The sequence below is a fragment of the Paraburkholderia sp. BL10I2N1 genome (assembly GCF_004361815.1).
Classification (GTDB): Bacteria; Pseudomonadota; Gammaproteobacteria; order Burkholderiales; family Burkholderiaceae; genus Paraburkholderia.
In genome coordinates, this window is the sequence record NZ_SNWA01000003.1 from 1 (window position 1) to 57,671 (window position 57,671).

Sequence of the window (57,671 nt, forward strand, 5' to 3'; positions counted from 1 at the left end):
GGCGCAATAGCGATAACGTGGCGGCATGGCCTGGTGCCGAGGCCAGCTTCATGGATGCCGGGGTGGCGGTCAGCGTGATCCACGGTGTCAAGCAGAGCGACGCGCCAGAGCGCTTCGAAGAGCTGAAAGCCGAGTTCTCGCGCGACACATCAGCCTATGCGCTGGCGGGGGCGTTCGGCGCACAAAAACCATTATCGATCCGCGCGATACCCGTAGTCATCTTATCGATACGCTCGATTGTCAAAGGCGTGCGCGTGATGCCGGCATGGCCCACCATGAAATGCGTGCCTGGCCCCACTTACATTTAATTTCGGGATACAGAAAGAGAATCGACCCATGACGTTACGCACCATTCGCTCGGAAATCACCGGAACGGTTTGGAAGATCAGTGCCGCCGAAGGCGACGTGCTCGCCGAAGATGATGTGATCATGGTCCTGGAATCCATGAAAATGGAGATCCCGGGTCGCGGCGCCCGACGGCGGCAAGCTGGTCAGGCTCCTGATCAATGAAGGGGACGCAGTGCGCGAAGGACAGGATCTCGCAAGCTTCGACGCCGATTAACTTCATCACTCAAATCACAGCATGAATACCTCATCAGACTGGATGGATCTCGATTCGCCCGAGGCGCCTTCGGTAGCCGCGGAATTGCGGCCGCGCGACAGTCTTCGCCCGCAGACGATACCGGACCAACTCGCCGAGCGGATCTATCGCCTGATCGCCAGTGGCGAATTCAAACCGGGGGATCGCATCCGCGAAGAAGACATGTCCGCGCGGTTTGACGTGAGCCGCGGTCCGGTTCGGGAAGCCTTGCGTATTCTCGAGAAAGATGGCGTCATCAGCATGATTCCCAATCGCGGCGCGCATGTGACGCGGTTGGCGGTCAAGGAAGTGAATGACATCTTTGAAATACGCAAGGCTCTCCATGGCCTGATGGTCAGGAAATTCATTTCTGTTGACGAAGCCCTGATTGCCGCTATGGACCGTGACGTTAGTGAGCTCGAGCGCCTTTCCGAAATGCCGGAAAAGGTGACCGAGTACGTCCGGATCAGCGCGCGGCTCAGCATGAGCATCGCGGCCAGATCGGATAACACCAAGCTCGCCGAGATGATTCGCTCGCTGGCACGGCAGACCATGCGTTACACGCAACTCGGGCTCGCTGATCCGACACGCCGGCTCGAATCGGCCAAAAACTGGCGCAGGGTTGCCAATGCCCTGAAAGCGGGTGATTTCGATGAAGCCGGCGCAGCCAGCGACCAGCTCATCGAGGATTCGCGCCATGAGGCCGTGAAGCAGCTGGAGGCAACGAACGCCATGTCGGACAAGCCAAAAACTGCAACCTGAGCAATTACCAAATCGCTTCTCCGAGAAAACCAATGCATCAACCTAAAATCGCCGGCCACGCCATTTCGTGGGCGTCGGCGCAGCATGGTAACCGTCCGGCGGTGATCATCCACGACCGTACCTACTCGTTCACCGAAGTCGAACGAAGAAGTAACCAGCTGGCCAACGCTTTGACCGGTTTGGGCTTGCGTCCAGGCGACCGTCTGGCAACCTTGCTCGGCAACTGTATCGAGAGTCTCGACAGCGTGTTCGGTGCGGAAAAAGCGGCGCAAACTTATGTCGCGCTCAATGCGCGCCACACATTGGCCGAGCACGTGGATATCCTGAACGACGCGGAGGCCACGACGCTCATCGTCGGCCCTGAATTCACCGGGCTCGCTTGTGCAATGCGCGCCCGGGTTCCCTCGCTGAGGCACATTATCGGTGTCAAGGTCGCTGATGGCGACGTGCTTGACTATGACGCCTTGCTGGAAGGCGCGAGCGATCGCTTCCCGGCACTCCCGATTGCGCCCGAGCTGCTGGTGCGCATAGCCTACACGTCGGGAACGACCGGCAAGCCGAAGGGCGTCGCCTACTCGGTCGAGCGCTGGTACACGCGCCTGACGAACCATTTCTACGCAATGGAGTTCGAGCTTGGCGTCGAGGACGCAATGCTCCATGTTGGTCCGTTGACGCATGCTGCGGGGGTTTATCTGTTGCCGTGCTATTTGCGCGGCGCGCGCAACGTGATCGCGGAAAAATTCGATGCCGCGCAGGTAATTGCGCTGGTCGAGCGCCATCGGGTGACCCAGTTGATGCTGGTGCCGACAATGCTCAAGCGTCTGCTCGAAGAACTCGACGCCGGTGCTGCCGCCGATCTGTCGTCACTGCGGCGCATCCATTACGGCACTGCGCCGACTCCGCTCGATACGGTCAAGCGTGCCATCACGAGGTTCGGTCCGATTCTTCGCCAGCAGTATGGGATGACAGAAGTGGTGCAACCTCTTTCCGTTCTCTATCCGCATGATCACGTCGTGGACGGCCCGGCTGACGAGACTGCGCGCACGCTCTCGTGCGGGCGTCCCACCATCAATGTCGATATCGCCATTCACGATGCAGACGGCAAGCCTGTGGCGACGGGGGAAGTCGGCGAGATCGCTGTCGCCCATTGGGGTATTGGTGAGGTCGCTTTCTGGCGCCGGCCGGACCTTGAAGAGCAGAGCATTCGCAACGGCTGGTACTACACCGGGGATCTCGGCAAGTTCGACGATGCCGGCTACCTGTACATCGTGGGTCGTAACAAGGACATGATCATCAGTGGCGGGTTCAACGTCTATTCGCGCGAAGTGGAAGATGCACTGTGCAGACATCCGTCCGTGCTTGATGCGGCCGTGGTTGGCATTCCGGATCGCGAATGGGGCGAACTGGTGGCAGCGTTCGTCGTGCTTCGCCCCGGTCAGACCCTGACAGCCGACGCATTTGGGCAGTACTGCGGCGAATTGATTGCCGGTTACAAGAAGCCGCGCGTGACTGAGTTCGTCGATGAACTCCCGCGCAACGGTTCCGGCAAAGTTTTGAAGAACGAGCTGCGCGCAAGCTACATGGCGAGGCATGGCATCACGCAGGAAGGAATCACAGCTGTCTATAGCTGATTGGGAAAGAGGTTTCAAATGGATGAAGCAACGATTACGGCATCGATGGAATGGGCACCTGAAATCGAAGAGATTTCCGCCCGGCGAACTGTTGCCTTGCAACTGGGAGGCGACGAAGCTATTGCCAGACAACATGCCAAGGGTAAGCTCACGGCCCGCGAGCGCATCGAGAAATTGCTCGACGCCGGCAGCTTTAGCGAATTCGGAATACTTGCCGGGACGGTGAAGTACGGCCCGGACGGCGTCCGGCAGTCGATGACGCCGAGCACCGCAATTTCCGGCGTCGGTCGGATCAACGGGCGCAAGACCGTCGTCGCAGCGGACGATTTCACGATCCGCGGCGGCTCTTCCGAGGGGGCAGTCGCCGAAAAATGGATCTACACGGATCGCTACGCCTGGGAATACAAGTTGCCGATCGTCCGCATGATCGACAGCGCGGGCGGCAGCGTCAAGCTACTGGATAAGCTGGGCCACACAAAGATTCCCGGCTATCCGTTGCTACCCATGACGCAGTTGCTTGGCGCAGTGCCTGTCGTCGGCATTGCGCTTGGGGCCTGTGCTGGATTAGGCGCTGTTCGTGTCGCGTCGTCCCACCTTTCGATCATGGTGCGCGGGCAAAGCCAGGTCTTTGCCGGCGGTCCGCCGGTAGTGAAGCAGGCGTTCGGCATCGACATCGACAAGGACGAGCTCGGCGGATACGACGCGGTCCATCGCCACAGCGGTGCGGTGAATCTTGCCGTGGACAGCGAAGAAGAGGCACTAGCCGCCGCGCAGCGATTTCTTTCCTATCTGCCGGTCAATGTTTGGGAACAGCCGCAGGTCGCCGCCTGTGCGGACGATCCGCAGCGTTGCGATCCCTGGCTCAATGACGCGATTCCGAGGAATTCGCGGAAGATTTTCAATCCACGAAAAATTCTGAAGTCGATATTCGATCATGGATCCCTGTTTGAAATTTCCCCGGATTTTGGCGGCTCAACCATCACGTGCTTCGCACGCTTGAACGGATACGCGGTCGGGGTCATCACCAACAATCCGTCAGTCGCTGGTGGCGCCCTCACGCGTAGTGCAGCATTGAAACTGGCGCGCTTTGTTGATCTGTGCGACACCTTCCACCTGCCGATCGTCAACCTGGTTGATCAGCCAGGTCTCATGACCGGACCCGACGCCGAGCGTATGGGAACGATCACGGCCGGCATGCAGGCCGTGAATGCAATTGAACAATCGAGCGTGCCCTGGCTCGCTATCGTGCTGCGCCGCTGCGTAGGCCTTGCCGGCGCCATGATCAGCCCCTGGCATGGACCGAGCGGGACCGCCCTGCCGCACCGCTATGCATGGCCGTCGGCGCGCTGGGGTTCGATCCCTATCGAGGGGGGTGTCGCCGCCGCCTACAAGACCGAAATTGAACAGGCGCCTGACCCGCTCGCCAGGCGCCAGGAAATCGAAGCCCATTACCACGCGATCGCCTCGCCATTTCGAACGGCCGAGCGATTTGGCGTTATCGACATTATCGAACCCGCCACGACACGGCCCCTGCTGTGCAACTGGGTCGAAGATGCCTATCACGTCGCGCGCCAACGGCTCGGACCGAAAGCGCGAACCATGCGGTGAGAGACTGGATAAGAGTCTGGACCAGACCGGCAGGCAATGCAGGAGCATCAACGGCGTGTCGGAGCAGTTGGACATGACGAGGAGCCGCATGCCTGGGTGCCCCGTTCCGCCGCCGCGCTAGGCAGACTGAATCAATACGGGCTCTTACCAAGGGCCTTCGGGATGAAAAAAATACGGCAAAGACTGTATTGCGTCCCGGAGTAGTTTCATAGACATAGTCCGGAGACTTCGATGAACTGGAAAAAATACCCGGCCGCCGTGCTGTTAGTACTGCTGGCGATGCACATACTGGCACAGGTCGACCGCAACGTGCTGCTCGGCTTCTCGCCACAAGTCACCAGGGAGCTGGCGATTGGCAACGCCCAATACGGTTTCCTCGTGGGCCCCGTGTGGGTCTTGAGTTACGGCTTCATGGCGATGTTCATGGGTACGTTGGCCGATCGCTTTTCACGCACGCGCGTGATCGCGGCGGGTGTGATGATCTGGAGCGTCTGCACCGTGGCGTCCGGTTATGCCCAGAATTTTGAACAGATGGTGGCCGCGCGCTTCCTGGTTGCCAGCGGTGAAGCCGCTTTGGTGCCGGCTGCGGTGGCGCTGCTGGCCGACCTCTTTCCGCCCCACCGGCGCGGCACTGCCATTAGTATCTTCTTCATGGGGATTCCTCTCGGCATCGGTGTCAGCTTCCTGCTGGCCGGCACGGTTGGCGCATCGCATGGCTGGCGCGAGACCTTCCACTGGCTCGGCATCGTCGGCCTCCTGATCGCAGTACCCCTGTCATTCCTGACGGAAGACCGCAGCAAGCTCGCTGCGCACGAGAAGGGCGCTCCGTTCCTGCCACAAATGCAGGCCGTCTGGTCTGCGGTGCGCAGCGTGCCGGCCTTGCGCATGACCATCGTTGGCTTCGTGATGGTGAATATGATGTTCCCGAGCCTCGCTTTCACGCAGATCTGGCTGGTCAACGAACGCGGCCTCGATGCCGCAGGCATGGCGACGCGTATCGGGGCCTTGCAACTGGTGTTCGGCACGCTCGGCGCGTTGATCGGGGGTGGCCTGGGCGATCGCTTTGCGCGCAAGTTCAAAAGTGGCCATGGCGGTTTCATGGCGCTGTTGATTGCCGTGTGCGCCCCGTTGATGATCGCTTACCGTTTTGCGCCGGCGGGTTCACTGCTGTTCTATCTCGGCATGTGCGCCGGGTTTTTTATGCCGCTGGCGGTGTACGGTCCGGCCACTACCCTGATACAGGGCCTGGTGCAGCCGTCCATGCGCTCATCCATTATCGGTTTCAGCATGTTGCTGCTTAACATCTTTGCGGTTGCCATCGCCAGCCTGGCGGTTGGCGCAATCAGGGATTATCTGGCCGCGAACGGCACCGTCGCCCCGTTCACCAAGGTATTGCTGACCACCGACATGCTGGCCATCTCGGCGTCGTTGTTCTTTGCTCTGGCAGCACGCCGCGTTCAAGGCTTGCAACTCGCCTGTCTCGGAAGGGTTAATTAAGCGATTCGTGGCGTCTACAGACCGTATGGCGTTCACTATTTTTCGAAGTCGCCCATAGCTGCGCATTTCCCGATAAGTGCGTCGTGTAAAGCGCCGATCTCGATCCCGCTGTTTCATGGCGGGCCACGCAACCGTGCGGCAACGCCCCGCATTCAGCACACCAATGGCACCCGGCATCGTCATCACGCGATGCCTCATTCTGTTTCGTTTTGCCTGAAAGTATTCGCATGCCCCGGCAGGGCAGGCCGCGCGCAGCGCCACTGCCGCACTGCCTCCGTGTTCGCATGCCAAGGAGTTGTTTTGGAAACGCTAGCAACCGAAGACTGGGTCTCACGCAGCCTGCGTGCCGTGTGGCACCCCTGCACCCAGATGAAGCACCACGAGCGCCTGCCGCTCGTGCCCGTTGCGCGCGGTCAAGGCGCATGGCTCTACGACCGCGCCGGCCATCGGTATGTCGACGCGATCAGCTCATGGTGGGTCAACCTGTTCGGCCACGCCAACCCGCGCATCAACGCGGCGCTGAAAGACCAGCTCGACACGCTCGAACACGCGATGCTCGCGGGCTGCACACATGAGCCCGCCATCGAACTCGCGGAGCGCCTCGGAGCGCTCACCGGCAACACGCTCGGCCACGCGTTCTTCGCGTCCGATGGCGCATCGGCGGTCGAGATCGCATTAAAGATGAGCTTCCACTCGTGGCGCAATCGCGGCTTCGCCGACAAACAGGAATTCGTCTGCGTCGCCAACAGCTATCACGGCGAAACCATCGGCGCGCTCGGCGTCACCGATGTCGCGCTGTTCAAGGACGCCTACGATCCGTTGATCCGCCACGCGCACGTCGTGGCGTCGCCCGATGCGCGCCTCGCGCAACCCGGTGAAACCGCCGCCGACGTCGCGCGCCGCGCGCTCGATCACGTTCGCTCGCTATTCGAAGCGCGCGCCACGAAAATCGCCGCGCTGATCGTCGAGCCACTGGTGCAATGCGCGGCCGGCATGGCGATGCACGATGCGTCGTATCTAGCCGGCTTGCGCGCACTATGCGATCAGCACGGCGTGCATCTGATCGCCGATGAAATCGCCGTCGGTTGCGGCCGCACCGGCACCTTCTTCGCATGCGAGCAGGCTGGCATCTGGCCGGACTTCCTGTGTCTGTCGAAAGGCATTAGCGGCGGTTACCTGCCGCTCTCGATCGTGCTTTCGCGCGATGAAATCTTCGCCGCCTTCTATCACGACGACACCGCGCGCGGCTTCCTGCACTCGCATTCGTACACCGGCAATCCGCTCGCCTGCCGCGCGGCGCTCGCCACGCTCGATCTGTTCGCGAGCGACAACGTCCTCGCCGGCAACGCGCGGAAGTCTACGAAACTGAAGGCCGCGCTCGCGCCGCTCGCCGAGCACAAGCAGGTGCGCAATCTGCGTCAGTGCGGCACGATCTTCGCGTTCGACGCAGTGATCGACGATGCTCAGCATGCCAAAACTTTCTCGCGCCGCTTCTTCGAAAACGCGTTGCAGCGCGAACTGCTGCTGCGCCCGATCGGAACCACGGTGTATCTGATGCCCCCTTACATTCTCGATGACGAAGAACTCGCGCTGCTTGCGTCGCGCACTCGCGAAACCTTCGAAGCCACGCTCGCGGAGGCCCGCTAATGCATCTGCTCGACACACTCACTGAAGGTCTCAAAGAAATCGACGAACGCGGCCTGCGCCGTCGCCGCCGTATCGCCGACACGCCGTGCGCCGCACACATGACGGTCGACGGCCGCGCGATGATCGGCTTTGCGAGCAACGACTATCTCGGCCTCGCCGCGCATCCGCAGCTCATCGAAGCGATCGCCGAAGGCGCGCGCCTGTATGGCGCGGGCAGCGGCGGTTCGCATCTGCTCGGCGGCCACTCGCGCGCGCACGCGCAACTCGAGGACGATCTCGCGGAGTTCACCGGCGGCTTCGTGGACGCGCCGCGCGCGCTCTACTTCAGCACCGGCTACATGGCCAATCTCGCGACGCTCACCGCGCTCGCGGGCCGCGGCACGACGCTCTTCTCCGACGCGCTGAATCACGCGTCGCTGATCGACGGCGCGCGCCTGTCCCGTGCCGACGTGCAGATCTATCCGCACTGCGATACGGAAGCGCTGAGCGCGATGCTCGACGCGTCGGATGCGGACGTGAAGGTGATCGTCTCCGATACCGTGTTCAGCATGGACGGCGACATCGCCCCGCTGCCGCGTCTGCTCGAACTCGCGGAACGGCATGGCGCATGGCTGATCGTCGACGACGCGCATGGTTTCGGCGTGCTCGGTCCGCAAGGCCGCGGCGCCATCGCAGCGGCCGCGCTGCGCTCGCCGAATCTGATTTCGATCGGCACGCTCGGCAAGGCGGCGGGCGTCTCGGGCGCGTTCGTCGCGGCGCATGCGACCGTGATCGAATGGCTCGTGCAGCGCGCGCGTCCGTACATCTTCACGACGGCGTCGGTGCCGGCCGCCGCGCATGCGGTGTCGGCGAGCCTGCGTATCATCGGCGGTGACGAAGGCGACGTGCGCCGTGCGCATCTTCAGCAGTTGATCGAACGCACCCGCGCGATGCTGAAGGCGACACCGTGGCTTCCGGTCGATTCGCACACCGCCGTGCAGCCGCTGATCATCGGCGCGAACGACGCCACGCTCGACATCGCAGCCACGCTCGATCGCGCGGGTCTGTGGGTGCCGGCGATCCGTCCGCCGACCGTGCCTGCCGGCACCTCGCGTTTGCGCATTTCGCTATCCGCCGCGCACTCGCAAGCGGATCTCGACCGGCTCGAAGCCGGCTTGCAACAGCTCGGAGCGAAAGCGGCATGAGTGGTTCGAGTCAACCCGCACTGTCCCTGTTCGTCACCGGCACCGATACGGAAATCGGCAAGACGTTCGTCTCCTCAGCGCTGTTGCGCGGCTTCGTGCGCGAAGGCCTGCAAGCCGCCGCGATGAAGCCGATCGCCGCAGGCGCATTCGAACTGAACGGCGTGCTGCATAACGGCGACGCGGATCAACTCGACGCCGCGTCGAACGTCTTGCTGCCACCCGACATGCGCACGCCGTATCTGCTGAAGGAACCGGCCGCGCCGCACATCGCGGCCGCGCTGGAAAACGTCACGCTCGATCTCGATCACATCGTCGCCTGTCATGCACAGGCTGTACAGCGCGCGGAGATCGTCGTCGTGGAAGGCGTCGGCGGCTTTCGCGTGCCGTTGACCGCGACGCAGGACACCGCCGACCTGGTCGTCGCGCTGAAGCTGCCGGTCGTGCTGGTAGTCGGCATGCGCCTCGGCTGCATCAGCCATGCACTGCTGACCGCCGAAGCGATCGCCGCTCGCGGGCTCACGCTCGCCGGCTGGGTCGCGAATCGCGTCGATCCGGACATGACGTTCCCCGATGAAAACATCGCGTCGATCCGCGAGCACCTCGCGCGCGAATACGATGCGCCGCTGCTCGGCATCGTGCCGCATCTGAGCCCGGCTTCGCCCGAGCTCGCGGCCGATCAGCTCGACATCAAGCGGCTTTTGCAGACGCTGCGGCATACGCAAACGCGTACGCAGCGCTGATCCATCATCACATCCATCCATGAGGATTGCCCCCGTGACGCAACTGAACATCGCTCCGACTTCCGCCGACGCGGCCGCCACCAGCCATAACGCAACCCCCGTCACCCCCGCCGCAGCCGGCGCGAAGCAGGTCGCGCGCTGGCGTGTCGCAGACATCGTCGAGCTGTACGAACTGCCATTCAACGACCTGATGTTTCGCGCGCAGCAAACGCATCGCGAGCACTTCGACGCGAACACCGTGCAACTGTCGACGCTGCTGTCGATCAAGACCGGCGGCTGCGAAGAAGATTGCGCGTACTGTCCGCAGTCGGTGCATCACGACACCGGCCTGCAAGCCGACAAGCTGATGCCGGTCGATGAAGTGCTCGCGGCCGCGAAGGTCGCCAAGGAAAACGGCGCGACGCGTTTCTGCATGGGTGCCGCATGGCGCAATCCGAAGGACCGCCACCTCGAACCGATCAAGGACATGATCCGCGGCGTGAAAGCCATGGGCCTCGAAACCTGTGTGACGCTCGGCATGCTCGAAACGCATCAGGCGCAAGGGCTGCGCGAAGCTGGTCTGGACTATTACAACCACAACCTCGATACGTCGCCGGAGTTCTACGGCCAGATCATTTCGACGCGCACGTATCAGGACCGTCTCGACACGCTCGAACGCGTGCGTGACGCGGGCATCAACGTGTGCTGCGGCGGGATCGTCGGCCTGGGTGAATCGCGCCGCGAACGCGCCGGCCTGATCACGCAACTGGCAAACATGGAGCCGTATCCGGAATCGGTGCCTATCAACAATCTGGTACAGGTGGAAGGCACCCCGCTGACCGGCACCGAAGCAATCGATCCGTTCGAATTCGTGCGTACGATCGCGGTAGCGCGCATCACCATGCCGCGCGCAATGGTGCGTCTGTCGGCGGGCCGCGAGCAGATGAACGAAGCGTTGCAGGCGCTGTGCTTCCTCGCCGGCGCGAATTCGATTTTCTACGGCGATCAACTGCTGACCACGAGCAATCCGCAAGCGGAAGCCGACCGCAAGCTGCTCGAGCGTCTCGGCATTCGCGCCGAGGCCGCGCAACAGATGCCGCTTGAGCAGAGCGGTTGCGAGCATGGCTGCGACAAGCAAGCGGCTACGGATTAACCGTGTGGCGCGAGGCACAGCGTAACCAGGGCGGTAACCTGTGGCATATCAGTAACTCGCTGGGTCCGCCATCCGGGCGTGACCCAAGCAAAAGAGGTCTCCGGAATTCCCGGCGCGGTTCAATGCAGTGACTTTGAGGTGGTCCGTCATGAATCACTAAGACACCCCCCAACTCAGAAACAGACAGGTAGCGTAACAAAAGTCAGCGGTGGAGACTCATTTAAGACGCGGACGTGGATAGTTCGTGTCATTGGAGATTTTGTCATTGCCAGCGCGCTGGCAGACAGCCTTACTTAAAGGCTGTTAGGTCGCGCGGCCGGATGCCATTCGCCGCGCAATACGCGGCGTAGCGATCCCAACCACTGCGCCAGTTCTCAATCGCGATCACCTGTTTCCGTTCGTCCAAGAACAGTAACTCTCCTTGAATAATGTTAAGCGTAACGATGTCCTCGTCGCCCGGGAGCGCCTGCGGCGTGTGGCTCGACCCCGCCACTTCATATACCACGCTGCCCGTGCTAGCGATCCACTCGTGCTCACGATACTTCCACCTGCCCTGGACCGTGTAGACAATCACTGTGCCAGTGTGATGGTGTTGCGGCATCTGGCCGGTGGCGGGCGCCTTCAGCAACGCGATCGTCTCGCCGCGGATCGGATCGAGTTTGAAATATTTCACGAAGACTTGGTCGCTGTAGGGGCTGAAGGGAACCCAAGGGATGTCTGCATCCTGGACGCAGGCCGTTTCGATCTGTTCAAAAAGCATGGTGTAGCTCCAAGCATGTTGTTGTTCAGGTCATTGTAGACGCCGGAAACGCTGGCTGATATTTGCGTTTGGTGCGACTTGCATCGTCGGCGATCGAACGACCGTTGTCAGGGGCGGAGCCGCCACCTGAATGCCGGGATGACCGCGCGGGCGAACGGCGGTTCATGGCCGATTGCACCAGTTCGATGAACGCTTTACAGAGCCGACGTTGGAATCCTCAACGGCAGCTTTCCGGCGGTTTGTGTGAACGCGTACTGCCGGCCAGGAACGGCCCGTCACGATCTGTTCGCGAACGTCAACTCATGAGGGGCGAGCGGCCCTTCGACGCGGCGATGCCTCGATCGATAGCTGCACCTGGAAGCGGTCGATGAGCTTTCGACGCCTCGACGACGCTCGCCAGTGACGCCGATCATTTACCGTAACGGTATTGAGGGCATAATGTCATCCGTGCGGCCCACCAGCTCCGACTTTGAAAGAAAGGTCAATATGGCGGCCTCTGAAAAAATTGCCCAACACTTTCCGCGAACCCTCCGTTACGGAACGGGAGAAGGGACCCACGTCTAATTCCATTTCTAATTCAATAATGTAATAATAAGTGCACCTTCACCATATCGAAGGATGTGCGATGGTTCGTCGAGCGAGTGGCGGCGAAGTTCTCGAACAAGCTAAGCGGCTCGTGGTCGAGGCCAGGACGATGGATGAGTTGCGGCAGGCACAAGCGGTACTGTTGCCGCTCGAATTCGGGCTGACACTGGCGCAGACGGCGCAAGCGATTGGTGTGTCGGTTGGCTGGGCCTGTCAGTTGCGCCGGCGCTTCATCCTGGCCGGCGGGCTGCCCGAGGCCGACCGCCCCATGCCTGGTGGTCGCCGCCGGGAGAATATGACGAGGAAAGAAGAAGCGGCCTTTCTTGCGCCTTTCTTCGAGAAGGCCAGGGTGGGCGGCATCCTGGTGGTCGGCGAGATCAAGCAGGCGCTGGATGAACGGCTGGGACGCAAGGTCGCCCTCGCTTCGGCCTACAACCTGCTACACCGTCATGGCTGGCGCAAGCTGGCACCCGACAAGCGACACCCGCAGGCCGATGTGGCCGCCCAGGAAGCCTGGAAAAAAAACTCCCCGACGTCCTCCTCGAAATCGACCACGCGTGGCCAGGCCAGGGGCCGATCCGCTTGATGTTTCAGGACGAAGCGCGCTTCGGTCGTATCTCTGACACACGGCGTTGCTGGTGCCCCAAACCGGTTCGCCCATTATGCCAGGCAATGGTGACGCAGGAATATACCTACGCTTATGCCGCCGTCTGCGTGACTGATGGCGCGCTCGACTCGCTGATCCTGCCGCACGTCAACGCCGCGTGCATGCAACTGTTTCTCGATGAGGTCTGCGCGCGCCATCCAGACGAACGGATCGTGATGGTCCTTGACGGTGCCGGGTGGCATCAGAGTACCTCCCTCAGGCTGGCCCACAACCTGCGCCTGCTCACGCTCCCGCCGTATTCACCCGAGCTCAATCCCGTTGAACATCTTTGGGACGACCTGCGAGAAAAGTCCTTTCACAACCGTGTCTTCGACAGTATCGATGCGCTCGAATGCCATCTGTCCGACTCGCTTCGTAACCTTGAGCTCGACCATCAACGCGTTCGTTCCATCGTCGCGTGGCCGTGGATCATTGATTCACTGTTGAATTAGAAATGGAATAAGAATTGATCTCGTAGAGTGCGAGACAGCGGGGGCGCAATTCAAATAGACAGATGAAAAGAATCTATACGTACAGGGGCTTCGAGATCGCGGTGGAGCTTGAACCAGTGTGGGAAGCGTCTGGCAACGTTACATTGCTGCCACCGCGTGGTTTTATCACCGTCGTGCAGATCAAAATGATTGGCGCTACTCGACCGACGGTTGCGCCGATACGCCTGATGGCAGACATTCATCGGCCCTTCGCGACGGAAGCCGAGGCGCTCATGGCAGGGTTCAGCGCCGGACAGCGGGTCGTAGACGACACGCTTGCCCCGTGAACGTACTTCATCGCGATGATTGAACGTTGGACGAAGGCAACGTCGGCGGTGGGTTGGGGTACCGCTTACTTTCGGTCATGCATGGTGGTATCAGGCGGCGCAGGGTGAAGCCGATCCAGTCTTGCCAGTAGTGCCGAACCCCGTTCCACAACGCGACGAGGCACATCAGGAAGCGCCAGTACCGTGCGAATGCGCGTTCGCCAATATTCCACGTGCATCACGGCACTTGAATGTTCTGTCCGGTGGCTGACACCTAGGTGTTCCAACTGGGAAATCACGGCCTCGATATGATCCAATTCCTGCTGCGCATGGTCGTGCCAAGACATAGCCACCTCGCCCAGAAGGCTCGCCTTATCGCTTCATCGTCCGCCACATTGTCAATGTCGGGTCCGGGTCCAGTGGCACCAGTCGTGGTGGTCCAGGTTCCGGAGGAGCTGTCGTCGACGGTGCTCGCGCCGATAGTGGCCGGCCACGAGCACTGATGCGATCATCAGCACAAACGAGCCCATCACAATGCCTACCCACGAGTCGCTCATTTCACCCTCCTGCGCGGTTGCCGTTACCGACTCAGGCGATCCACCGGAGCCCGTCGATCCGGGCCGCAGGCTTCCATCGCCATCCCTGTTGTACAGTGAACCGGCCGCAGGCCAGCTCACCTCCGTCGTCCCGCTGCAAGCCTGGTTGTTTCACTGCAGGTGCTGGCCGCCATTGATCGCGATGTTGGCTCCGGTCACGAAAGCCGCCTCACGCGAGCACAGGTACAGAACAAGCGCGGCCACTTCGTCCGGCTGCCCGAGGCGGCCGACCGGAATCTGCGGAATGATCTTGCTGTCCAGAATGTCCTGGGGCACCGCGGTGACCATCTTCGTGGCGATATAGCCGGGCGAGATCGTGTTGACGGTGACGCCTTTCTTCGCCACTTCGAGCGCCAGTGACTTCGTGAAACCATGCATGCCAGCTTTGGCGGCCGCGTAGTTCGTCTGACCGAATCCGCCCTTGCAGCCAATGATCGACGACACGTTGATGATGCGGCAACAGCCTCGTTCAACCATGCTGTCGCACCACGGCTTCGTTGAACACCGAGTCGAGGTTGGTGCGGATCACCGCATCCCAATTGACCTTGTCGAGCTTCCTGAAGCCCGCATCCCGTGTAATGCCGGCGTTATTGATCAGGATGTCGACCGGGCCAACTTCCGCCTTGATCCGCTCCGCGCATAGTTGGCACGAGTCGTAGTCGGCGACATCGACGGCATATGAGCGGAACCGCTGCCCGCCGGCCTCCATGCGGGCCAGCCACCGGTCTGCACCGGTATTCTGTGGCGCGCAGGTGACCACCACGGTATAGCCACCGTCGCGCAGTCTGATGCTGATCGCTTCGCCGAGTCCGCCCATCCCGCCTGTGACCAGGGCAACCTGCTTCGTCATCTCACTTGTCTCCGGTGAATGGAGGCGATCCTCGCCCATACAAAACGGCGATGCTCGCCTGCTGACTGTCCAGATGTCCAGATGCGCCAACGTCCAAAGGGTTCCTTTGCATGACGCAACTGACTGACGCGGGCGCCAGGCCCGCTTCGGCGGCTATCGCCTGGCGCCCGCCGACGCCTGCTCGGCAGTGCGCCGGGCAGTCTTCGATGCAGCGGTCGCGACGGCGTCAAAGGTGCTTTCGGCGACTTGCACCGCTTGCCGACTGGTTTTCTGCAGGGTTTCGACCAGCGCATGGGCGGCGCCAATCGCCGACTTCCATCCAGCGATGGCGGCTTCGGAACCGGCCGGTGCGCTTCTCGCAACCCCCTCGACTAGCGTTTGCACCCGGCGGTTGTACGCTTCGTATTGCGTCTGCACGACCTGCGCGAATTCGCCCTGGGTGGCCGACACTATCTCGAACAGCTGACGGCTGTACGACTGCACCTTTTCTGCCGTCGGCGCAACGGGTGCAGCTTGCAGCCCGAGCCACTCTTGCGGATCCTTCACGGAGAACGCTTTCAGCGCGTTCTGCTGAGTTTCCGCCAGCGTCGACTGGATCGTTTTCAGATTCAGTTCGGCCAGCCTTTCTATCCCCACGACTGCATTGGTGGCCAGCCCGTAAGCGGTATCAAGGCTGGGCTTCTGGGATGCTGCAATCTGCTCTGGGGTCGATAGATTCATCGCGAAACTCCTGGGGGGGCGCTGCGGTCGTGTGGATGGACTGGCGGGAAGCACGAGTGCAATGCGGACTGTGCATTGCACTCGCCAGGATGATTAATAGTATTACTAATTGTGTTCCTGACTCAGTTATTCCGACGATAAGGAACCGCATTGCTTGCCCGGCGGACGCGAGTGCTGCGTTTTATGGCGCGGACAATGATCCGCTGACGAAAGTCATCAGCCGAACCGCGTGACAGCCTTGAGTATGGAAACGCCGTCGCTGGTTATCTGGGGACGTTGCTGGCCGGATGGGAGTGTTTCCAATGCGACGAGTTGGTGTTCGAGCAAGATATCCAGATCTGAACGATCCAGCCCGAGTTGATCGGGAGCGTCCTTGACCAGCATCAAGGTTGCGAACTCATGAGGGCTCAGCATTTTTGTCTCCTGTTGATAGGTATCAATTTGCTGGAAAGCTCAACCGTTCTCGCGTGACGACCGTGACCGCGTCTCGCGAAATGTGACTTTGCGCAAGACTCACGCTAACCGGATGCCGACTGCGCGCCCGGGAGGTCATCTTAATGTGTCCCCATCCACACGATCAATATGTGGGATTTAACTTTTTTCTTACAATTGCATTCGAAGGGTGGGCCGCCACCTGCACGCATGTAGGCTTGCGCCCCGTCATTAAAGGCGCTTGAAGATTTTCAGACGTACGGTTCGCCAGCTTGTCGCACGGTCGTTCACGAGGGTAAACGACAACTCAGCTTGGCTGACAATAGTAGGTGCCCGGAATCTGAAGTACAACATCTTTCCCGCATAAACTGTACGTCCCGTCGAGGCGCTTCCGCATTTCGTGGGGCAAGTTGCTACATCGCCTCAGGCGTCACCAGTCGCCGGTTCTGGAGCATCCAGGCTAACGTCGTGATTGCGACCGGAGGCATGGGCGGATAGGCTCGATCGAAAACCCCGGCGTCGACTACCGGCGTCTCATGTTGTGCCGAAAGCCGCCATCCATTGGCTCAAGCTTAATGGCGCTTGTGGGTCGTTCACTGCCGTTGCGTGACGGGCAAAGCTGCCGTTCGCCCGAACTGCTCGTATGTTGTCAGCTGAACGGCCTATACCAGCCGTTCAATTGTTGATGGGCCAACGGCTGCAATGGCCGATGACTTGTCCTCGCGTGGCGGTACGGAATGACCGTTCCACTCAGATAGCTTGCCTTGCCACTCCGACTGCGCGACCGGCAGTGGATGAACGAATAACCAGAGGCGGCCCCGTTTCTCGCGTCCGTGGGAATCGTGCGAGGGCGTTAACTGAAAACTCCTTGATCAGCCGGTCGCCTTTAGGACGCCCGCTGCAATCCCCCGCAAAGGCTCACTTTCCGGCCCCCGCTTGAATGAGCAGACGCAACTAACCGTCTTTTGCCGCCATGTGCCCGCCACCCCGCAAACCCGGTCTTCAACGCGGCTCGCAGCGCTACACGGCAGCTCATGTGCCCGGCACATGTCTGCCGCCTGTTCTGCTACATTCTGGGATGAGCGACACCAGGTTAAAAGTTCGCCGCGGGATTCGGGAGATAAGCATGGACGTGATTGAGTTGATGCCAGATGTGGCAGCGGACCGACGCGAAATTTCATTTCGCCTGTCAGGTCAATGCGAGGTTGCCTGTGCCATCACGCGGGAAGCGCTCGAAGCTCAATTCTGGTTACCCGCCGGGGCCGACCAGGTCCGCATGCTCAAGGCCTTTGCTGACGGACGGCGCCGCATTATCGCGGTCGCCGAAAGAAAAGTCCGTCTGCATCCGGGCGAACGGGTCAGGCTCATCGCCGACGATTTCCTGATCAAACGTTGAGTCGCCGGCGGCCGCCCACCGGCCGATAGTGGCGCAGGAACCGGCTCCGGGCCGTCATCGCCCGGGGCGCCGCCTGCGTTACCAGTCTATCCGGTGCTTCTCATCGGTCTCCGTAGACCGCAATAAATCTGTCAACACCCGGGTGTAGATGCGGCGCGGCAAAGCGTGAGCGCGGTGACACTTTTATATACCGTTGGATGAGAGTGAACCAAACCGTGGGAGGTCAGTTCACGCCGCTCGGCGCACACTCGGCGAGTTTGTAGCTGCAGAAGTCGTGGTCAACACGGCGAGTTTCTCAACCGACAATTCTTTGTTGAGAACAGCTACTCTGACCTGTGCCAGGCAGTGCGCTCCCTCGTCCGTCCATCGCATTTGTTGCTTCTTCGCCATGCGATGGCTGACCACCAGGTTCACCGCAGACTCGGCAATGCTGCTACTGATCGGTAGTCCCTTGTGATAACGCATGCCATAGTTCACGAGCGTACCGGCGTTATTCTCGATGTAGAAGTACAGGCGGCGCAGGTTCCAGTACAACGTCGAGTACTCGTAGCCTTCCTTCGCCGACAGCGTGGCATCCATGGCCTTGATGCGGGACACCGATTGCCGGCCCTTTCCATGCCAGACCAGCCACTTGGCGTGATCGATCTCTGTCTCTACAGCGATTCGCTCGTGAGGCTCTATCGTCTGGCTTCCGAACACCGAGTTCTTGGCAGCCTTGAACTTCATCGCGATGTGAAACCAGTCCAGGATCCTTCCCCTGGCGATCTGGCTGCCGTCCACAGCCTTGCCGAATTCGCCAGCGTCATCGCTGATCACGGTGACTCGCTCGTCTGGAGCCACGCCGCTTGAAAAGAGAAATTGGTCCAGGCGGGCGGGCGCCGATGGCACCAGCTTATGCACGTACGCGTAGAGACGCGGGTTGCGATCAGCGAGAGTTGCACGACCCGCAACGATGTTGACATGGCGATCCCTCGTCAACTTCTGCGCCCAAGGCGATTTCAGCTCCGCAAGATCGCGCGCCGCTTTGCGGCTCTTAGGGCTGCTGCTGAAGCTCAGCCACGCCGAGTCGACGCTCACGCAGCCGACGGTCGTCGATTCGCGAACCTGCTCTCCGGTGACCGGTTTTGGTCCAGACGCGATATCGCGGTTGATCTGCGCGTCGAGCGCGCTGCCTACGGCGAGGATTCGACGGCGGGTACTACCGAAGGAAATCCCTTTGTCCAGTGGAAGGACCTCTCGAAGCAGCTCAGTGGCCTGGCGGTACGGTAGATGGGCGGCCCACTTGGCCTGCAGGTACTCCAATTCCGGCGTCACACGCTGGTGAAGAGCCTTGCACAGCGGGCTTAAAGAGCGGCGCGGTTGTCCTTGCTTCGCCGCACAGCTGCATGCCCAGAGCCTTGGACTCGGCACGTCGACCTTGCCAAACACGGTTCGCAGCACGATCGATCGGGCGTCCTTGTGCGCAAGCATCGAGCCACAAAGGTGGCAAGCCATTTGGCTCTTCATCCACCCGGCAGTCTGCTCCGGCACAAGAATCGATTGAATCTCGGCGAGCAAGGCACGACCTTCGGCAAGGGTCAGTCCCAGGTCGGCGAGGCTGCGGTCTTTTCGTTCCACCACAGCGACAATCGTTGTATCAGTCGCGCTTTCTTCCCCACCCTCCAGGCGGGCCTCGATGATCAGGCGCATAGCAACTCCAATCGGTTGGCAACGTCGCCAGCGTAGCTGAAACGGCAAGCGTGCCGCGCGCGGGCTCGCTGAGCTCTTTTCTCCGGAACTTCAGATTCCAGGCGCCACATCCGATCCGGTGCGACGCCGTCACGCCGTCACGCCGTCGATGACATTCTCATGATGCGGGACACCGATTGCCGGCCCTTTCCATGCCAGACCAGCCACTTGGCGTGATCGATCTCTGTCTCTACAGCGATTCGCTCGTGAGGCTCTATCGTCTGGCTTCCGAACACCGAGTTCTTGGCAGCCTTGAACTTCATCGCGATGTGAAACCAGTCCAGGATCCTTCCCCTGGCGATCTGGCTGCCGTCCACAGCCTTGCCGAATTCGCCAGCGTCATCGCTGATCACGGTGACTCGCTCGTCTGGAGCCACGCCGCTTGAAAAGAGAAATTGGTCCAGGCGGGCGGGCGCCGATGGCACCAGCTTATGCACGTACGCGTAGAGACGCGGGTTGCGATCAGCGAGAGTTGCACGACCCGCAACGATGTTGACATGGCGATCCCTCGTCAACTTCTGCGCCCAAGGCGATTTCAGCTCCGCAAGATCGCGCGCCGCTTTGCGGCTCTTAGGGCTGCTGCTGAAGCTCAGCCACGCCGAGTCGACGCTCACGCAGCCGACGGTCGTCGATTCGCGAACCTGCTCTCCGGTGACCGGTTTTGGTCCAGACGCGATATCGCGGTTGATCTGCGCGTCGAGCGCGCTGCCTACGGCGAGGATTCGACGGCGGGTACTACCGAAGGAAATCCCTTTGTCCAGTGGAAGGACCTCTCGAAGCAGCTCAGTGGCCTGGCGGTACGGTAGATGGGCGGCCCACTTGGCCTGCAGGTACTCCAATTCCGGCGTCACACGCTGGTGAAGAGCCTTGCACAGCGGGCTTAAAGAGCGGCGCGGTTGTCCTTGCTTCGCCGCACAGCTGCATGCCCAGAGCCTTGGACTCGGCACGTCGACCTTGCCAAACACGGTTCGCAGCACGATCGATCGGGCGTCCTTGTGCGCAAGCATCGAGCCACAAAGGTGGCAAGCCATTTGGCTCTTCATCCACCCGGCAGTCTGCTCCGGCACAAGAATCGATTGAATCTCGGCGAGCAAGGCACGACCTTCGGCAAGGGTCAGTCCCAGGTCGGCGAGGCTGCGGTCTTTTCGTTCCACCACAGCGACAATCGTTGTATCAGTCGCGCTTTCTTCCCCACCCTCCAGGCGGGCCTCGATGATCAGGCGCATAGCAACTCCAATCGGTTGGCAACGTCGCCAGCGTAGCTGAAACGGCAAGCGTGCCGCGCGCGGGCTCGCTGAGCTCTTTTCTCCGGAACTTCAGATTCCAGGCGCCACATCCGATCCGGTGCGACGCCGTCACGCCGTCACGCCGTCGATGACATTGGTCAAGTCGACGGAAATTGCCTCCCACGGTTTGGTTCACTCTCATTGACAGCAACACGCCAGCGTCATCGTGCCGGATAAGGAGTGTTCCAGTCGGACGGACTATCGCGGGAAGACGACGGAAGTGAGCAGCCTGCGACGCCAGAATCGCCGATCGCGGGGAAGACCTCGCTAGAATAGTCGAATTGTTACAGTACTTTTTCAGACAACATGAGTTCCAGGCGAGGCGGGACAGGTGTTTCGCGGCCGCGAAAGCACCTCACAAAAGCGATGTTATTGCCGATGGACCAAGCGTCGGCGCGGGAGCAATCGTTGACCTCCCATCTTGCCCTCGTTGCGTGCCGCGACGGTCATGGCAACGGGCATCTGTTTAACGAGCTGATGCGAACCGTGTACCTCGCATGGTTTCTCCAGCAGGACGGTTACGGAAGCGAACCGGTTGGACGGTTCAAGGCGGCAGAATATGCCGTGGAAGCGGCGCTCGAACTGGCCCATGAGGCAAACGAGTGGGTGCTTGCGAAAGATGCTGTTCCCGCTTTTGAGAGCCTGTTAGCGTTGCACGATGTGCAGCTCGCCACCGTACCGCTGCACAAAATAATCAGCGCAGAACGTCGGCTGAGGCAATTTCTCGCCGGAACCGCGAGTTCGCCTGTTCCAGACGTAGATCAGGGTGGAATGTCGTAGCTGCCTTTATAGGCAGTCGCGAAAAGATTGCGGAGATTCAGGCAGGATAACCGATCATTTAGGTCTGCCGCACGCCAGGTCAGGATCCCCGATCGGCGAACACTTTCAGGGGCAACAGATATTTGCACCCCCTCGGGCCCGTGAGGTGCTCTCCGTCCGTACGGTGGTAGCAATGGATGCGTGGACGTGCTTGCCGGCCGCGGTGGTCGGGACGCGTTGAAAAGGTGGGACTGGCGCGTTCGGCTTTTGACCGGCCTCGCAACAAGGTCGCCGTTTTCTCGCGTGATCAGGAAGCTCGGGCGGGGTACCACGATTAACGCCGAGGTTGCGCCGGACCGACCAGGCGCAGTACCGCGACGAATGCCCGACAAGCCTGTTGAGGCTGCGGCAAGGCTCTCCAATCGGGCCAATCGCTTGATTGGTGCGGTGCAGCAATTTCTGTTAGAATTCCAGTCTGAGGTTTCAACGCGCTGTTTTCTCGCGCTGTTCCAACCGGCCCGCTCATACAACCAGGCCGCGTCCGTTGCTCGTTGCGATCTGCAACTCATGCCCGCCTGCAGCCGTGAATGTCGGGGCGCGCCCGCCCCGGTGCGGGTAGCCGCTGGTCTCGCTATCGCCGGGCAAACCCTGTCCAGGAGAATGTATGGCACGTATTGATCGCGAAGATTCAGCGTCAGACTCCGTCGCATCTGCGCCGAAGGTTGCGGGCCGCCGCGCATCGAGGGATAAGGCTACCGTAGCCTTGCTCTCGATGGACGCAGTGTCCACGGTGTTGCAGGACGAAGAGCGGCAGCGCCAGATGCGCGCACTCATCCAATTGGGGAAGGAGCGCGGCTACCTGACTCACGCCGAAATCAACGATCACTTGCCGGACAACTTCGCGCACACCGCTGCCATCGAAACCATTGTCAGCACCTTCAATGACATGGGCGTAGCGGTCTACGAGCAGAGGCCCGACGCCGAGACGCTGTTGCTGAGCGGCGCTGCGCCGGCGGCGGTGTCGGACGACCAGGCTGACGAGGAAGCGGAAGTCGCGCTTTCCACGGTCGACTCTGAATTCGGGCGCACGACCGATCCCGTGCGGATGTACATGCGTGAAATGGGCGCGACCGAATTGCTGACTCGCGCGGGCGAGGTTGAGATTGCAAAGCGCATCGAAGACGGCCTTCACGCAATGATCCAGGCAATTGCGGCGTGCCCGGCGACTGTCTCCGCGATCCTTGCGAGCGTAGAGCAGATCGAGGCCGGTGAACTGTGCATCGACGAACTGGTTGACGGTCTCAATGAAGACTCCACTGACATACCGGATATCGACGCCGACACCGTCGATGACGACGAGGAAGGCGATGAAGACTGCGATGAAGACAGCGAGCCTGGAGAGGACGATCCGGCGAAGGCGAACGAAGCGCGTCTGAAACAGCTCACGAGCGACAGCCTCGCGATATTTGCGCGAGTGCGCGAGCTGTTCGATCAGATTCCGCGTGCCGATGCTGCGCAAGGTAAGGGCCACGCTGCCTTCGCACGCATATGCGAAGCGGTCCGGCATGAACTGGCGCCCATCCGCTTCACGGCGCGAACCATCGATCGACTGTGTGCCGACGTGCAGCAACAGGTCGCGCAGGTGCGCACGGTGGAGCGGCGTGTTTTACACATTGCCGTTGACCGGTGCGGGATGCCACGCGAGAAGTTCGTCGCGTCGTTTCCGGGGCATGAAACCGATCCTGGATGGACTGAACGCACGGCCGCGGCGTCGCGCGAGTATGGCGCCGCGCTCGAACGCAGTCTGCCTGCGATTCAGGCTGAACAGCAGAAGCTGATCGATATCGAAGCGAACGCCGGACTGCCGCTGCAACAGTTGAAGAAGATCAACCGGCAGATGATGGCGGCGGAGTCGAAAATGCGGCAGGCGAAGCGCGAGATGATTGAGGCTAACCTGCGCCTCGTGATCTCCATTGCGAAGAAGTACGTGAACCGCGGCATGCATTTTCTGGATCTGATTCAGGAAGGCAATATCGGCCTGATGAAAGCCGTCGACAAATTCGAATATCGACGCGGCTGGAAGTTTTCGACTTACGCAACGTGGTGGGTGCGGCAAGCCGTCACGCGTTCGCTTGCGGATCAGGCGCGCACGATTCGCGTGCCAGTGCATATGATCGAATCGATCAACAAGCTCAACCGATTTTCACGCGAGATCCTGCAGCAGACGGGACACGAGGCTCATCCTGCGGCGCTGGCGCAGCGCATGGAACTGCCGGAAGAGAAGGTTCGCGGCATGTTAAAGGTCGCCCGACAGCCCGTGTCGCTCGAGACGCCGGTGGGCGAAGACGCCGACGCAACGCTTGGCGATATGATCGAAGATCCGATGGCGGCATCGCCTGCGGACGCGGCCGTGCAGGCAAACCTGCGCGCTGCGATCGATGAGGCGCTCGATGCGCTGTCGCCGCGTGAGGCGAAAGTGCTACGGATGCGTTTCGGGATCGATACCGCGTCCGACCATACGCTCGAGGAGCTCGGCAAACAGTTCGACGTGACGCGCGAACGGATCCGGCAGATCGAAAGCAAGGCGATACGAAAACTGATGCACCCGGGTCGTGCCGACAAGCTACGGCAATTTCTCGACCATTGAGCCACAGACCCGGGCATCGGGGTGTTGCGTTGTCCGGGAGGGCGGGAACCGCAGTCCACCGTCGAACAGGAACCTGGCGATTCTTCGGGCGCACCGGGGCCAGGCCACCTTGATGCGCTTCATGCGTCATTGCAGAACAGGTCGTGGCACGCTACCACCGACTCACAACAGGACTGCCTGCTGCAAAAGTTCCAGCGCCTTCAATTCGTCCAGTCGACCGGTGCGTGCCTTACCTGCCAGCGTCTTGATCAAGGCTTCCGCGATCGGTTCGATACCGTGAAGATTGTCCAGGCTCGTCACGGAAGCGAAGGGAAGCGGCACCGGATTGCGCTGCGCTGTTGCAGTGACGGTGAGCGACTCCGGGGTTGCTGGTGCGGCTGCCGGGAGTTCGCCATCACGCTCTTCCGGTGAGCGACCCGCAGGCTCGTCAGGAACGTCATTGACATGACCCTGCTGGCTGACGACGGCCGTTGGCGTTTCTTCTACGACATGCGCCGAAACGGGTAGGGCGCTTTCCCGCTCTGTCCGCCCGCCCGCCCGCGCACGTCCCGTGTGCGCCTTCGTATCGGCGGCTTTCTCCGGCGCGCCATCCTTCGTTGGGGCCGCGAGCGGCTCGTGTTGTTGATCGGATGCACGACCGCGCGAAGCAGGCGTGAGCAAACGCGACACCGACTCCGGAATTTCGGCTTCGGAGCGCGGCGTGTCCAGCCAGCCAGTTGGCAAACCAAGTCGCTCCGTGAAACGGTTTGCTTCGACACCGTCCATGCGTTTCTTGCCATATAGCCGATGGGCCATGTTGGATCCGCTCATCGCCATGACTACACCAAGCCTTGCTTTCGATCCGTTGCGACCCGTGAGAATGTGGAGGTTAGCGCGTCGAATGTTCTCTACCGCGGCGCTGTCGTCTAATGCCAGCGCTTGCTGTTGGGTTGTTCCAGGCGATGTCCTGTGTGTCGAGGGTGAACCTTTTCGCTGCGCATGAGGGGTAGGCGGTTCGGCCATCTGGCTTCGACTATTCCTGACGGCTCTGGGCGACCCGCCAGTTGCTTTCTTCGGCATTTGCGCTTCCTCGGACAAACTATCTTTAAGAAATGGTTGCTGGCCGCCGTTCAGGGCGGAAGCCGGCATGGGTGTTTCCGACACTGCTTCTGGTTCGTCGTCTGTTTGAACGAAGTCGAGCGGTGCTTTCAGGCGGGCGATGGTTTCGGCCGCGAGCGCAGGATTGGGCTGGTCAAAGAAACCGTGAGGCAACCCAAGCGTGGTTTCCATGTGAAAGGCGGTCTCGGGCGTGAACCTCTCGCCCTTCGTCAGTTCGGCCACTCGCGCCATGTTCGATCCAAGTCCCAGGGCGATATTCTCTGCACCCACCGTATCGACCAGGAACTGGAACGATCGGGTTTTGAAAATGGAGGCAGTCTGGGCGGAGTCTCGCGCAGGTGCATTCACGTACGGTTGTCTCTGCCGGTTGGACTGAGATTTCTTGACGTGACGAGGTTGGCGCTGGCCGCTGTCCCGAGATCCCGCATATCGTCCGCGGGGTTGACTCATAAAGTAGGGCTCCATGCGATCATTGGTGTTCTGATTTTTGAATTATAGACGAGGCCACATTGGTATTTGCTGCGTCAGCTCTGCTGGGCGGAAATGTACGCACGGGCCGAAGCCCCAGCGCGATACCGCGTCAGCGTTCGCATATTCTGCAAGTCCGCTCACGCCGTAAGGATCGCGTCGAACTGTCCCGGAAGAACACGGGCCGCCGCCGGTTTACGGCCCCGGCCGAGTGTGCAAGTATCGTTGCAGCGTGCATACCGCACATCTTGCGAGGTTCAGGATGGCCTGGAGACTGTGGAAAACCGAGAAGCGGCAAGATGAGACGCGGAGCTGGCCCAGCGAGACACATCAGTCGATAAAGCAACTTCTGGGCATGTACCTGGGCGGCGGTTCAGCACCGTTCGCAGGGTGGGCCGCCCCTGGCATCACATTCATGCCCGACGTCGAACCAGTCCTCCGAAACGGCGTTCGAGGATATCAGCTTGCCCTCTGGTTTTGGCTCTTTGCCGAGAAGCACGGCACTATTGCGGCACGAATGGCCCGTGAGTCCTTCGGCCTGCTCGCTGAGGCAGCGCAGCCGTCGTCCGGCGACAAAATCGATGCGCTCCTCGACCTCGAAAACCGCCTCGCGCATTCTGTCGAGGGAATTTCCTCCGAGGAACGCAGGTTCCGGCTGGAGGGTCTCCCGGTGGAGCTACCGATGGAATTTTTTCTGGCCACTGGCTTCCTGCGCCTCTCGCCCGAATCGCCTTACGCTGGAGATGAGAGCGGCAGTCTGCAGGGCAATGACTACAAGCTCGCTGATTGCTTTCGTCATGCGACTGAAGAGGCACTGGCGATGTTCCGACCGATGATAGACGCGGTCGAGTTCGATGCGAAATCGCTGCCCAACTGGAAATGGAGCACCCATCCCGGCGCTGCCGAGCGACACCTGCAACGCCGCCACAGCAACCCGCTCTTTCCCCTGCATCGCCAAATGGTGACGGCTCACGACGTCTATGAGTCACGGCTTGCGGATGCCCGAGCACTGCATGAAATCAGCAACGAGCTTGGCGATCTCAGCGACTCGTTCTTCCAGACGGCAGAGCTCCCGTTGAACTGGCAATCGTTCCTCGAGGGCTATCGGGACTATGTCGACAGACTCGAAGAACGGTGCCTCGCGGCGGGCGGGCAGAATGCGGCACTTGGTGAAGCAATTGCAAGACTGCGCAATGACATCCTCACGACCTGGCGCACTTCGCTTCACAAGAACCGGCACAGTCTTGCCGCGCTGGACCAGGAAGAAGCACAAAGGAGTGAGCGCCGCGCGCTGCTTTACGGATGCGACTGGACCGCTCAGCTTCTGAGTAACGGCTCTTTGATACCGCCAGAAGAGGTAGTTCCTGCCCTGTTGAGCGAGTCCCCCTCTGAGCTCGAAAAGGTCGTCGCCGCCGTGCAGGCTGAACCGCGATTGCACGAGACGCTTTCCCAGTGCGGTGCGACCGCACATCGACTTGTCACCGAGTCCAGCGTGGGCGGCAACAATATTCCCGACATTGGCGACAAACTTCGTATTCTTTGGGGGCCCGGCCGGCCGGGCGCCGGCATGACCTCCCTCGCTTGAAGTCGCGTTCTGTGTCCCAGAAGGTCGTAGACTCAACGCACTTTCCGTTTTGGACACCTAACGGTCAGACTGGCAGCCGCTCAAAAGCTAATAATTTCTCTATTTGAAACGCTGCGGACATTCGAGTGGATCGGGGCGTTGCGCCGGAAAACCTGACCCGCACATGCGGTCGGCATTGAACATGTCGACCTTGCGGCACATACTCGCTGACTCGTAGACCCACGGTTGAACGACCGATACCCGGGATGCGGCAGGCGCTTGCCAACGGACGTCAGAGGACGGGGCCCAGTCGCGAGTTGTCGTTCGCGCGACTTAGAAAGCCGTCATTCCAATGACCGGTTCACTTCAGGACCTGCAGGATGCCCGATGGAAGCGAATCGGCCAAAGCCGCCATTCGGGCTGTCACGGAAATCGCCTTTCGCGAATGGCGGCTTTTGAAAAGATTGAACGGCGTTGTCACGTTCGCAGAGTCGTCGGCTAATATGGCGTGATGCAAAAGACGAAATCGCTCCACCACGGTCATCGATTCCCGGCGTCGATCATGTTCGTGTCGCTGAGCGGTGATCCCTGGCTGCTGTGGCGCGCGGTCGACCAGCACGGCATTGAACTCGACATCCTGCTACAGAAGTGGTGCGACAAGGCTGCGGCCACACGCTTCTTCAAACGCGTGCTGGGCCGGCTGCCCGGAAGTGCCGAAGAAGATCGTCACCGACCAGTTGCGCAGTTACACGGCCGCGAAAGCGGAAATCCCGGAACTGGCGAACGTAAAGCACGTGTTCGTCAAGGCCCGTGCCCGCGTCAACAACCGTGCGGAAAACAGCCACCAGCCAACACGTGAACGCGAAAGGCGCATGCGCGGCTTTCGTTTGCCCGAACGCACGCAATCCTTCCTGTCGTGCTTCGGTCCGATATCCGGAAACACTTCGCACTCAAACGTCATCTGCTGCGCGCCTCGCTCCATCGCGAGCAACTCGCCGCACGATTTGAAGCGTGGCGCCTTTTCACCGGCATATCCCAAGGTCCGTCCACTACGTTCTGAGCGGAGGATACGCCTGCCGATGTTTCGTCACGTCATCAGCAATGTGACAGCGCCATTGTCGCTCGTCGCACCGAACAGCTTGCTGCGCAAGGCGCTTTACTATCTTAGCGGCCAGTGGCCGAAGCTCGTCCGATATCTTGAAAATGGACTCTGGTCGATCAGTAACAACCGCTGCGAAAGTTCAATCCGCACATTTGTAGTGAAAGTTTTCCATCAAGTCGATCACGAATACTTGCAAGATAGTAGGAGGCACAGCGGCCCGCCGAATGATTGCGCAAAATGGCCACCTGGAGCCGAACTGGTCTGGGCCTATCTGATACATCTCACCGCGTGCGACCCAGCGGGCCGCGTAGTGAATCGGCAGAAATCCGATGTACGCTCCCGACAGGATAAGGATAGCCTGCGCCTCGATATTGTCGACAGTTGCCGCAGCCTTACTTGCTTTGAGCATTCGCAGGTCATGCTGTTGCAGATATCCGCGCGCCACCACACGGCTAGACGCCACGCCCTCGTCGAGCGAGCCTTCGTCAGCCGATCGGCCAGCGAGCGGGTGATTCTTTCCGCAATATAGACCATCCGGTTCGTCGTAGAGCTCTGTATAGGTCAGCCCCGGCACATGGAGCGGAAAGTGCCCGACTGCGATGTGCAGCCGGCCATCCAGTACTCGTTCTTCCAGTTCGGCGGGCGTGCCGATATAGACGTCCAGATGCACATCGTGCCCCCTCGACACGAAATCCTGCAGCGTCTGCGGCAGCGGCGAGGCCGCATCGGTCACGGTGTTGTCGATGATGCCGAGGTACAGCTTCCCCGAAATCTGCTTCTTGAGCGCGCCGGTATCCGCGCAAAAGCTTTCTACCGCGACCTGCAACCGCTGCGCCGCCTCATAAGTCGCCATGCCGTGCTCGGTAAGGCGAAAGCCACTGCGTCCTCGTTCGCAAAGCTTCAGGCCCAAGCGCGTTTCCAGCGTCGTCATTTGCTCGCTGATCGTCGACTGGCTTACGTTCAAGGTTGCCTGCGCGGCGGAAAATCCGCCGCACCGCACAACCGTCATGAAGACCCTCAGCAGTTTGAGGTCCACGTCCTGCAACTGGATCACCGTCGTCGCTCCTATTGCGCAGCTTGCTTCGATATTTCCGATATGAACATCTGATGCACGTGATTTTTACCCGTGAGCACCTGGTCCATATTCTCTCAAAACGCCGTGCTGTCACAAGCCGCGTTTGTATCGATGGAATCTGGAACACGTACAAAACCGGCCCGCGAGAGGCCAAATGCCAGGCAATCTGCAAGACAGGAGACAATGATGGATGCAGTCGTACAAAACTACCTTGAGAAGTTTGGCGTCCGCGAAGAGACGCAACGCTTCCTCACCAAGCCGAAGAAGATGTTTATCGGCGGTGCCTGGGTGCCGCAAGGCGACAGGCAATCGTGTGCGGTGATCGAGCCGTCCACCACGGGCGTGATCACCGATATTCCCATGGCCACCACCGCCGATCTGGATCGCGCGGTCGAAGCGGCCCGCAGGCAATTCGACGGCGGACCGTGGCGCAAGCTCAAGCCCCTCGAGCGCGAACGTCTGTTGCACCGGCTCGCCGATCTGCTCGAATGGAACGCGACGGAGTTGGCCGAGATCGAATCGATCGACGTCGGCAAGTCCGTCGCCCAGGCGCGTGACGTCGACATTCAAGGCACGATCGACACGTTCCGCTATTTCGCCGGTTGGGCGTCAAAGCTCCATGGCCGCACGGTTGAAACCTCGTTGCCTGGTGACTACGTTGCCTATACTCGCAAGGAGCCCATCGGCGTGGTCGGCGTGATCGTTCCGTGGAATTTCCCTCTGCAAACCATGGCATGGAAAGTAGCCGCCGCGCTCGCCGTCGGTTGCACTGTCGTGATCAAGCCGGCCGAACTGACGTCGCTGTCAACGCTTCGCTTCGTGGAGTTGGTGCAGGAGGCAGGGATTCCGGATGGCGTCGTCAATGTTCTGACCGGTCGCGGCCGTGAAATAGGTGCGGCCATGGCTTCGCATCCGGGCATCGACAAGATCACGTTTACGGGTTCCACCGAGGTGGGGCGCACTGTAGGGCACACCGCAGTGGGTGGCATCAAACGTCTCACACTCGAACTGGGCGGCAAGTCGCCCGTGCTGGTCCTGGAGGACGCTGACATTGAATCGGCAGCGCAGGCAGTGGCAAACGGCATTTTCTTCAACGCGGGACAGGTCTGCGATGCGGGTGCACGGGTCTATGTCCAGCGCAGGATTCACGACAAGTTTATCGGCGCGCTGATCGAGTACACGCGCACCCTCAAGATCGCGCCCGGCCTCGATCGGGATTGCTTCATCAGCCCACTCGTTTCCGCGCTTCAGAGGGATCGCGTCGCGTCCTATATCGAGGACGGACGCCGCGAAGGAGCGGAAGTTGTTTATGGCGGTCACGCGCTTGACCGGGCAGGGTATTTCGTCGAGCCGACGATCTTTACGCATTGCCGCAGCGACATGAAGATAGTCCGTGAAGAAATCTTTGGCCCGGTGCTGGTGACAGCGCCATTTGACAACGTAGACGACGCGTTGTCGCTGGCGAACGACTCCCGGTATGGTCTTGCCGCAGCGATCTACTCCAATGACCTGAACCTGGTGAACAGATTGATCCCGCAATTGCGCGCCGGCATGGTGTACGTCAATGCGCACAGCACCATCGACCCCTCGATGCCGTTTGGCGGGTTCAAGGAGTCCGGCTTTGGCAAGGACCTCGGCCCGGAGCAGCTCGATCACCTGATGGAGAGCAAGGCCGTCTGGATCACGCTGCGCTGAACGACGCCAATACGTCCGACGACGCCCGCAGGCGAACGTGAGCCTGTGGCCGCGTGACGGGCGAGCGTTGCAGCCAGAAAGCGTGCCGGGTCAAGCCTTATCCCATTCACCTCTCATTGCAGGCAAGGGGTACATGATGCAAGCAACAGACGAATCGGTTAGCAGCACCGAAGCGGCGATCGAGCATGGGGCTATTGAAGGTCACTCGATCGACTTCATTCCGGATAACGAACGAACCGACAGGTTGTCGAGGCAAGGACCGTTCTGGTTTCTGGGCAATTTCACCTTCTTTACCATGACCATCGGCTTTGTCGGTCCCAGCATCGGCCTGAATGCGCTGTGGACGACGATAGCCGGCACGCTGGGCATCATGTTCGGCACCCTGTTCATGGCATTTCATGGATCGCAAGGCCCGCATCTCGGCTTGCCGCAGATGATTCAGTCGAGAGCTCAGTTCGGCTATCGCGGGGTCATCGTGGTGTTGATGGCGACACTTTTCGTGTTTGCCGGTTTCAACATCGTCAACCTGGTGCTGATGATGCAGGGTCTCAAGGAACTGTTCAACTGGGACCCGGTGAAAGTCGCACTGGCTGTGACCGTGCCCGCTTCGATTCTGGCGATTCTCGGCCATGACTGGATGCACCGCAGCTTCAAATGGGCGCTATATCTGTCGCTTCCCCTGTATGGGCTCGTTACGCTCGCCGTCCTGATGCACTGGGTGCCCGACATTGCAGCCGCCCCCGCTGCACCGGGCGCCGCACCGGTCGCGCCGCTCGGCTTCAACTGGGTGGCTTTCATCGCGCAATTTGCAGCGGCGGCCAGCTACAACATTGCCTACGCACCGTATGTTTCCGATTACTCGCGCTACCTGCCGAAAAATACGCCGAGCGGCAGGCTGATCGCGGCGGTGTTCCTCGGCGCGTCGTTGTCAGGGGCGTGGATGATCGCGATTGGGGGCTGGCTGGCGGACCATTTGCATGCGAGCGATGTGCTGGTCGCACTGAATCAGGTGGGTAACGACCTGATGCCCGGTATGGGAAGCGCGGTGGTGGGCGTCACGATTCTCGCCTTCCTGCCGGTCATCGCGATGAATGTCTATAGCGCGAAACTGACGGCCATCACCGGTGTCGACTCGTTCCGGAAAGTTCAGCCGACCGCGAAGGCCCGCATTCTGGCGATTCTCTTCGTGGTCATTCTTCAGCTTGGGGTGGCCCTCAGCATCTATACGTCGGGTAAAGGCCTCTCCGTGCTGAATATTTACCTCATCGTCATGCTGTATTTCCTGGTGCCCTGGACCGCGGTCAATCTGACGGATTACTTCTTTGTCCGCAAAGGCCGTTACGCAATTCCGCACTTCTTTCTGCCGCACAACAACCTTTACGGGACATGGGGCGCACGCGGTTTGATCGCTTACGCAATCGGCTTTGTCGCGATGATTCCGTTCTTCTGCGTATTCGACGGTTCGAACGAGGTGTACGTCGGTCCGCTGGCTCGGGCGATGGGCAGCGTCGATCTGGCCTGGCTGGTTGGCCTGTTCGTCTCGGGCTTCGCGTATTACGTCTTGGCCCGCTCAATCGATCTGAAGCACGAAGGATCGGTCATCGCTCACATCGAGAAAGTCTCACCGCAATTCACGACTGGCGACAAGGGTCGCTCGTGAGACACGGGCAAGCGTATCAAGCTTAGGAAATAAGGCATATATCATGGTTATCGAGCAATTCGATTACATCATTGTGGGTGCCGGATCGGCCGGCTGTGTATTGGCCAACCGACTCACCGAGAACCCCGCGGTACGTGTTCTGGTACTGGAGTACGGTGGCAGCGATCGCAGCGTCATCATTCAGATGCCGAGTGCGTTTTCGATGCCGATGAATACGACCAAGTACAACTGGCGTTATCAGACCGCGCCGGAGCGCCATCTGAATGGCCGCCAGTTGCACTGCCCGCGTGGCAAGGTTCTGGGAGGTTCCTCTTCGATCAACGGTCTCGTCTATATTCGCGGCCACGCCTACGACTTCGACGAGTGGGAGGAACTGGGCGCTCGAGGCTGGGGATATCGCAATTGCCTGCCTTACTTCCGGCGTGCGGAGACCTACAAGTTCGGCGGCGACGAGTACCGCGGCGCCGAGGGGCCGCTGTGCACCAATAACGGTAATAACATGGCGAATCCGCTGTACGGCGCATGGGTCGAGGCAGGCGCGCAGGCCGGATACATCAAGACGGAGGATTGCAACGGGCATATGCAGGAAGGCTTCGGCGCGATGCACATGACGGTCAAGAACGGCGTGCGCTGGTCCACCGCTAATGCGTACCTGCGCCCTGCCATGAAGCGCCCGAATCTGACCGTGGTGACCAATGCCATGACGCGTCACGTGATTCTCGAAGGCAAGCGCGCGGTCGGGGTCGTCTATGAACAAGGCGGCGTCACGCACACGGTGCGGTGCCGTCGTGAAGTATTGATCTCGTCCGGCCCGATCGGCTCGCCTCACCTGCTGCAGCGCTCCGGAATCGGCCCCGCCGACGTGCTGAAGCGGGCGGGAATCGACGTGAAGCATGACTTGCCCGGCGTCGGCGAGAACCTGCAGGATCATGCTGAAATCTATATTCAGTACGCGTGTAAGGAGCCCGTCACGCTCAACGCGAAAATGGATCCGTTCAGCAAATTCATGATCGGCTTGCGCTGGCTGTTGTTCAAGGACGGCCTGGGCGCAAGCAACCACTTCGAGGCCGGCGGATTCATTCGCTCCGAAGTGGGCCTGCGTTGGCCGGATATTCAATTCCATTTCCTGCCCGCAGCCATGCGTTATGACGGTGACAAGCCGTTCAAGGGGCATGGGTTCATGGTGCTGACCGGGCCGAACAAGCCAAAGAGCCGCGGTTACGTACGGGCGGTGTCGGCCGATCCGCACACGCACCCGGAGATTCGCTTCAACTACCTGGATCGCGAAGAGGACAGGGAAGAATTTCGACGCTGTGTTCGCTTGACGCGAGAAATTATCGGCCAGCCGGCGATGGACCGCTTCCGCGATGTCGAACTCGCGCCTGGCCCTGACGTTCAGACGGACGAGCAAATCGATGCCTTCGTCAGAGCTAGTCTGGAAAGCACGATGCATCCTTGTGGTTCGTGTCGAATGGGCGAAGACGATATGGCGGTGGTCGATTCCGAACTGCGGGTTCGTGGGATCGAAGGCTTGCGCGTGATCGACTCATCGGTCTTCCCGACGGAGCCTAATGGCAACCTGAACGCACCGACCATCATGCTGGCCGAGCGCGCATCCGACCTGGTGCGGGCGGTTCCCATGCTGCCCCCGTCGAACGCCGAGGTAGGCCTTGCTGAAGGATGGGAGACGCGGCAACGCACCCGCGCACCGGCGCGAACGGTGCATCTCGGGTAGCGTGGCGGCCAGGGGTGAGGGTGGAGATTTCTTTCTTGCCCTTAGCGCTGGCAACTGCATAAAGACCGCGCCGGGCCGCTACTCCACGGCGCCAGAGTGCGTGGATTGCCTCGACAGGATCCAATCAATGAATCCGCCAGCAACGTAGACGCCGTCGTGTTTTGGCGACGTTGCGCATACTGCCATGGCGCATCAGGGCGGCCCGCGCTTTTTGCTTCGGAGAATGCCGATGTGTATTTCTTGTTTTCGGCATTGTTCCGTTGAATTTGGCTGCCTAGACTCTCTTTAGATAACCCTGCTGCTCCTGATGACGCGCATGGCTGCAGTGGCGAAGATGCGGCGCGTTTTCGCGTCGCGCGTATCTCAACCGATAAAAGAACGGAGGCAACATGTCTGGAAACAACTACGACACAGGCCGGCTCAATCTGCCGTTTGTGGGTATCTGCACGTTCGCCAAATCCCCGCTGTGTCTCGACTGGGACAAGATCGACGGCAACGTGGCGGTGATGGGCGCGCCGTTCGATTGCGGCACGCAGTGGCGCGCTGGCGCACGCTTCGGTCCGCGTTCGATTCGTGACGCGTCGACCCTGTTCTCGTTCGGCCATGGCGGCGCCTACGACTTCGAAGACGACGTCGTCTATCTGCCCAGCGACGAAGTGCGCATCGTCGACATCGGCGACGCGGACATGGTGCACACCAACACGGAAAAGAGCCATGCCAACATCGAGTACGGCGTGCGCAAGATCCTCGCAGCCGGCGCGCTGCCGGTGGTGATGGGCGGCGACCATTCGATCAACATTCCGTGCATCAACGCATTCGAAGGTCAGGAGCCGTTTCACATCGTCCACATCGATGCGCATCTGGATTTCGTCGATGAACGGCACGGCGTGCGCCACGGTCACGGCAATCCTTTGCGGCGCGCCGCGGAAAAGAGCGTGGTGTCGGGTATGACGCAGATCGGCATCCGCAATGTATCTTCGACGGCGCGCGAGGGCTACGCGCAGGCGCGCGAGATGGGCTCGGACATCATCTCCGTGCGCGATTTGCGCCGCCTCGGCATCCAGGGCGTGCTGGATCGCATTCCGAAGGGCGTGCGCTACTACCTGACGATCGACATCGACGGCTTCGATCCGTCGATTGCGCCGGGCACTGGCACGCCGAGCCACGGCGGCCTGCTGTACTACGAAGGACTCGAGCTGTTCGCAGGGCTCGCGGCGCAGGGCGACGTGATCGGCATCGACCTCGTGGAAGTCGCACCCGACTACGACCATTCCGGCTCGACGTCGATCCTTGCCGCGCAACTGCTGCTGAACACAATCGGCCGTGTGATGCACCAGCGCAAGGTCAAAAGGGCGCAGGCGCGCTGAAGCTGGCTCGCCGGATTCGGCGCGCATACCTGCGTCCGCTTTCCGGCGACTGATGCCCCATCAAATCTGCCTGGTTGTCTGGCCCGCGAGATGCTGGCCAGTCTGACCGTTCGACCGGTCACATTCAAATCTGGTTTTTATTCCGATCAGCCCGCTTCGACCCGGCATACCGTGACACAGGACGATTTGCCTGCTGTGGCTGAAGCATCGAACTGACAATTGACGATGCAGCACGCATTCGAATCGGGCCCCTACAGGATGGAGTCAACACTCATGAGCAATCTGCGATTCACTGAAGACCACGAATGGCTGCGTCTGGACGACGACGGCCGCGCAACCGTCGGCATTACGACGTTTGCACAGGAACAACTGGGCGACCTCGTCTTCGTCGACTTGCCGGCGCCGGGTAAGTCCCTGAAAGGCGGTGAAGAAGCGGCCGTGATCGAGTCGGTCAAGGCCGCGGGTGAAATCAAAATGCCAGTCGCAGGCGTCATTGTCGAGATCAACGAGGCGCTGCGGGACGAACCGTCGAAGGCCAACGAAGATCCGCAAGGCAGCGGCTGGTTCTTCAGGATCGAACTTGCCGATCCCGCTGCGTTCGATTTGCTGATGGACGAATCCGCCTATGTCGCCTTCACCGGCGCCTAATCCCCGATCCCACAGGAACACGTGATCATGAGCGACGTTGGAACGCCATTGGCACAACTGCAGAACCACGCTGAATTCGTCGGCCGTCACATTGGACCAACGACCGGCGAGCAGGCGCAGATGCTGGCACAGATCGGCTTCGATTCGATCGATGAATTTATCGCGAGCGTGGTGCCCCCGCACATCGCTGAACACGCACCGCTCGCGTTGCCCGACGCGCGCACGGAAGTCGACGCGCTGAAGGCGTTGAAAGCACTGGCGGCGAAAAACCGTCGCTTCAGAAGCCATATCGGTACGGGGTACTACGACACTCATACGCCGAACGTGATCCTGCGCAACCTGCTGGAGAACCCCGCCTGGTACACGGCCTACACGCCGTACCAGCCGGAGATCTCGCAGGGCCGCCTGGAAGCGCTGCTCAATTTCCAGACAATGATCACCGATCTGACCAGGATGGAAATCGCCAACGCGTCGCTGCTCGACGAGGCCACCGCCTGTGCCGAAGCGATGACATTCTGTCAGCGCCTTTCGAAGAGTGGGTCGAACACGTTTGTGGTCTCGACGGATTGTCATCCGCAGACGATCGACGTGATCCGCACACGCGCGGAGCCGCTCGGCATCGAGGTGGTCGTGGGCGATGCGGCACAGTTATGCCGTAACTCGAAGTACTTTGGCGTGCTGTTGCAGTACCCCGCCACGCAAGGCGACATCCTCGACTACGCGGGCTGCATCGCCAACGCGCACGAGCGGGGTGCGCTCGCGGTGGTATCGGCGGATCTGCTGGCCCTGACACTGTTGAAGCCGCCTGGCGAGTTCGGCGCGGACGTCGTGGTGGGAACCGCGCAGCGCTTCGGCGTGCCGCTGGGTTTCGGCGGTCCTCATGCCGCGTTCTTCGCGACGAAGGAAGCATTCAAGCGCGACATGCCGGGACGGCTCGTCGGCGTATCGGTCGATCGCAGCGGCAAGCCCGCGCTGCGTCTGGCGATGCAGACGCGCGAGCAGCATATCCGCCGCGAGAAGGCGACTAGCAATATCTGCACGGCCCAGGTGCTGCTCGCGATCATCGCCGGCATGTACGCCGCGTATCACGGTCCGGCCGGCCTCGTGCGGATCGCGGAGCGCGTGCATCGTCTGACGGCGGTGTTTGCCGCGGGTGTCGGGAAGTTCGGCTTCACGGTTCAGCAACAGACTTTTTTCGACACGGTGACGATTGTGACCGGCGCGCATACGCCCGCGATTCACGCAGCGGCGCGGCAGCACGCAATCAATCTGCGGGTGATCGATGACGCAAGCATCGGCGTCGCCTTCGACGAAACGACCACGGCGCAGGACGTCGAGACCCTATGGTCGGTGTTCGCCATGACCGGCACGCCGCCGGGCTTCGATGCGGTCGAACCGTACGTGTTCCGCGCGATTCCGAAGGCGCTCCTACGTAGCTCGCCGTTCCTCGAACACCCGACCTTCAACCGTTACCACTCCGAGACTGAGATGATGCGCTACCTGCGCCGCCTCTCCGACAAGGATCTGGCGCTTGATCGCACGATGATTCCGCTTGGCTCGTGCACGATGAAGCTCAATGCCGCTGCTGAGATGATTCCCGTGACATGGCCGGAGTTCGGCGGCCTGCATCCGTTTGCGCCGGAGGATCAGACAGAAGGTTATCGCGTGATGATCGAACAGCTCGAGCAGATGCTGTGCGTCATCACCGGCTATGACGCCGTATCGTTGCAACCGAACGCTGGCTCGCAGGGCGAGTACGCGGGGCTGCTGGCGATCCGTGGCTATCACGCAAGCCGGGGCGAAGGGCATCGCAATGTGTGCCTGATACCGAGTTCGGCGCACGGCACCAATCCGGCAACGGCACAGATGGCAGGGATGGAAGTCGTGGTCGTAGCGTGCGACCGCAACGGCAACGTCGACGTGGCGGATTTGCGCCAGAAAGCGGAAGCGCACAGCGCGCAGATCGCCGCGCTGATGATCACGTACCCGTCGACGCACGGCGTGTTCGAAGAGGCGATTCGCGACCTCTGCGACGTTGTGCATCGCCATGGCGGTCAGGTGTATATCGACGGCGCGAACATGAACGCGATGGTCGGCCTGTGCAAGCCGGGTCAGTTCGGGGGCGACGTGTCGCATCTGAATCTGCACAAGACGTTCTGCATTCCGCATGGCGGCGGCGGCCCCGGCGTCGGGCCAATCGGCGTCAAGACGCATCTCGCCCCGTTCCTGCCGGGACATTCGGCACTGCCTAGCCGACGGGCCGGCGCTGTCGCGGCGGCGCCGTGGGGAAGCGCCAGCATTCTGCCGATCACGTGGATGTACATCACGATGATGGGCGCCGCGGGACTCAGACAGGCTTCGCAGGTGGCGATGCTCAATGCCAACTACATCGCCAACCGGCTCGCGCCGCACTATCCGATTCTCTACGCGGGCAAGCACGGCTTCGTCGCGCACGAGTGCATTGTCGACATGCGTCCATTGAAGGAGAAGAGCGGCATCACGGTCGACGATTTGGCCAAGCGCCTGATCGACTATGGCTTTCACGCGCCCACGATGTCGTTCCCGGTGGCCGGCACCTTGATGATCGAGCCAACAGAGAGCGAATCGAAGCAGGAACTGGATCGTTTCTGTGACGCGATGATCGCGATCCGCGAGGAAATCCGCGCCGTGGAGCTGGGTCAAGGTGACGTGCGCAATAACCCGCTGACCAATGCGCCGCATACCGCACAGGATCTCGCCGCTGAATGGGTGCGACCGTATTCGCGGGAACAGGCCGTGTTCCCGCTCGCGAGCAGCGTCGAAAGCAAATACTGGCCACCGGTGGGCCGGGTCGACAACGTTTACGGCGACCGCAATCTTGTGTGCTCGTGCCCGCCGCTATCCGACTATGCCGAACCCCATCCAGACGAAGTCGAGACGGCGCGTGCCGCCTGACAGTACTAGTAAACAGGAGACAGCCATGGTCAACACCAGCATGTCCATCGAAGGTTTCGATCCGCAATTGTGGCGCGCGATCGAGGGCGAGCAGCTTCGCCAGGAAGATCACATCGAGCTGATCGCGTCGGAGAACTACACCAGTCCCCGCGTGCTCGAGGCACAGGGTTCGGTCCTCACAAACAAGTACGCGGAAGGTTATCCGGGCAAGCGCTACTACGGCGGTTGCGAGTTCGTCGATGTCGCCGAGCAGCTCGCGATCGATCGCGCGAAGCAGCTGTTCGGGGCGGACTGGGCGAACGTGCAGCCGCATTCGGGCTCACAGGCCAATGCCGCGGTGTATCTCGCGCTGGTGCAGCCGGGCGACACGATTCTTGGCATGAGCCTTGCGCACGGTGGCCACCTGACGCATGGCGCGAAGGTAAGCTTTTCCGGGAAACTCTACAACGCGGTGCAGTATGGCATCGACGAAGAGGGTTTGATCGACTATGACGAAGTCGAGCGGCTCACGCTCGAGCACAAACCGAAGATGATTGTCGCCGGCTTCTCCGCCTATTCGCGACGCCTCGACTTCGAGCGCTTTCGCGCGATTGCTTACAAGGTGGATGCCTATCTGTTTGTCGATATGGCGCACGTCGCAGGGCTGGTGGCGGCGGGTATCTATCCGAATCCGCTGCCATACGCGGACATCGTGACGACCACTACCCACAAGACGCTGCGTGGGCCGCGCGGCGGCCTGATCATGGGCCGCGCGAATCCGGAGATCGAGAAGAAGATTGCGTCGATGGTGTTCCCCGGCACCCAGGGTGGCCCGTTGATGCATGTGATCGCCGCGAAGGCCGTCGCGCTGCTCGAGGCGCTGCAGCCGGAGTTCAAACGCTATCAGCAACAGGTCGTCAGCAACGCCCGGGCGATGGCGCAGGTCTTCGAGCAGCGCGGTTACCACGTCGTGTCGGGCGGCACGGACAACCACCTGTTCCTCGTCAGCCTGATTGCGAAGGGGCTGACCGGCAAGGCGGCCGACGCCGCACTCGGCGCCGCCCATATCACGGTGAACAAGAACGCGGTGCCCAACGATCCGCAATCGCCGTTCGTGACGAGCGGCATTCGTATCGGGTCGCCGGCGATCACGACGAGGGGCCTGAAAGAGCAGGAGTCCCAGCAACTCGCGAGCTGGATCTGCGACGTGCTCGACAACATCGACAATCCGCAGGTGATCGCCGAGGTTCGGGAGAAAGTACAGGCGCTGTGCGCGCGGTTCCCCGTCTACGCGGCTGTTTCCGCACACTCTGAAGCGACGGGCTGAGCCATGGCACTGAGCGTCTTCGATCTGTTCAAGATCGGCATCGGCCCGTCGAGTTCGCATACGGTTGGGCCGATGCGCGCGGCTGTGCAGTTCGCGGCCGGCTTGCGCGAGCACGGCCTGCTGCAGGCGACGGAGACGGTGAAAATCGAGCTGTACGGCTCACTGGGCGCGACCGGCAAAGGGCATGGCAGCGACAAGGCCGTGCTGCTCGGCCTCGAAGGCTCCGAGCCCGACACCGTCGACGTGGATTCGATCGACGCGCGCCTCGCCGTGATTCGTGCGGAGCAGCGCCTGAACCTGCTTGGGCAAAAGACGATTGTCTTTGTCGAGAAGCAGCATCTGGTTTTCAATCGCCGCGAACTGGCCTTTCATCCGAACGGTCTGCGTTTCATCGCATTCGACGCGAGTGGCGTTGAACTGCGGAGCAAGGTGTATTTCTCGGTGGGCGGCGGCTTCGTGGTCGACGAGGACGCAGCCGGTGTCGACCGTATCGTCGCCGATGCGACGCCGCAGGCGTTTGTGTTCAGATCAGGCAAGGAACTGCTGATGCGCTGCGTGGACAATGGCCTCTCCGTCAGTCAGTTGATGATGGCCAACGAGCGCGCGTGGCGAACCGAGACCGAAATCCGGGCGCAGCTCCTCGCGATCTGGGAAGTGATGCAGGCATGCGTCGCGCGCGGTTGTGCTACCGAAGGCACGATGCCTGGTCCGCTCAAGGTAAAACGCCGCGCGGCCGCCTTGCACCGGAACCTGTCGTCGACTCCGGAGGCGAGCTTGCGGGACAACCTGTCGGTGCTCGACTGGGTCAATCTCTACGCGCTCGCCGTTAATGAAGAGAATGCGAGCGGCGGCCGGGTCGTCACCGCGCCGACCAACGGTGCGGCAGGCATCGTCCCCGCGGTGTTGCATTACTACGCGCGCTTCGTGCCCGGCGCGAACGACGATGGGATCGTGAGGTTTTTGCTGACCGCCGGAGCCATCGGTATTCTCTATAAGGAGAACGCATCGATCTCCGGCGCCGAGGTGGGTTGCCAGGGAGAGGTCGGCGTGGCCTGCTCAATGGCTGCGGGCGCGCTTGCCGAGGTGCTGGGCGGTACCCCGTCGCAGGTCGAGAACGCGGCGGAGATCGGCATGGAGCACAACCTGGGACTCACCTGCGATCCGGTCGGTGGGCTCGTCCAGGTGCCGTGCATCGAGCGCAATGCGATGGGATCGGTCAAGGCCATCAACGCGGCACGCATGGCGCTGCGCGGCGATGGCCAGCATTTCGTGTCGCTGGACCAGGTGATCAAGACGATGCGCGAGACCGGCGCGGACATGAAGACGAAATACAAAGAGACGGCGCGCGGCGGGCTCGCGGTCAATGTTATCGAATGCTGAAATACGCTGGGCGATGGCCCGCGTTCAGCACACTGCTGGAGAAGAAAATGGCAACCGGAATCGCTACGGCACCGATGCTGCAAACACCGCTGTATAACCTGCATCTCGAACTCGGCGCGAAGATGGTGCCCTTTGCCGGCTACGACATGCCGGTGCAGTATCCGATGGGCGTCCTGAAAGAGCATCTGCATACCCGCGCGCAAGCGGGGCTGTTCGATGTGTCGCACATGGGGCAGATGCGCGTCACAGGCGCCAATGCCGCAGCGGATTTCGAGGAACTCGTGCCGGTGGACATCATCGGTCTGCAGCCGGGACGCCAGCGCTACGCACTCTTCACGAACCACAACGGCGGGATTCTGGACGATCTGATGGTGGCCAACGCAGGCGACCATCTTTTTGTGGTCGTCAACGCTGCCTGCAAGGGACAGGACTTTGCATGGATGTCCGAGAAACTCGGCAACTGCAAGGTCGAATCGCTCGGTGACCGCGCGCTGCTTGCGTTGCAGGGACCGGAAGCTGCGGCAGTGCTTTCCCGGTACGCGCCCGCGGTCGCGCGGATGAGCTTCATGTCGGTCGGCACGTTCGATCTGGCCGGCGTGAGCTGCACGGTGAGCCGCTCGGGCTACACCGGCGAAGATGGATTCGAGATTTCCGTCCCGGCCGTGCATGCGGAACCGCTCGCGCGCGAGTTGCTGAAAGAGGCTGCTGTCGCGCCCATCGGTCTGGGTGCTCGCGATTCGCTGCGTCTTGAAGCAGGGCTGTGCCTGTATGGACACGATATGGATAAGTCAACGACCCCGGTCGAGGCGAGTCTCGTCTGGGCGATGTCGAAGGTGCGGCGGCCCGGCGGCGAGCGGGCAGGCGGGTTTCCGGGTTATCCCATGATCGCGGCGCACCTGAAAGTCGGCGCGCCGAAGAAGCGCGTTGGGCTGGTGCCGGTCTCGGGTGTGCCGGTTCGCGAAGGCGCGGTGCTGCGCGATGGCGACGCATGTGTGATCGGCAAGGTGACGAGTGGCGGTTATGGTCCGACGTACAAAGGACCGGTCGCGATGGGTTATGTCGAAGCAGCACTGTCTGAGCCCGGTACGCGGCTCTTTGCCGACGTGCGCGGCAAGGCAGTTGAAGTCGCGGTGATGCCCACGCCGTTTGTTGCACAACGCTACTATCGCGGCTGACCGGAGTACGCCATGTCGACGACCAACTCCTCCGCCACCCGTCACGCCACGGGCGTCAAGCTGCGCGGTGCCGACAAGCTCGCGCGCATCCCTGTCAAAATCGAGCCGACGCAGCCCGGCCAGTACCTGCGCAAGCCCGAATGGCTGCGCATTCCCCTGGGCCAGGCCGCCGAGGTAAACCGCTTGCGCCAGGTTTTGCGGGACAACCATCTGCACACGGTTTGCGAGGAGGCGAACTGTCCGAACCTCGGCGAATGCTTCAGCAGCGGCACGGCGACGTTCATGATCATGGGCGATATCTGTACGCGCCGTTGCCCATTCTGCGACGTAGGTCACGGCCGGCCCAATCCGCTCGACGCGAACGAACCGGAGAATCTCGCGCGGACGATTGCCGCGATGAAGCTGCGCTATGCGGTCATTACGGCGCGGGACATTTCGTGCAATGCATCGAAGCGACGCGGCGCATGACCCCGGGCATCGGCATCGAAATCCTCACGCCCGACTTTCGGGGCAGGAAACAGCTTGCGCTGGATACACTGGCCACGGCGCCGCCCGATGTCTTCAACCACAATCTGGAAACGGCGCCTCGTTTGTACCGGCAGGCGCGACCTGGTGCCAACTACGCGCATTCACTGCAACTGCTGCGCGATTTCAAGGCGCGGCACCCGGATGTCACCACCAAGTCAGGCCTGATGCTGGGTCTGGGCGAGGAAACGGCGGAAGTCGAGGCGGTGATGCGCGACATGCGCGAGCACGATGTGGATGCGCTGACGCTGGGTCAGTACCTGCAACCCAGTGCGCACCATTTGCCCCTGCAGCGTTACGTGTCGCCCGAAGAGTTCGATCGGCTGCGTGAAGTCGGGCTTGCGATGGGGTTCCGCCACGTCGCTTCGGGGCCGCTGGTGCGCTCTTCGTACCATGCCGAGGAGCAACTGGCCAGCCGCTGAACGCTACCTTCGCGTCATTTCTTGCGCGATCCTCGCTTCACGCCGCGGACTTCGTCTGCGGCTTCGAGCAGATGCTCGTGAAAGGACTGCACCACGCGGGCGAACTCTTTGCCTTTGCGCGTAATGATGCGGAAATCCAGGTGCGTAACGTAGTGATCCGGGTCGACACGGTGCAGCAGGCCAGTATTGACCCAAGGCTGCGCATAGTGCGGCGGCAAAAAGCCGATGTAGTTGCCCGAGAGGATCAACATGGCGCGGCCTTCGACGTTATCTACCGTGGCCGCCGCCTGGGTCATGCGCAGCAGCTTGAGTTCCTGAGCGCCGAGGTAAGCGCGTGCGGCCAGCCGGTACGTGCTTAACGTCGCAACCGGTATACGCTCGCCTGCGCGTTCATACAGCGGATGGGTCGACGAGCAATAGAGTCCCTGCTCCTCGCGATAGAGCGGCGTGTAGTCCAGGCCTGGAATCTGGGCGGGAAACGGACCGACGGCCAGATGGAGCCGCCCATCCAGCACGTGCTGTTCCATGTTGCCCGGTGTCTCGATCTGGACATGCAGACGGACGTCCGGCGCCGCCTGCCCGAAATTGCGGATCGCAACCTGCAACGGCGAATGAGTGTCCGTCAGCGTTGCCTCGATCATCCCGAAGCGCAACACGCCCTGAAGCTGGTTGCGCAATGCACCGGCTTCCATGTGAAAGGTGTCGACAGCGCCGAGCAGCCGTTCCGCGGCGGCGTGCAACTGCGCACCGTCTTCAGTCAGACGGAAACCGCCACGCCCGCGCTCGCACAGACGCAGGCCAAGCCGCGTTTCGAGTTGCGCCATGTATTCGCTGATGCTCGATGCACTGAGGTTCAGGATCGGCTGGGCGGCAGCGAAACCGCCGCATTGCAGGATGGTCTCGAACATGCGCAGCAGCCTGAGATCGGTGTCCTGAATCTGCATCTCGCCCCCCTCTGATTACTTCGCAAATTTCCGAAATACATTCTATTAATTAGCCATTTTACCTGTGAATTTGGCTGCCCAGAATGAATTTCTCCGGCGTCCAGATAAGTGGCTCGACGGTTGATGGGTGGCCTCGCGCGATGGTTTAGGTTCTAGCGGATTCGGCAGGGAAACCGAATAGTGCGGCACGCCCCGATTTCTATGTTGTGAGCGCACCAGACCCGCACGCAAGCGCGGCAAGGTGCCGGACACGTGAATGTGACAGAGCGAGGAGAAGACGATGATCAGGTTACGTGCTGGGGCATGCGTGCTGGCAGTTGGTGTGTTGAGTCTTGCGCCGCTACTGGCGACAGCAGGAGAAGAGCAGGTGGTGAAGATCGGTTTGACCGGGCCACTAACGGGGGCGCAAGCCGCGATCGGCAAGGACGACGAGAATGGTGTCAGGATGGCGATCGAGCGCCTGAACGCGCAAGGTCTGACCATCGGCGGAAAAAAGACTCGCTTTGAGCTGGTTTCGCAGGACGACGCAGCCGATCCGCGCACTGGCATGACGGTGGCCCAAAGCCTGGTCGACGACAATGTCAAAGTGATTTTCGGACCGTTCAATTCGGGCGTCGCCATTCCGATTTCGAACCTCGTGAATGGCGCGGGCATTGTGATGGCGACCGTGGCGTCGAATCCGTCGATCACGCAGCGCGGCTACCCCTTCATCTTCCGGATTTCCGCCAGTGACACGCAACTGGGCAGCAGGATGGGTGCATTTGCCGCGAAGCAGTTGAAGGTGACGCGCATGGCCGTTATCGACGACCGCACCGCGTACGGCCAGGGCGTCGCAGACGAGTTCGTCAAGGCGGCCAGGGCGGAAGGCATTGAGATTGTCGACCGGGAGTACACCACCGACAAGGCGACCAATTTCGATTCGATTCTCACGCGCATCAAGGGAACCAAGGCTGAGGGGATTTTCTACGGAGGTTACTACTCGCAGGCTGCTCCGTTGCGCAAGCAGATGAAGCGGCTAGCGATGAATGGGTATCTGCTCGGCGGCGATGCAGTCTGCAATCTTGAACTGGCGAAGCTTGCCGGCGACGCGGTGGATGGACGCGTGTACTGCCCGCAGGGCGGACCGGTCCTTGATCAGACACCGGCTGGACGGCAGTTCAAGACAGACTACAAAAAGCGATTCAACACCGATCCGTTGACCTACAGTGCATCGCTCTACGACGGGATGAATATCGTGGCGTCCGCGATGCAAAAGGCCAACTCGATCGAGCCGGCCCAATATCGCGCGGCGCTTGCCGGCGCGGATATGCAGGGCGTTGCGGGCCACTACCAGTTCGACGGAAACCGGGACCTGAGCGATTCGCCAATCACGATCTACACCTATAGAAATGGCCAACTGACGCCGCTTTCCGCCGCGCAACGCTAACCTGCAATTCCGTTGTTGTCCCGCTGGATACTACAACTCACCTGCCTTGAGCACCCCCATGAAATTCTCTGAAATCATCGGCTATGACAGGTACGGCACCGTACGCGAACTCAAAACGGCGCTCAACCATGGAACGCTGGACACTAAGGATGTCACGCTTTCTGCGCTGGGCTTCAATGCTCCGGCGTGGGTGGCGGCGTCCTCGATGTCGATTCTCTACGCCATCACGGGGCATCGCGCGCCACTGGCGATTCTGATTGCCTACTTCTTTCCTATGTTGGTACTTGCGTTCAGCATGGTTTCACTGACGCGTCATGCGCCCTCCGCAGGCGGTATCTTCACCTTCAGTTCGCGATTCCTGCATCCGAACGTCGGCACCATCCTCGGTTGGACGTACACGGTCGCATGTACCGCAGTGACCCCGATGTGTGCATTGATAGGCACGGAGTACATTCAGGCGCTCTGTCCGTCTGTTGGCGGGGTACTGAATGCCAAGATTATCGGGGCGCTGATGATTCTCGGGTTTTTCGCAGTGTCATGCCGCGGCGTGGGTGTGACGGCAAAAGTAGCAGGCACGTTTCTCATCTTCGAGATTGCCGTCGTCGCCGGACTAGGGCTGCTCGGCATACTCCATCCGCGGGTCGAAGGGCTGTCACTAGCGTCGATGTATTCACTACGGGATGCCGGAGGCCTCGCAGGTATCGGTCCAGGTGTGCTATTCGGTGTGTGGATGCTCGCCAACTTCGATTCGGCCATCAACTATATCGAGGAGGCTCGTGTACCGGTCAGAACGGTTCAGAGGTCCATGCTCCTCGTGTTGACTTCTGCCTTCGTTATCTACAGCCTCGCCGCGATCGGCTGGCAGTATGCGGTGCCTGTCGACAAGCTGGCGGCGATTGTCGAGAATGGCAACGGTGGTCCGATTTCCGCAGTGGCTAACGCGTATCTTCCCCCGTCCGTGGCTTGGCTCGCGCTCTTTGTTGTTATCACGTCTGCGGCTGCTGGCCTGCAAATCTCCTCAAACGCTGCCGCTCGAACGCTCTACCGCATGAGCGAGGAAGGCCACCTTCCTGCTGGATTGGGAGTCGTGAATCGGCACAAGGCCCCGTGGCTCGCGACCGCTCTGGTATCGATTGCCGGCATCGCGCTCGTCTGGTGGAAACCTCTCGACAAGATTGTCTGGTACTACGATGTGGTCACGATCACGCTGGTCGCGTCGTATATCTCGGCTCTGGCTGCGTTCATTGTCTTGACGTGGAGACAGCAGCGTCTCGTCGTCGCCGTACTGCTCTCGGCACCCGCATTATTGGCCGTTGGCGCGCTGGCTTACATCGGCTACACCGCCGGAGCCAACCCCGTATCGCCGGAAGACCTTTACAACGCGTGGTATATGGGCGCGGCAACCCTCGTCGCAGGAATGCTCATCGTGATATTCCACCGGCGCGGTAACGAAGGTGCCGCAACGGAAAACCTGGAGGCTTCGTGACCACCTGGGAGATAACCCATGCACATGAAGCCCTTTAAATGACCTGATGCGTATTGTGCTGGCCTGTCGCTCTGCTTCGACATGGATGTCGATTCAGGCTGGATTTCGGAAACCGGAAATCACAACAGACTCTCGTTGCTGCCGAAAGACGCCCATGCACGTCGCATGGGCGTACCGCGAATCCTGGACTTGCTGGCACGGCATCGTCTAAAGGCGCAGTTTGAGGTTCGCGGCGCAGGGAGGAAGAACGGTGAGCTGTATGTATCCGTTCAGCGCATCGACTCTCACACGCGCCGCTTTTAGTGAGGATGCTCCCACGAGCGATCCGCAAAAACCCGACGAAATCAGGCCGAAAGACAATCTTTTGAAATTTCCGACACGCGGAATTTCTATATTGCCCAACGGAAAACGGCGCGTAAAACTAGTCTCAACCGGAAATACATGCCCGGCAGAATACCAGGAGACATTCATGGAAAAACAATTTTTATATGATGTCGACACGTCGGACATCGTCTCGGTATCACCCGATACTCCTGCAAGTCACGCACTGAAAGAGAGGTTGTCGACGGGACACGTGGTCGGCCTCGCAATGGCCGACGTTTCGCCCACAATGGCGGTGTTTCTGCTGTCGGCGGGAGTGTTTGTAGCGGGGGGTACGTTCGCGGCGGGTGTCAATATTCTTATGATGGGAATGGTCGTTCTCATCGCGATGTGCCTGGGTGAACTTGCGTCGATGTATCCGTCGGCCGGTGGCATGTACACACTTGTTCGCGAAACCCTGCCTGCGCCGTTCAGCTGGGTGACCATGTTTAACTACCTGTTGCAGGGTGTGATTATTCCTGCATCAATCGGTCTGGGTATTGCCCAGTTCCTCCGCGACTTGTACCCGGCGTTTCCTCTGCCCGATACGATCATTGCATGCGCATCGATCGCACTGGCCGCGTTTATCGCAGTGACGAAGGTCGAAGTCGGCGCATGGCTGACAGTGGTCATGGTTTTTGTCGAATTGACCGTGCTTGGTATCGTAACGGTTGCGGGGTTCACGCATGTTCACCAACCCCTGGGCGCATTGATTCTGCACCCGGTCATGCTCAATACGACGGGCAACGGGACGTTCGCTGTTGGGATGGTCGCGGTATTCGCTTCGCTCGCTCCCGCATTCAACGTCATCAATGGATATGACGCCGCACTGGGATTCGCAGAAGAGTTGCACGGCGGTCGGAAAAACATCGGCAAGGCAGTCGTCTGGTCAGCCATTATCGCGTCGATCACTATCATTGTTCCGCTGCTCGCCGCGATGGTTGCGGCGCCGGATCTGGTTGCATTCCTGAAAGCGCCGTCACCTGTGTTGTACTCAGTCGAAACCGCAATGGGTCCGTGGGCAAAGTACGTCGTGGACTTTGGCGTCATGGTTGCGCTATTCAACGCTGCCTTGTCGCTGATGATGTATTTCGGTCGCGGCGTGTACGCGACGGGTCGCGACGGCGCCTGGCCTGATGCGATCAACAAACGCATCGGCACGCTCAACAGGTTCTCCGTTCCGGGCTGGGCGACCCTCTCGCTTGCCGTGCCGGCTTGCATTCTGGTCTTCTTCAGCTATCTCGACTGGCTTCTCAATTTCTCGGGCACGATGATCGCAGCTGTCTACTTCTGCATCGGTCTCGCAGCTTTCTGGGCGCGTATCTCCCAGAGTGACGTTGAACGTCCATTCAAGATGCCGCTGTGGCCGTTCCCGCCTCTCGTCGTAGTCGCGTTTACCGGTTTCGCTCTCTATTCTCAGGGTCTCCAGTACCTGATGGGCGAGGTCGCACTGGTCGTGGTCGGAATTGTGTCCTGGCAGCTTTCGAAGACATGGTCGCGTGGCAAATCCAACAAGGTCTGACGAGCAAGGAGACAGAAGATGGGCAGGGACGTAGTAGCTATTACCGGCGCAGGACGAGGGATAGGTTTTGCGACCGCAAGGCGGTTTGCACGTCAGGGCGCGCTTCTCGCCCTCAACTATGAGAAGACGAAAGATACGCTCGAAGAGATTACAGTTGTGGCGAAGGAGCACGGCGGCGACGTGCTGCTGTTCCAGGCAGACGTTGCGGATCACCTGCAGGTAGAGGCCTTTATCGCCGAAGCGGAACGGAAGTTTGGCCAGATCGATGTCCTCGTGAACAACGCTGGCATTCTGCATTCGGTCCCGACTCAGGATGAATCGTGGGAGCGCTTCGAACGCATGATGGCTGTCAACCTTGGCGGCACGTTCGCGACTATCCGCGCTGTGCTCCCCGGAATGCTGAAGCGCAAGAGTGGACGCATCGTCAACGTCGCATCGGAACTTGGCCTTATCGGTTTCGCCACGTATGCGTCGTACTGCGCTTCAAAGGGAGCCGTGATCGCGCTGACAAAAGCGGTGGCCAAGGAAGTTGCACCATCGAACATTCTGGTTAATTGCGTCGCCCCTGGACCTGTAGAGACGCATATGTTGATTCACGACACGGTCGAGTTTAACGACGAGACCCGCGAGCAGGTCCCCCTCAAACGGTTCGGTCAGCCTGACGAGATTGCTGCCGTGATCGAATTCCTCGCCGGACCCGGCGGCAGTTTCATGGTCGGGCAGGTGGTTAGCCCGAACGGCGGCGCGGCCATCTAGCGATCGGACTACCCAGAGGAGGCGGTAACGTGACGTCATATGTTCAGTCGCTGCTGCGAGGTCTGACGATCCTGGACGTCCTCGCCGATGCCCCTGATGGTCTGGCCGGTCTTGCGGATATTGCACAACGGGCAGGGCTTTCACCGAGTACGACTCATCGGCTGCTCACCACGTTGGCCGAGTGCGGATATGTCGGACGTGAGCCGGGAACGAAGGAGTATGTCATCGGGCATCGTATGGTTCACTTTTCATCCACCGTGAGACGACGTACCTCCGGCTTGAGGCACATGGCCCGATCGCACCTCGAATTGATCACGGCCGAGACCGGCGAGACCTGCAATCTGGTCGTTCTGGACGGCAAGAACGTCGTCTACATAGACCAGGTGGAAGGAACCCGCGCGCTCCGGATGGTGCCGGGCGTTGGTTCGATCTTTCCGGCTTACACGTCTGCGTCTGCGAAGGCGATCCTGGCGTATCAGGTGGACAAGGGATATCTCGACGCAGTGTTTTCAATGGAACTGCTTATCAAGCGTGCCGCGCACACCCTCACTGACAAGTGTGAGTTCGAAGCGGCGCTGGGTGAAGTGGTGAAGCGGGGGTTTGCGGTCGAAGAGGACGAACTCACCGAGGGGGCCAGCTGTCTCGCTGCTCCCATTCGCGGGCGCAATGGTGTCGCGATCGGTGCGATTAGTGTGCCTGGTCCGACGGGGAGAGTGTTGGATCCTTCGCCCGACCGGCTCGGGGCGTTAGTCAAGAAGCATGCGCTTCAGGTGTCTGCGGCACTGGGATTTCGACAGCTGTCCCATGCCGCCGCTGTATAGCGCAATTTTTCAAACATTGAGGGTCGTACAAACCCGTTGAATCCATGTTCGATGGGAGTGGACCAGAAAGACGATTCAACAATCGGGAGACAGAGAATGAGTGTGACGATGGTGACAGGCGGTTTGGGTTATGTGGGTCGAAAGATCGTTGCCCAACTGACGAAAGCAGGCCAAACGGTGGTCTCCTTCAACCGCGACTACGCGGAGGTCAACAGCGACAATCTGGTGGCCGTGCAGGGGGAACTGTACGACATTCCCTGCATCGTGAAGACGATCCAAAAGTATCGGGTCACCGCTGTGATTCATACCGCGGCAATGTCCCATCCCGACCTCTCGATCGAACTGCCACTTACGACGGTGGCGGCAAACATCGACGGTACAGTGCATCTGCTGGAAGCGATGCGTCTCGCCGGGATCAAGCGCCTCGTGAATTTTTCGTCGGAAACCGTGTACGGACATATCGACGGCGACGTGACGGAAGACTCGAAGCTGTCGCCCACGACGCCTTATGGCGTGACGAAGGTTTCGACGGAACTTTTCGGCAAGGTCTACAACGATCTCTACGGCATGGAGGTCGTGTCTATCCGCGTGTCCGAAGTGTACGGTCCCGGCAACAAGATGCCGCAGGTCACCCGCGATATGGTGAAAACAATCCTGAGCGGCCAGCCGTTCAAGATGGAAATGGGCGGCGACCACCAGTTTCAGTTGATCCACATCGATGACGTCGCCCGTGCGGCGATTCTTGCCTCACGTGCGACAGATGTGAATGGCGCGGTTTTCAACATCACCGGCGGCACGCGTTGCTCGCTGCGCGAGATGGCAGCGATTGTGAAGAACAAGCTGCCGGACGCCGAGATTCAGATCGGATCAGGCTACTGGCATCTGGACAGGCAAGGACCGTGGAACACCGAGGCGGCCGAGCGCGAGCTGGACTACCGCGCTTCGTGGTCGCTCGAGGACGGCATAAACGACTACGTCGACTGGCTGCGAAGCAACGCGTACTGATATCAGCGGCACGTCTCGCGAGCAATTTGGAGATTCAGATGAAGACGAACATGATGGCGGAGATGACCTGGGTCGAATACCAGAACCGCCTCAAGACCGAGCCGCTCGCGGTGCTGCTCCCGGTGGGCGCACTGGAGCAGCATGGTCATCACCTGCCGATGGGAACGGACCACCTGTTGCCCACCGCGATCTGCAAGGGTATCGCGGACCGTGTCCCCGCAATCGTCGCGCCTCCTATCGCTTACGGGTACAAATCCCAACCGCGCATGGGAGGAGGCAACCACTTTCCTGGAACGACGAGCCTTGATGGTGGCACGCTCACACTGGTGGTGAGAGACATCATTAAGGAGCTTGCCCGGCACGGGGTGAAGCGACTTGCAGTGATGAACGGGCACTGCGAGAACCTCTTCTTCGCGATTGAAGGGATCGACCTTGCGCTGCGCGACCTGCGATACGAAGGGATCAACGACCTGAAGATCGTGCGATTCGACTACTGGGACTTCACGACACCGGCGACGCTGGACAAGTGCTTTCCTGAAGGCTTCCCCGGCTTCGCGCTTGAACACGCGGCTGTGCTGGAGACATCGATGGGCTTGCATGTTTTCCCGGAACTTGTGCGCATGGAACGCCTGGTCGACGATCTAGCAGCGGTCTTTCCGCCATACGACGTTCACCCCACACGACAGGAGTGGGTTCCTCCGTCTGGCGTACTTTCACCAGCGAAGGGTGCCACGGTCGAAAAAGGTCGAACTCTTTTCAACGAATACGTTGATCGCATCTCCGACGCGCTCAGGAAAGAATTCGCGGAGGCAGCGTGATGGCGAACAAGGTGCCAACCCAATACGTGGGCGTGTGGAAACGGTCCAAATTGCGTCGAGGTACTGCTCCGTGGGACTTCACGACTCGCGTATTCTGGCTGCAAACGCCCTGTTGGCACGCCGACATCCGGGTGCCAGCCGATCGCCCGGACTTCTCGGGTGTTCAGAGTCTCGGCGAATGTAGCGATGTACAGCTCCGGGCACTACTTCTTCAGGAGGCGTTTTGCGGCGTCACGATAGTCGAAGAGGACGTTTGCCGCTGGTTTCGCCAAATCGACTACCGGCTACGCGAGAGCGACGACTTCGGTCAGATGGTGTTCAACGGCGACGATGTCGAAGAAATCGGCATTGCGACCGACTACTACGAGTTGTGGCACAAACTGCCCGACAGCGTAGGACAGAGCTTCGCTCTGGAGCGCGTCGACAACGCCGATGGGGAGCATCAGAAGGCATATCTCTGCGTCGCAGGCGACTACTTTATCTACACACGAAATCGCTCGATGTGGACGTCACCGGCGGTGCGCGCGAGGCGGAAGATCGAGCAGGGAATTGCGAGCCGGTTCGAAATGGAGTCGTTTCTGGACTTCGAGTCATCGTTCGGGAAGATCGCCGCCGGCGTTGGGACGATCACGATGTCCAACTTGCCGTGGCGCGAAGGGTCGACGGCATTCGACATTAATCAGTTAGGCGCAGAAATCTACGACGCTGCGCGGGTCGACGACAGTCGGGAACGCTGGAGTCTCATCACAGGGTCGGGTGACTTTCCGATTCCCAAGGCCCAGGCAGCATAGTCGCGAAGTTGCAAGCTTCATCGACGCATGATCGTTGCCTCATCGAAACTACGCGAGTGCCAACGGCGAGCGTCATGACTCAACGACGGCTGCCGTTTCCCGAAGCGATCGTTGGTGCGCCGAACGGACATGGCGCGATCGGTTTTTGCGCAGACTCCTTACCTGCGATCTCGACGAGAGTTCGCTGCTTACGTAGCAATTAACCGTGCTGGTGGTTACGAGATGGAATGGAAGGCCGCCACCCATGGACTGCTTTCGGCGATCGCGAAAGTCCTGACGGTTCGTGCAATGGCCCGTATGCAGATTGACTGCACCGCCAACCTCCGACGCTCGCACCGCGCTGCTGCGTCTCAACACGGAGATAAATATCGATACCCCGCAGCCTGGTTGACCGTTTCAAACGGCCGGAATACTTGCTGCCGGCGCTGGATGCAAGCGGGAACAGAGGCAGACTACAGCAACCGCGAGGTGCATCGGCTACTGTTCGCGAAGTCTGGTTGCGGTCGACATAGGGTACCTCCCCACCCTAGCGCACACGGCGAGCGCCGGATCAGCGGACAGCGGATACAACAAGGTCCGCAAAAACAGCTGCATAAGCAGCATACTGACGGAGCAAAGGTACTAGAGATGATCAAGAACCCCATCAAGTGGCCAAACGGCGCCAAATGCGCCGCTTGTTTAACTTTCGACATGGACGCCGACAGTCTTATCCATCTTACGCATCCAGTGGATGGTCACAAGCGGGTGTCTGCGCTGTCCATGCTTCAATACGGCCCACAGGTAGGGGTGCCGCGGATTCTGGACTCGTATAAACGGCTCGGAATCCGCCAGACTTTCTTTATCCCTGCATGGTGCATTGAGCGGTACCCCGAGGCAGTGACCTCGATTCTCGAACACGGCCACGAAATTGGCCACCACGGATATCTACACGAGAATCCCGTCGCTCAGTCCCGCGAAGAACAGGCTTACTGGCTTGACCTCGGTATCGAGATTATCAAGAAGGCAACAGGTGTCGATCCGCGCGGCTGGCGCGCTCCGCTGTACAATTTTTCAAACGACTCGCTCGATCTTCTGTTGTCGAGAGGGTTCACGTACGACACGTCTCTGATGGGTGACGACGTCCCGTATCTGCTGGAAAGCAGAGAAACGGCTAAGCGTCTAGTTGAGCTACCCGTGCACTGGGGCATCGATGATTGGCCACAGTTCGTCCAATCGTTTGACCTTGACTACATGATGCCGATTCGATCGCCCAGGAGCGGCTTCGAGACGTTCGCCCAGGAATTCGAGGCTGCATATAAGTACGGCGGAATCTGGACTCCCGTTCTTCACCCGTTCGTTGTTGGCCGTCCGGCACGTTGGGACGTGTTCGAAGAGTTCGTTGAAAACGCCTTGAAACATGGCGATGTCTGGTTTGCCCCGATGGAGGAAATCGCGGCTTACGTGGAAACCGCGCATCGGGAACAGCGATACGCCGCGCGTGTCGACGTCATACCGCAGTACGCCCGGCCTGTTGCGAGAGTGACCTTCCCGCCGGCAGGCAAGAACAACTAAGAGCAATTGTGAGATTTGATAAAGAGAGACTTTAGGCGTGTCAAGCAAATCAAAGCGCAAGCTAACGACAAGAAGTACCAGCGCACGGCGTGGCTGATGATCGGCGCCGGGAATCGATCACCGTGGTAGAGCGATTTCGTCTTTTGCATCGAGTCATATTAGCCGACGACTCTGCGAACGTGACAACGCCGTTCGATCTTTTCGAAAGATGCTATGTGGGACTACCCGAGCGGGACCCGTTTAGCTAAAACGGAATTTCCAACCCTGCGCGAAGGAGACGGAAATGTCGACGACCCAAGCAATCCCACAAGAAAAGAATAAAGCCACCCAAGGCGAGCTGTACATGAGTTTCGAACTTGGCGACAAGTCGTGGAAACTGACGGCCAGCGATGGCCGGCGCGGCCCGAGCCGTTACAGCGCGCAGGCCGGGGATACGGCTGCGGTGCTCGACTGCATACGCCGCGCCAGGGAGCGCTGCGAGCTCGAACCGCAGGCCCGGGTGCATTCCTGCTATGAGGCCGGCCGCGATGGCTGGTGGCTGCACCGCTGGTTGGGCCAGCAGGGCATCGACAACCTCGTGGTTGATGCCGCCAGCATTGAAGTGAACCGGCGCGCCAGGCGCGCCAAGACTGACCGGCTGGACGGCGACAGGCTGCTGGCGATGCTGAGGCGCCACCACGCCGGTGAGCGTGGCTGGTCCGTGCTGCACGAGCCCACGCCCGAACAGGAAGACGCGCGTCGCGTGCACCGTGAACTGGCCCGGCTGACCCAGGAGCGCATCGCTCACACGAACCGCATCGGCTCCCTGCTCGTGCTGCACAACCTGCGTGTGTCAGTCACCGTGGGCGGGCGCGACTGGGCGTACTGGTGGGAGCGCCATCGTGAGCAGGTACCGCCTGTGTTACGCGGCGAAATCGAGCGTGAGAGCGCGCGGCTGGCACTGGTCAGGCAGCAGCTCAACGAACTGCATGGCGTACAGCGCCAGGAGGTGGTCCAGGGCAAGCAACCGCTCGTGGCGCAACTGGCCCGGCTGCGCGCGATCGGCACCAAGGGCGCCTGGGTACTGGTCAAGGAGGTGTTTGGCTGGCGACGTTTCGCGAACCGGCGCGAGCTGGCCGGCTGCCTGGGTCTGGCACCGACCCCTTACAACAGTGGCGACAGCCAGATCGAGCAAGGCATCAGCAAGGCGGGCAACAAGCGGGCGCGCACGATGCTGGTCGAACTCGCGTGGCGCTGGCTGCGCCTGCAGCCCGACAGTCTCATGACCCTGTGGTTCAACCGGCGCTTTGCCGGCAGCGGCAAGCGCATGCGACGCGTGGGCATTTTGGCGTTGGCCCGGCGCCTGGCCATCGCGCTGTGGCGCTACCTCGAGCACGGCGAGATTCCCGCCGGGGCCTCCCTCAAGGCTGTGAGCGCCTGATGTCGAGTTGCCCACCGCCGGCCGGCGTCGTGGTCGTGACAGGCGACCCGCCGACCGGCCGTGGACAACTCGCGGTAACGCCCTACATGGAGGAAATCGGCCCATTCAAAATCCAACTGCCTGACTGTCTACGGAAGCGGGTCACCACAGTGAGCCGCCCGGTGCCCAGGCACGGCACGGAACGTATCGCCATGATCAAAGGGCGACGCGCCCGCAACGGCAGCGGGTCACCACACGGCGACCGATCGCAAAGATGGGGCGCGTCCATAACCGGGGTTTGCCAGCGCGCCCCGCGCGCATGCTGCATCAGGTGCAGGGTGTGCAAGCCCTGCACGGATAGAAGTTCGTTCGGGCGTTACCCGTCCCAACGCAAGTCACACCCCCGCCTCGGACCAGGATGGAACGGCCATGTCATGCCACGCCTTCATGCAATCTACAACCTGTTGGTGCCGCCATGAAATTCAATCCGTCCGCGTGACGATCAGTATGGCTTGACAAACACGTCCCCATAGAAGCCGCCATTCGCGAAAGGCGATTTCCGTGACTGCCCGAATGGCGGCTTAGGCCGATGACTTGTCATATCGACTGCCCAGCCGGACGGCCGTTGCGCCCCGGAAGCTGCCGTCGACTTTGAGCATGCTTGAAGGGCGGTTCGGGGGTCGAGCCGGTTCGGT

At 60.6% G+C, this 57,671-nt stretch carries 44 protein-coding genes and 7 pseudogenes; 40 read left to right on the forward strand and 11 right to left on the reverse strand.

The features are described 5' to 3' along the window. The 11 genes and pseudogenes from B0G77_RS43650 to bioB all read left to right on the forward strand — a co-directional run. A pseudogene (locus B0G77_RS43650) lies at positions 1-308 on the forward strand (methylmalonyl-CoA carboxyltransferase); the annotation flags it as partial. A gap of 28 nt (positions 309-336) precedes the next feature. Then, a complete protein-coding gene (locus tag B0G77_RS37740; RefSeq protein ID WP_243751443.1) occupies positions 337-510 on the forward strand; it encodes an acetyl-CoA carboxylase biotin carboxyl carrier protein subunit in 174 nt (57 codons plus the stop codon). Further along, positions 503-562 carry a hypothetical protein gene (locus B0G77_RS44955; protein WP_243751505.1) on the forward strand — a complete coding sequence of 20 codons (60 nt, stop codon included), beginning with the start codon at positions 503-505 and terminating at the stop codon, positions 560-562. The genes B0G77_RS37740 and B0G77_RS44955 overlap by 8 nt, the downstream gene beginning before the upstream one ends. 42 nt (positions 563-604) lie before the next feature. Continuing rightward, complete coding sequence (locus B0G77_RS37745; protein ID WP_166656361.1) at positions 605-1,342, forward strand: GntR family transcriptional regulator; 738 nt, start codon at positions 605-607, stop codon at positions 1,340-1,342. 32 nt (positions 1,343-1,374) lie between these two features. Continuing rightward, positions 1,375-2,973: an AMP-binding protein gene (locus tag B0G77_RS37750; protein WP_133667054.1), complete on the forward strand. Its 1,599-nt coding sequence runs from the start codon at positions 1,375-1,377 to the stop codon at positions 2,971-2,973. An 18-nt stretch (positions 2,974-2,991) separates the two neighbouring features. Next, positions 2,992-4,581: a carboxyl transferase domain-containing protein gene (locus B0G77_RS37755; protein WP_243751444.1), complete on the forward strand. Its 1,590-nt coding sequence runs from the start codon at positions 2,992-2,994 to the stop codon at positions 4,579-4,581. Between the two features lie 231 nt (positions 4,582-4,812). Then, positions 4,813-6,078: an MFS transporter gene (locus B0G77_RS37760; protein WP_133667055.1), complete on the forward strand. Its 1,266-nt coding sequence runs from the start codon at positions 4,813-4,815 to the stop codon at positions 6,076-6,078. Between the two features lie 300 nt (positions 6,079-6,378). Beyond that, positions 6,379-7,725 (forward strand): adenosylmethionine--8-amino-7-oxononanoate transaminase, encoded by a 1,347-nt coding sequence (gene bioA / locus B0G77_RS37765; protein WP_133667056.1) that lies wholly within the window; start codon positions 6,379-6,381, stop codon positions 7,723-7,725. Continuing rightward, complete coding sequence (gene bioF / locus B0G77_RS37770; protein WP_133667057.1) at positions 7,725-8,909, forward strand: 8-amino-7-oxononanoate synthase; 1,185 nt, start codon at positions 7,725-7,727, stop codon at positions 8,907-8,909. Before bioA ends, bioF begins: the two co-directional genes overlap by 1 nt. Further along, positions 8,906-9,649 carry a dethiobiotin synthase gene (bioD, locus tag B0G77_RS37775; RefSeq protein ID WP_133667058.1) on the forward strand — a complete coding sequence of 248 codons (744 nt, stop codon included), beginning with the start codon at positions 8,906-8,908 and terminating at the stop codon, positions 9,647-9,649. The genes bioF and bioD overlap by 4 nt, the downstream gene beginning before the upstream one ends. Before the next feature lie 34 nt (positions 9,650-9,683). Then, on the forward strand, positions 9,684-10,781 hold the full coding sequence (bioB, locus tag B0G77_RS37780; RefSeq protein ID WP_133667059.1) for a biotin synthase BioB: 1,098 nt from the start codon (positions 9,684-9,686) through the stop codon (positions 10,779-10,781). A gap of 289 nt (positions 10,782-11,070) precedes the next feature. Here the strand turns inward: bioB and B0G77_RS37785 are convergent, their stop codons facing one another. After that, a complete protein-coding gene (locus tag B0G77_RS37785) occupies positions 11,071-11,541 on the reverse strand; it encodes a 2,4'-dihydroxyacetophenone dioxygenase family protein (protein ID WP_133667060.1) in 471 nt (156 codons plus the stop codon). Positions 11,542-12,235: 694 nt separating this feature from the next. Here B0G77_RS37785 and B0G77_RS45645 point away from each other — a divergent pair. The 3 genes and pseudogenes from B0G77_RS45645 to B0G77_RS37800 all read left to right on the forward strand — a co-directional run. Next, positions 12,236-12,640 (forward strand): annotated as a pseudogene (locus B0G77_RS45645) (winged helix-turn-helix domain-containing protein); the annotation flags it as partial. Beyond that, the gene (locus tag B0G77_RS44965) at positions 12,580-13,224 is read left to right on the forward strand and encodes an IS630 family transposase (RefSeq protein ID WP_243751506.1); all 645 of its coding nucleotides are present in this window, start codon (positions 12,580-12,582) and stop codon (positions 13,222-13,224) included. The pseudogene B0G77_RS45645 and the gene B0G77_RS44965, both read left to right, overlap by 61 nt. 62 nt (positions 13,225-13,286) lie before the next feature. Then, on the forward strand, positions 13,287-13,550 hold the full coding sequence (locus B0G77_RS37800; RefSeq protein WP_133667061.1) for a hypothetical protein: 264 nt from the start codon (positions 13,287-13,289) through the stop codon (positions 13,548-13,550). Positions 13,551-13,927: 377 nt separating this feature from the next. On the opposite strand, the gene B0G77_RS43655 is transcribed toward B0G77_RS37800, so the two are convergent. The 4 genes and pseudogenes from B0G77_RS43655 to B0G77_RS37815 form a co-directional block, all read right to left on the reverse strand. Then, a complete protein-coding gene (locus B0G77_RS43655; RefSeq protein ID WP_166656362.1) occupies positions 13,928-14,086 on the reverse strand; it encodes a hypothetical protein in 159 nt (52 codons plus the stop codon). A 150-nt stretch (positions 14,087-14,236) separates the two neighbouring features. Next, a pseudogene (gene phbB / locus B0G77_RS37805) lies at positions 14,237-14,975 on the reverse strand (acetoacetyl-CoA reductase). A 153-nt stretch (positions 14,976-15,128) separates the two neighbouring features. After that, a complete protein-coding gene (gene phaP, locus B0G77_RS37810) occupies positions 15,129-15,695 on the reverse strand; it encodes a TIGR01841 family phasin (protein ID WP_133667062.1) in 567 nt (188 codons plus the stop codon). A gap of 216 nt (positions 15,696-15,911) precedes the next feature. Beyond that, the gene (locus B0G77_RS37815; protein WP_133667063.1) at positions 15,912-16,109 is read right to left on the reverse strand and encodes a hypothetical protein; all 198 of its coding nucleotides are present in this window, start codon (positions 16,107-16,109) and stop codon (positions 15,912-15,914) included. A 1,144-nt stretch (positions 16,110-17,253) separates the two neighbouring features. Here B0G77_RS37815 and B0G77_RS37820 point away from each other — a divergent pair. Continuing rightward, the gene (locus B0G77_RS37820) at positions 17,254-17,523 is read left to right on the forward strand and encodes a DUF1488 family protein (RefSeq protein ID WP_133667064.1); all 270 of its coding nucleotides are present in this window, start codon (positions 17,254-17,256) and stop codon (positions 17,521-17,523) included. Between the two features lie 228 nt (positions 17,524-17,751). On the opposite strand, the gene B0G77_RS37825 is transcribed toward B0G77_RS37820, so the two are convergent. Both B0G77_RS37825 and B0G77_RS37830 read right to left on the reverse strand, forming a co-directional pair. Next, a complete protein-coding gene (locus B0G77_RS37825; protein WP_133667065.1) occupies positions 17,752-19,212 on the reverse strand; it encodes an ISKra4 family transposase in 1,461 nt (486 codons plus the stop codon). 137 nt (positions 19,213-19,349) lie between these two features. Then, positions 19,350-20,477 carry a hypothetical protein gene (locus tag B0G77_RS37830; protein ID WP_133667066.1) on the reverse strand — a complete coding sequence of 376 codons (1,128 nt, stop codon included), beginning with the start codon at positions 20,475-20,477 and terminating at the stop codon, positions 19,350-19,352. A gap of 468 nt (positions 20,478-20,945) precedes the next feature. Between B0G77_RS37830 and B0G77_RS37835 the strand changes: the two genes are divergently transcribed. Then, the gene (locus B0G77_RS37835; RefSeq protein WP_243751445.1) at positions 20,946-21,317 is read left to right on the forward strand and encodes a hypothetical protein; all 372 of its coding nucleotides are present in this window, start codon (positions 20,946-20,948) and stop codon (positions 21,315-21,317) included. Between the two features lie 643 nt (positions 21,318-21,960). Continuing rightward, positions 21,961-23,943 (forward strand): RNA polymerase sigma factor RpoD, encoded by a 1,983-nt coding sequence (rpoD, locus tag B0G77_RS37840; protein ID WP_133667068.1) that lies wholly within the window; start codon positions 21,961-21,963, stop codon positions 23,941-23,943. Between the two features lie 162 nt (positions 23,944-24,105). On the opposite strand, the gene B0G77_RS37845 is transcribed toward rpoD, so the two are convergent. Next, positions 24,106-25,491, reverse strand: a complete 1,386-nt coding sequence (locus B0G77_RS37845) for a hypothetical protein (protein WP_133667601.1) — start codon at positions 25,489-25,491, stop codon at positions 24,106-24,108. A 433-nt stretch (positions 25,492-25,924) separates the two neighbouring features. Between B0G77_RS37845 and B0G77_RS37850 the strand changes: the two genes are divergently transcribed. From B0G77_RS37850 to B0G77_RS37860, 3 genes and pseudogenes are all read left to right on the forward strand, one after another. Further along, positions 25,925-27,094: a tryptophan leader peptide gene (locus B0G77_RS37850; RefSeq protein ID WP_243751446.1), complete on the forward strand. Its 1,170-nt coding sequence runs from the start codon at positions 25,925-25,927 to the stop codon at positions 27,092-27,094. A gap of 490 nt (positions 27,095-27,584) precedes the next feature. Next, a pseudogene (locus B0G77_RS37855) lies at positions 27,585-28,133 on the forward strand (DDE-type integrase/transposase/recombinase). 64 nt (positions 28,134-28,197) lie between these two features. Beyond that, positions 28,198-28,335: pseudogene (locus tag B0G77_RS37860) on the forward strand (transposase); the annotation flags it as partial. Here B0G77_RS37860 and B0G77_RS37865 read toward each other — a convergent pair. Next, positions 28,315-29,229 carry a LysR family transcriptional regulator gene (locus tag B0G77_RS37865; RefSeq protein WP_133667070.1) on the reverse strand — a complete coding sequence of 305 codons (915 nt, stop codon included), beginning with the start codon at positions 29,227-29,229 and terminating at the stop codon, positions 28,315-28,317. The pseudogene B0G77_RS37860 and the gene B0G77_RS37865 overlap by 21 nt on opposite strands. 207 nt (positions 29,230-29,436) lie before the next feature. Between B0G77_RS37865 and B0G77_RS37870 the strand changes: the two genes are divergently transcribed. The 10 genes and pseudogenes from B0G77_RS37870 to lipA all read left to right on the forward strand — a co-directional run bounded on the left by B0G77_RS37870 (position 29,437) and on the right by lipA (position 44,097). Then, positions 29,437-30,945 (forward strand): aldehyde dehydrogenase family protein, encoded by a 1,509-nt coding sequence (locus tag B0G77_RS37870; protein WP_133667071.1) that lies wholly within the window; start codon positions 29,437-29,439, stop codon positions 30,943-30,945. Between the two features lie 133 nt (positions 30,946-31,078). After that, positions 31,079-32,605 carry a cytosine permease gene (locus tag B0G77_RS37875; RefSeq protein ID WP_133667072.1) on the forward strand — a complete coding sequence of 509 codons (1,527 nt, stop codon included), beginning with the start codon at positions 31,079-31,081 and terminating at the stop codon, positions 32,603-32,605. Between the two features lie 43 nt (positions 32,606-32,648). Then, on the forward strand, positions 32,649-34,340 hold the full coding sequence (gene betA / locus B0G77_RS37880; protein WP_133667073.1) for a choline dehydrogenase: 1,692 nt from the start codon (positions 32,649-32,651) through the stop codon (positions 34,338-34,340). A 389-nt stretch (positions 34,341-34,729) separates the two neighbouring features. Then, positions 34,730-35,707: an agmatinase gene (speB, locus tag B0G77_RS37885; RefSeq protein ID WP_133667074.1), complete on the forward strand. Its 978-nt coding sequence runs from the start codon at positions 34,730-34,732 to the stop codon at positions 35,705-35,707. A gap of 273 nt (positions 35,708-35,980) precedes the next feature. Further along, positions 35,981-36,355 carry a glycine cleavage system protein GcvH gene (gcvH, locus tag B0G77_RS37890; protein WP_133667075.1) on the forward strand — a complete coding sequence of 125 codons (375 nt, stop codon included), beginning with the start codon at positions 35,981-35,983 and terminating at the stop codon, positions 36,353-36,355. Positions 36,356-36,382: 27 nt separating this feature from the next. Continuing rightward, complete coding sequence (gene gcvP, locus B0G77_RS37895; RefSeq protein WP_133667076.1) at positions 36,383-39,289, forward strand: aminomethyl-transferring glycine dehydrogenase; 2,907 nt, start codon at positions 36,383-36,385, stop codon at positions 39,287-39,289. A 25-nt stretch (positions 39,290-39,314) separates the two neighbouring features. Beyond that, the gene (gene glyA, locus B0G77_RS37900) at positions 39,315-40,595 is read left to right on the forward strand and encodes a serine hydroxymethyltransferase (protein ID WP_133667077.1); all 1,281 of its coding nucleotides are present in this window, start codon (positions 39,315-39,317) and stop codon (positions 40,593-40,595) included. Positions 40,596-40,598: 3 nt separating this feature from the next. Next, the gene (locus B0G77_RS37905) at positions 40,599-41,975 is read left to right on the forward strand and encodes an L-serine ammonia-lyase (protein WP_133667078.1); all 1,377 of its coding nucleotides are present in this window, start codon (positions 40,599-40,601) and stop codon (positions 41,973-41,975) included. A 47-nt stretch (positions 41,976-42,022) separates the two neighbouring features. Then, on the forward strand, positions 42,023-43,150 hold the full coding sequence (gene gcvT / locus B0G77_RS37910) for a glycine cleavage system aminomethyltransferase GcvT (protein ID WP_133667079.1): 1,128 nt from the start codon (positions 42,023-42,025) through the stop codon (positions 43,148-43,150). Between the two features lie 12 nt (positions 43,151-43,162). Further along, positions 43,163-44,097 (forward strand): annotated as a pseudogene (lipA, locus tag B0G77_RS37915) (lipoyl synthase). Positions 44,098-44,111: 14 nt separating this feature from the next. Here lipA and B0G77_RS37920 read toward each other — a convergent pair. Next, positions 44,112-45,041 (reverse strand): LysR family transcriptional regulator, encoded by a 930-nt coding sequence (locus B0G77_RS37920; protein WP_133667080.1) that lies wholly within the window; start codon positions 45,039-45,041, stop codon positions 44,112-44,114. A gap of 280 nt (positions 45,042-45,321) precedes the next feature. On the opposite strand from B0G77_RS37920, the gene B0G77_RS37925 reads away from it, so the two are divergent. The 9 genes from B0G77_RS37925 to B0G77_RS37965 all read left to right on the forward strand — a co-directional run bounded on the left by B0G77_RS37925 (position 45,322) and on the right by B0G77_RS37965 (position 55,577). Next, positions 45,322-46,467: a branched-chain amino acid ABC transporter substrate-binding protein gene (locus B0G77_RS37925; protein WP_133667081.1), complete on the forward strand. Its 1,146-nt coding sequence runs from the start codon at positions 45,322-45,324 to the stop codon at positions 46,465-46,467. Between the two features lie 58 nt (positions 46,468-46,525). Further along, complete coding sequence (locus B0G77_RS37930; RefSeq protein WP_133667082.1) at positions 46,526-47,953, forward strand: APC family permease; 1,428 nt, start codon at positions 46,526-46,528, stop codon at positions 47,951-47,953. A 259-nt stretch (positions 47,954-48,212) separates the two neighbouring features. Beyond that, entirely contained in the window at positions 48,213-49,835 is a 1,623-nt protein-coding gene (locus B0G77_RS37935) for an APC family permease (protein WP_133667083.1), read from the forward strand. 18 nt (positions 49,836-49,853) lie between these two features. After that, positions 49,854-50,591 (forward strand): 3-oxoacyl-ACP reductase family protein, encoded by a 738-nt coding sequence (locus B0G77_RS37940; protein ID WP_133667084.1) that lies wholly within the window; start codon positions 49,854-49,856, stop codon positions 50,589-50,591. Positions 50,592-50,620: 29 nt separating this feature from the next. After that, a complete protein-coding gene (locus B0G77_RS37945; RefSeq protein WP_133667085.1) occupies positions 50,621-51,412 on the forward strand; it encodes an IclR family transcriptional regulator in 792 nt (263 codons plus the stop codon). A 96-nt stretch (positions 51,413-51,508) separates the two neighbouring features. After that, positions 51,509-52,417, forward strand: coding sequence for an NAD(P)-dependent oxidoreductase (locus B0G77_RS37950; RefSeq protein WP_133667086.1), 909 nt, complete (start codon positions 51,509-51,511; stop codon positions 52,415-52,417). Positions 52,418-52,455: 38 nt separating this feature from the next. After that, complete coding sequence (locus B0G77_RS37955; protein WP_133667087.1) at positions 52,456-53,235, forward strand: creatininase; 780 nt, start codon at positions 52,456-52,458, stop codon at positions 53,233-53,235. 131 nt (positions 53,236-53,366) lie between these two features. Next, complete coding sequence (locus B0G77_RS37960; protein ID WP_133667088.1) at positions 53,367-54,026, forward strand: hypothetical protein; 660 nt, start codon at positions 53,367-53,369, stop codon at positions 54,024-54,026. Between the two features lie 627 nt (positions 54,027-54,653). Further along, a complete protein-coding gene (locus tag B0G77_RS37965) occupies positions 54,654-55,577 on the forward strand; it encodes a polysaccharide deacetylase (protein ID WP_133667089.1) in 924 nt (307 codons plus the stop codon). Positions 55,578-55,648: 71 nt separating this feature from the next. On the opposite strand, the pseudogene B0G77_RS44970 reads toward B0G77_RS37965, so the two are convergent. Further along, a pseudogene (locus B0G77_RS44970) lies at positions 55,649-55,726 on the reverse strand (IS6 family transposase); the annotation flags it as partial. Between the two features lie 134 nt (positions 55,727-55,860). Here B0G77_RS44970 and B0G77_RS37975 point away from each other — a divergent pair. After that, the gene (locus B0G77_RS37975; protein ID WP_133667090.1) at positions 55,861-56,997 is read left to right on the forward strand and encodes an IS110 family transposase; all 1,137 of its coding nucleotides are present in this window, start codon (positions 55,861-55,863) and stop codon (positions 56,995-56,997) included. Positions 56,998-57,671 lie beyond the last annotated feature (674 nt).

What these genes read in the sequence shown, in the direction of transcription:
- gcvP (WP_133667076.1), top strand. Translation starts at nt 36,383, where the DNA reads ATGAGCGACGTTGGAACGCCATTGGCACAACTGCAGAACCACGCTGAA.
- B0G77_RS37965 (WP_133667089.1), top strand. Translation starts at nt 54,654, where the DNA reads ATGATCAAGAACCCCATCAAGTGGCCAAACGGCGCCAAATGCGCCGCT.
- B0G77_RS37975 (WP_133667090.1), top strand. Translation starts at nt 55,861, where the DNA reads ATGTCGACGACCCAAGCAATCCCACAAGAAAAGAATAAAGCCACCCAA.
- B0G77_RS37850 (WP_243751446.1), top strand. Translation starts at nt 25,925, where the DNA reads ATGCCCGACGTCGAACCAGTCCTCCGAAACGGCGTTCGAGGATATCAG.
- betA (WP_133667073.1), top strand. Translation starts at nt 32,649, where the DNA reads ATGGTTATCGAGCAATTCGATTACATCATTGTGGGTGCCGGATCGGCC.
- B0G77_RS37845 (WP_133667601.1), bottom strand. Translation starts at nt 25,491, where the DNA reads ATGAGTCAACCCCGCGGACGATATGCGGGATCTCGGGACAGCGGCCAG.
- B0G77_RS37750 (WP_133667054.1), top strand. Translation starts at nt 1,375, where the DNA reads ATGCATCAACCTAAAATCGCCGGCCACGCCATTTCGTGGGCGTCGGCG.
- B0G77_RS37815 (WP_133667063.1), bottom strand. Translation starts at nt 16,109, where the DNA reads ATGCTGAGCCCTCATGAGTTCGCAACCTTGATGCTGGTCAAGGACGCT.
- glyA (WP_133667077.1), top strand. Translation starts at nt 39,315, where the DNA reads ATGGTCAACACCAGCATGTCCATCGAAGGTTTCGATCCGCAATTGTGG.
- B0G77_RS37745 (WP_166656361.1), top strand. Translation starts at nt 605, where the DNA reads ATGGATCTCGATTCGCCCGAGGCGCCTTCGGTAGCCGCGGAATTGCGG.
- B0G77_RS37820 (WP_133667064.1), top strand. Translation starts at nt 17,254, where the DNA reads ATGGACGTGATTGAGTTGATGCCAGATGTGGCAGCGGACCGACGCGAA.
- bioF (WP_133667057.1), top strand. Translation starts at nt 7,725, where the DNA reads ATGCATCTGCTCGACACACTCACTGAAGGTCTCAAAGAAATCGACGAA.
- B0G77_RS37935 (WP_133667083.1), top strand. Translation starts at nt 48,213, where the DNA reads ATGTATCCGTTCAGCGCATCGACTCTCACACGCGCCGCTTTTAGTGAG.
- gcvT (WP_133667079.1), top strand. Translation starts at nt 42,023, where the DNA reads ATGGCAACCGGAATCGCTACGGCACCGATGCTGCAAACACCGCTGTAT.
- B0G77_RS43655 (WP_166656362.1), bottom strand. Translation starts at nt 14,086, where the DNA reads ATGAGCGACTCGTGGGTAGGCATTGTGATGGGCTCGTTTGTGCTGATG.
- rpoD (WP_133667068.1), top strand. Translation starts at nt 21,961, where the DNA reads ATGGCACGTATTGATCGCGAAGATTCAGCGTCAGACTCCGTCGCATCT.
- B0G77_RS37905 (WP_133667078.1), top strand. Translation starts at nt 40,599, where the DNA reads ATGGCACTGAGCGTCTTCGATCTGTTCAAGATCGGCATCGGCCCGTCG.
- B0G77_RS37740 (WP_243751443.1), top strand. Translation starts at nt 337, where the DNA reads ATGACGTTACGCACCATTCGCTCGGAAATCACCGGAACGGTTTGGAAG.
- B0G77_RS37870 (WP_133667071.1), top strand. Translation starts at nt 29,437, where the DNA reads ATGGATGCAGTCGTACAAAACTACCTTGAGAAGTTTGGCGTCCGCGAA.
- B0G77_RS37950 (WP_133667086.1), top strand. Translation starts at nt 51,509, where the DNA reads ATGAGTGTGACGATGGTGACAGGCGGTTTGGGTTATGTGGGTCGAAAG.
- B0G77_RS37785 (WP_133667060.1), bottom strand. Translation starts at nt 11,541, where the DNA reads ATGCTTTTTGAACAGATCGAAACGGCCTGCGTCCAGGATGCAGACATC.
- B0G77_RS37930 (WP_133667082.1), top strand. Translation starts at nt 46,526, where the DNA reads ATGAAATTCTCTGAAATCATCGGCTATGACAGGTACGGCACCGTACGC.
- B0G77_RS37760 (WP_133667055.1), top strand. Translation starts at nt 4,813, where the DNA reads ATGAACTGGAAAAAATACCCGGCCGCCGTGCTGTTAGTACTGCTGGCG.
- B0G77_RS37800 (WP_133667061.1), top strand. Translation starts at nt 13,287, where the DNA reads ATGAAAAGAATCTATACGTACAGGGGCTTCGAGATCGCGGTGGAGCTT.
- B0G77_RS37755 (WP_243751444.1), top strand. Translation starts at nt 2,992, where the DNA reads ATGGATGAAGCAACGATTACGGCATCGATGGAATGGGCACCTGAAATC.
- B0G77_RS37920 (WP_133667080.1), bottom strand. Translation starts at nt 45,041, where the DNA reads ATGCAGATTCAGGACACCGATCTCAGGCTGCTGCGCATGTTCGAGACC.
- B0G77_RS37825 (WP_133667065.1), bottom strand. Translation starts at nt 19,212, where the DNA reads ATGCGCCTGATCATCGAGGCCCGCCTGGAGGGTGGGGAAGAAAGCGCG.
- B0G77_RS37955 (WP_133667087.1), top strand. Translation starts at nt 52,456, where the DNA reads ATGAAGACGAACATGATGGCGGAGATGACCTGGGTCGAATACCAGAAC.
- speB (WP_133667074.1), top strand. Translation starts at nt 34,730, where the DNA reads ATGTCTGGAAACAACTACGACACAGGCCGGCTCAATCTGCCGTTTGTG.
- B0G77_RS37940 (WP_133667084.1), top strand. Translation starts at nt 49,854, where the DNA reads ATGGGCAGGGACGTAGTAGCTATTACCGGCGCAGGACGAGGGATAGGT.
- B0G77_RS37830 (WP_133667066.1), bottom strand. Translation starts at nt 20,477, where the DNA reads ATGCGCCTGATCATCGAGGCCCGCCTGGAGGGTGGGGAAGAAAGCGCG.
- phaP (WP_133667062.1), bottom strand. Translation starts at nt 15,695, where the DNA reads ATGAATCTATCGACCCCAGAGCAGATTGCAGCATCCCAGAAGCCCAGC.
- B0G77_RS37925 (WP_133667081.1), top strand. Translation starts at nt 45,322, where the DNA reads ATGATCAGGTTACGTGCTGGGGCATGCGTGCTGGCAGTTGGTGTGTTG.
- bioD (WP_133667058.1), top strand. Translation starts at nt 8,906, where the DNA reads ATGAGTGGTTCGAGTCAACCCGCACTGTCCCTGTTCGTCACCGGCACC.
- B0G77_RS37875 (WP_133667072.1), top strand. Translation starts at nt 31,079, where the DNA reads ATGATGCAAGCAACAGACGAATCGGTTAGCAGCACCGAAGCGGCGATC.
- gcvH (WP_133667075.1), top strand. Translation starts at nt 35,981, where the DNA reads ATGAGCAATCTGCGATTCACTGAAGACCACGAATGGCTGCGTCTGGAC.